This window comes from Aquipseudomonas ullengensis, from assembly GCF_014174475.1.
GTDB lineage: Bacteria > Pseudomonadota > Gammaproteobacteria > Pseudomonadales > Pseudomonadaceae > Aquipseudomonas > Aquipseudomonas ullengensis.
In genome coordinates this window covers 225,432-279,158 of sequence record NZ_JACJUD010000005.1, presented here as the reverse complement: position 1 = coordinate 279,158, position 53,727 = coordinate 225,432, and the positions used below count along the sequence as shown (strand labels likewise).

General features: G+C 63.9%; 59 protein-coding genes (2 of these 59 running past the window's edge). 18 read left to right on the top strand and 41 right to left on the bottom strand.

Annotated elements, in window-relative coordinates; genetic code table 11:
- The 8 genes from H3H51_RS16420 to H3H51_RS16385 form a co-directional block, all read right to left on the bottom strand.
- Positions 1-224, bottom strand: partial view of an OprD family porin gene (locus H3H51_RS16420; protein WP_183090140.1) — the start only. The gene continues 1,096 nt to the left of window position 1, outside the view; only the first 224 of its 1,320 coding nucleotides appear in the window; it begins with the start codon at positions 222-224; its stop codon lies off the left edge, out of view.
- 438 nt (positions 225-662) lie between these two features.
- Positions 663-1,883, bottom strand: a complete 1,221-nt coding sequence (gene arsJ, locus H3H51_RS16415) for an organoarsenical effux MFS transporter ArsJ (protein ID WP_183090139.1) — start codon at positions 1,881-1,883, stop codon at positions 663-665.
- Positions 1,884-2,044: 161 nt separating this feature from the next.
- Entirely contained in the window at positions 2,045-3,049 is a 1,005-nt protein-coding gene (locus tag H3H51_RS16410) for an ArsJ-associated glyceraldehyde-3-phosphate dehydrogenase (protein WP_183090138.1), read from the bottom strand.
- Positions 3,050-3,076: 27 nt separating this feature from the next.
- Positions 3,077-3,577, bottom strand: coding sequence for a cyclin-dependent kinase inhibitor 3 family protein (locus H3H51_RS16405; protein ID WP_183090137.1), 501 nt, complete (start codon positions 3,575-3,577; stop codon positions 3,077-3,079).
- Between the two features lie 18 nt (positions 3,578-3,595).
- Positions 3,596-4,312 (bottom strand): arsenical resistance protein ArsH, encoded by a 717-nt coding sequence (gene arsH / locus H3H51_RS16400; protein WP_183090136.1) that lies wholly within the window; start codon positions 4,310-4,312, stop codon positions 3,596-3,598.
- Complete coding sequence (gene arsB / locus H3H51_RS16395) at positions 4,312-5,379, bottom strand: ACR3 family arsenite efflux transporter (protein ID WP_328803673.1); 1,068 nt, start codon at positions 5,377-5,379, stop codon at positions 4,312-4,314. The genes arsH and arsB overlap by 1 nt, the downstream gene beginning before the upstream one ends.
- 16 nt (positions 5,380-5,395) lie before the next feature.
- Positions 5,396-5,866, bottom strand: a complete 471-nt coding sequence (locus H3H51_RS16390; protein ID WP_183090134.1) for an arsenate reductase ArsC — start codon at positions 5,864-5,866, stop codon at positions 5,396-5,398.
- A gap of 27 nt (positions 5,867-5,893) precedes the next feature.
- Positions 5,894-6,250 (bottom strand): metalloregulator ArsR/SmtB family transcription factor, encoded by a 357-nt coding sequence (locus H3H51_RS16385; protein ID WP_183090133.1) that lies wholly within the window; start codon positions 6,248-6,250, stop codon positions 5,894-5,896.
- Positions 6,251-6,608: 358 nt separating this feature from the next.
- Between H3H51_RS16385 and H3H51_RS16380 the strand changes: the two genes are divergently transcribed.
- On the top strand, positions 6,609-7,904 hold the full coding sequence (locus H3H51_RS16380) for a dicarboxylate/amino acid:cation symporter (protein WP_183090132.1): 1,296 nt from the start codon (positions 6,609-6,611) through the stop codon (positions 7,902-7,904).
- 128 nt (positions 7,905-8,032) lie between these two features.
- Positions 8,033-9,163, top strand: coding sequence for a GNAT family N-acetyltransferase (locus H3H51_RS16375; protein WP_183090131.1), 1,131 nt, complete (start codon positions 8,033-8,035; stop codon positions 9,161-9,163).
- A 120-nt stretch (positions 9,164-9,283) separates the two neighbouring features.
- On the opposite strand, the gene H3H51_RS16370 is transcribed toward H3H51_RS16375, so the two are convergent.
- From H3H51_RS16370 to H3H51_RS16360, 3 genes are read right to left on the bottom strand one after another with little or no spacing between them, the layout of a single operon-like run.
- Positions 9,284-9,844, bottom strand: coding sequence for a peptidylprolyl isomerase (locus H3H51_RS16370; protein WP_183090130.1), 561 nt, complete (start codon positions 9,842-9,844; stop codon positions 9,284-9,286).
- The gene (locus tag H3H51_RS16365) at positions 9,838-10,662 is read right to left on the bottom strand and encodes an alpha/beta fold hydrolase (RefSeq protein ID WP_183090129.1); all 825 of its coding nucleotides are present in this window, start codon (positions 10,660-10,662) and stop codon (positions 9,838-9,840) included. Before H3H51_RS16365 ends, H3H51_RS16370 begins: the two co-directional genes overlap by 7 nt.
- Before the next feature lie 9 nt (positions 10,663-10,671).
- The gene (locus H3H51_RS16360) at positions 10,672-11,598 is read right to left on the bottom strand and encodes a LysR family transcriptional regulator (protein WP_183090128.1); all 927 of its coding nucleotides are present in this window, start codon (positions 11,596-11,598) and stop codon (positions 10,672-10,674) included.
- A gap of 48 nt (positions 11,599-11,646) precedes the next feature.
- On the opposite strand from H3H51_RS16360, the gene H3H51_RS16355 reads away from it, so the two are divergent.
- The 3 genes from H3H51_RS16355 to rarD all read left to right on the top strand — a co-directional run bounded on the left by H3H51_RS16355 (position 11,647) and on the right by rarD (position 13,825).
- Entirely contained in the window at positions 11,647-11,961 is a 315-nt protein-coding gene (locus tag H3H51_RS16355; RefSeq protein ID WP_183090127.1) for a 3-phosphoglycerate kinase, read from the top strand.
- Positions 11,962-12,101: 140 nt separating this feature from the next.
- On the top strand, positions 12,102-12,701 hold the full coding sequence (locus tag H3H51_RS16350; protein ID WP_183090126.1) for an FMN-dependent NADH-azoreductase: 600 nt from the start codon (positions 12,102-12,104) through the stop codon (positions 12,699-12,701).
- Between the two features lie 230 nt (positions 12,702-12,931).
- A complete protein-coding gene (gene rarD, locus H3H51_RS16345; protein WP_183090125.1) occupies positions 12,932-13,825 on the top strand; it encodes an EamA family transporter RarD in 894 nt (297 codons plus the stop codon).
- A gap of 33 nt (positions 13,826-13,858) precedes the next feature.
- On the opposite strand, the gene H3H51_RS16340 is transcribed toward rarD, so the two are convergent.
- The 3 genes from H3H51_RS16340 to H3H51_RS16330 form a co-directional block, all read right to left on the bottom strand.
- Entirely contained in the window at positions 13,859-14,410 is a 552-nt protein-coding gene (locus tag H3H51_RS16340) for a dihydrofolate reductase family protein (protein ID WP_183090124.1), read from the bottom strand.
- Positions 14,411-14,495: 85 nt separating this feature from the next.
- The gene (locus tag H3H51_RS16335) at positions 14,496-14,900 is read right to left on the bottom strand and encodes an anti-virulence regulator CigR family protein (RefSeq protein WP_183090123.1); all 405 of its coding nucleotides are present in this window, start codon (positions 14,898-14,900) and stop codon (positions 14,496-14,498) included.
- 95 nt (positions 14,901-14,995) lie between these two features.
- Positions 14,996-15,649: a 7-cyano-7-deazaguanine/7-aminomethyl-7-deazaguanine transporter gene (locus H3H51_RS16330; RefSeq protein WP_183090122.1), complete on the bottom strand. Its 654-nt coding sequence runs from the start codon at positions 15,647-15,649 to the stop codon at positions 14,996-14,998.
- A 229-nt stretch (positions 15,650-15,878) separates the two neighbouring features.
- Between H3H51_RS16330 and H3H51_RS16325 the strand changes: the two genes are divergently transcribed.
- Entirely contained in the window at positions 15,879-17,216 is a 1,338-nt protein-coding gene (locus tag H3H51_RS16325; protein WP_183090121.1) for a DEAD/DEAH box helicase, read from the top strand.
- A 47-nt stretch (positions 17,217-17,263) separates the two neighbouring features.
- Here H3H51_RS16325 and H3H51_RS16320 read toward each other — a convergent pair whose 3' ends face one another.
- Positions 17,264-18,241 carry a zinc-dependent alcohol dehydrogenase family protein gene (locus H3H51_RS16320; protein ID WP_183090120.1) on the bottom strand — a complete coding sequence of 326 codons (978 nt, stop codon included), beginning with the start codon at positions 18,239-18,241 and terminating at the stop codon, positions 17,264-17,266.
- Between the two features lie 143 nt (positions 18,242-18,384).
- Between H3H51_RS16320 and H3H51_RS16315 the strand changes: the two genes are divergently transcribed.
- On the top strand, positions 18,385-19,110 hold the full coding sequence (locus H3H51_RS16315; RefSeq protein ID WP_183090119.1) for a substrate-binding periplasmic protein: 726 nt from the start codon (positions 18,385-18,387) through the stop codon (positions 19,108-19,110).
- 25 nt (positions 19,111-19,135) lie between these two features.
- On the opposite strand, the gene H3H51_RS16310 is transcribed toward H3H51_RS16315, so the two are convergent.
- Both H3H51_RS16310 and H3H51_RS16305 read right to left on the bottom strand, forming a co-directional pair.
- A complete protein-coding gene (locus H3H51_RS16310; RefSeq protein ID WP_183090118.1) occupies positions 19,136-19,858 on the bottom strand; it encodes an rRNA pseudouridine synthase in 723 nt (240 codons plus the stop codon).
- Positions 19,859-19,984: 126 nt separating this feature from the next.
- Positions 19,985-20,512, bottom strand: coding sequence for an RrF2 family transcriptional regulator (locus H3H51_RS16305; protein WP_183090117.1), 528 nt, complete (start codon positions 20,510-20,512; stop codon positions 19,985-19,987).
- Between the two features lie 331 nt (positions 20,513-20,843).
- Here H3H51_RS16305 and H3H51_RS16300 point away from each other — a divergent pair, with 331 nt between their 5' ends.
- Positions 20,844-22,046 (top strand): NAD(P)/FAD-dependent oxidoreductase, encoded by a 1,203-nt coding sequence (locus H3H51_RS16300; protein WP_183090116.1) that lies wholly within the window; start codon positions 20,844-20,846, stop codon positions 22,044-22,046.
- Between the two features lie 67 nt (positions 22,047-22,113).
- Here H3H51_RS16300 and H3H51_RS16295 read toward each other — a convergent pair whose 3' ends face one another.
- Positions 22,114-24,318, bottom strand: coding sequence for an LTA synthase family protein (locus tag H3H51_RS16295; protein WP_183090115.1), 2,205 nt, complete (start codon positions 24,316-24,318; stop codon positions 22,114-22,116).
- A gap of 198 nt (positions 24,319-24,516) precedes the next feature.
- Between H3H51_RS16295 and H3H51_RS16290 the strand changes: the two genes are divergently transcribed.
- From H3H51_RS16290 to H3H51_RS16280, 3 genes are all read left to right on the top strand, one after another.
- Entirely contained in the window at positions 24,517-25,350 is an 834-nt protein-coding gene (locus H3H51_RS16290; RefSeq protein ID WP_183090114.1) for a CvfB family protein, read from the top strand.
- A 68-nt stretch (positions 25,351-25,418) separates the two neighbouring features.
- Positions 25,419-25,613, top strand: a complete 195-nt coding sequence (locus H3H51_RS16285; RefSeq protein WP_183090113.1) for a hypothetical protein — start codon at positions 25,419-25,421, stop codon at positions 25,611-25,613.
- Between the two features lie 93 nt (positions 25,614-25,706).
- On the top strand, positions 25,707-26,540 hold the full coding sequence (locus H3H51_RS16280; RefSeq protein ID WP_183090112.1) for an alpha/beta fold hydrolase: 834 nt from the start codon (positions 25,707-25,709) through the stop codon (positions 26,538-26,540).
- Between the two features lie 25 nt (positions 26,541-26,565).
- On the opposite strand, the gene H3H51_RS16275 is transcribed toward H3H51_RS16280, so the two are convergent.
- The 5 genes from H3H51_RS16275 to H3H51_RS16255 form a co-directional block, all read right to left on the bottom strand.
- A complete protein-coding gene (locus tag H3H51_RS16275; protein ID WP_183090111.1) occupies positions 26,566-26,940 on the bottom strand; it encodes an MAPEG family protein in 375 nt (124 codons plus the stop codon).
- A gap of 119 nt (positions 26,941-27,059) precedes the next feature.
- Positions 27,060-27,851, bottom strand: a complete 792-nt coding sequence (locus H3H51_RS16270) for an ABC transporter ATP-binding protein (protein WP_183090110.1) — start codon at positions 27,849-27,851, stop codon at positions 27,060-27,062.
- A gap of 101 nt (positions 27,852-27,952) precedes the next feature.
- On the bottom strand, positions 27,953-28,810 hold the full coding sequence (gene ntrB / locus H3H51_RS16265; RefSeq protein ID WP_183090109.1) for a nitrate ABC transporter permease: 858 nt from the start codon (positions 28,808-28,810) through the stop codon (positions 27,953-27,955).
- A gap of 14 nt (positions 28,811-28,824) precedes the next feature.
- Positions 28,825-30,108: a CmpA/NrtA family ABC transporter substrate-binding protein gene (locus H3H51_RS16260; protein WP_183090108.1), complete on the bottom strand. Its 1,284-nt coding sequence runs from the start codon at positions 30,106-30,108 to the stop codon at positions 28,825-28,827.
- 381 nt (positions 30,109-30,489) lie between these two features.
- On the bottom strand, positions 30,490-30,816 hold the full coding sequence (locus H3H51_RS16255) for a transcriptional regulator (protein ID WP_183090107.1): 327 nt from the start codon (positions 30,814-30,816) through the stop codon (positions 30,490-30,492).
- A 155-nt stretch (positions 30,817-30,971) separates the two neighbouring features.
- On the opposite strand from H3H51_RS16255, the gene H3H51_RS16250 reads away from it, so the two are divergent.
- Positions 30,972-31,367 carry a hypothetical protein gene (locus tag H3H51_RS16250; RefSeq protein WP_183090106.1) on the top strand — a complete coding sequence of 132 codons (396 nt, stop codon included), beginning with the start codon at positions 30,972-30,974 and terminating at the stop codon, positions 31,365-31,367.
- A gap of 69 nt (positions 31,368-31,436) precedes the next feature.
- On the opposite strand, the gene alaC is transcribed toward H3H51_RS16250, so the two are convergent.
- From alaC to acnB, 6 genes are all read right to left on the bottom strand, one after another.
- The gene (alaC, locus tag H3H51_RS16245) at positions 31,437-32,675 is read right to left on the bottom strand and encodes an alanine transaminase (RefSeq protein ID WP_183090105.1); all 1,239 of its coding nucleotides are present in this window, start codon (positions 32,673-32,675) and stop codon (positions 31,437-31,439) included.
- A 139-nt stretch (positions 32,676-32,814) separates the two neighbouring features.
- Positions 32,815-33,393, bottom strand: coding sequence for an ANTAR domain-containing response regulator (locus tag H3H51_RS16240; protein ID WP_183090104.1), 579 nt, complete (start codon positions 33,391-33,393; stop codon positions 32,815-32,817).
- Between the two features lie 12 nt (positions 33,394-33,405).
- Complete coding sequence (locus tag H3H51_RS16235) at positions 33,406-34,620, bottom strand: CmpA/NrtA family ABC transporter substrate-binding protein (RefSeq protein ID WP_183090103.1); 1,215 nt, start codon at positions 34,618-34,620, stop codon at positions 33,406-33,408.
- A 200-nt stretch (positions 34,621-34,820) separates the two neighbouring features.
- Positions 34,821-35,033, bottom strand: a complete 213-nt coding sequence (locus H3H51_RS16230; protein WP_183090102.1) for a YgdI/YgdR family lipoprotein — start codon at positions 35,031-35,033, stop codon at positions 34,821-34,823.
- A gap of 131 nt (positions 35,034-35,164) precedes the next feature.
- Positions 35,165-35,374 carry a YgdI/YgdR family lipoprotein gene (locus H3H51_RS16225; protein ID WP_183090101.1) on the bottom strand — a complete coding sequence of 70 codons (210 nt, stop codon included), beginning with the start codon at positions 35,372-35,374 and terminating at the stop codon, positions 35,165-35,167.
- Positions 35,375-35,493: 119 nt separating this feature from the next.
- Positions 35,494-38,103: a bifunctional aconitate hydratase 2/2-methylisocitrate dehydratase gene (gene acnB / locus H3H51_RS16220; RefSeq protein ID WP_183090100.1), complete on the bottom strand. Its 2,610-nt coding sequence runs from the start codon at positions 38,101-38,103 to the stop codon at positions 35,494-35,496.
- 458 nt (positions 38,104-38,561) lie between these two features.
- Here acnB and H3H51_RS16215 point away from each other — a divergent pair, with 458 nt between their 5' ends.
- Positions 38,562-39,038 carry a DUF1289 domain-containing protein gene (locus H3H51_RS16215; RefSeq protein ID WP_183090099.1) on the top strand — a complete coding sequence of 159 codons (477 nt, stop codon included), beginning with the start codon at positions 38,562-38,564 and terminating at the stop codon, positions 39,036-39,038.
- A 60-nt stretch (positions 39,039-39,098) separates the two neighbouring features.
- Here H3H51_RS16215 and H3H51_RS16210 read toward each other — a convergent pair whose 3' ends face one another.
- Complete coding sequence (locus tag H3H51_RS16210; protein WP_183090098.1) at positions 39,099-39,962, bottom strand: universal stress protein; 864 nt, start codon at positions 39,960-39,962, stop codon at positions 39,099-39,101.
- A gap of 214 nt (positions 39,963-40,176) precedes the next feature.
- Between H3H51_RS16210 and miaE the strand changes: the two genes are divergently transcribed.
- A complete protein-coding gene (miaE, locus tag H3H51_RS16205; RefSeq protein WP_183090097.1) occupies positions 40,177-40,782 on the top strand; it encodes a tRNA-(ms[2]io[6]A)-hydroxylase in 606 nt (201 codons plus the stop codon).
- A gap of 64 nt (positions 40,783-40,846) precedes the next feature.
- Here miaE and H3H51_RS16200 read toward each other — a convergent pair whose 3' ends face one another.
- The 3 genes from H3H51_RS16200 to pyrC all read right to left on the bottom strand — a co-directional run bounded on the left by H3H51_RS16200 (position 40,847) and on the right by pyrC (position 42,954).
- Positions 40,847-41,068, bottom strand: coding sequence for a bacterioferritin-associated ferredoxin (locus tag H3H51_RS16200; RefSeq protein ID WP_183090096.1), 222 nt, complete (start codon positions 41,066-41,068; stop codon positions 40,847-40,849).
- A gap of 168 nt (positions 41,069-41,236) precedes the next feature.
- Complete coding sequence (gene rnt, locus H3H51_RS16195) at positions 41,237-41,911, bottom strand: ribonuclease T (RefSeq protein WP_183090095.1); 675 nt, start codon at positions 41,909-41,911, stop codon at positions 41,237-41,239.
- Positions 41,908-42,954, bottom strand: a complete 1,047-nt coding sequence (gene pyrC / locus H3H51_RS16190; protein ID WP_183090094.1) for a dihydroorotase — start codon at positions 42,952-42,954, stop codon at positions 41,908-41,910. Before pyrC ends, rnt begins: the two co-directional genes overlap by 4 nt.
- 184 nt (positions 42,955-43,138) lie before the next feature.
- Here pyrC and H3H51_RS16185 point away from each other — a divergent pair, with 184 nt between their 5' ends.
- The 3 genes from H3H51_RS16185 to gloA all read left to right on the top strand — a co-directional run bounded on the left by H3H51_RS16185 (position 43,139) and on the right by gloA (position 45,868).
- Entirely contained in the window at positions 43,139-44,044 is a 906-nt protein-coding gene (locus H3H51_RS16185; RefSeq protein WP_220791056.1) for a flagellar protein MotY, read from the top strand.
- A gap of 119 nt (positions 44,045-44,163) precedes the next feature.
- Positions 44,164-45,381: an argininosuccinate synthase gene (locus tag H3H51_RS16180; protein ID WP_183090092.1), complete on the top strand. Its 1,218-nt coding sequence runs from the start codon at positions 44,164-44,166 to the stop codon at positions 45,379-45,381.
- Positions 45,382-45,475: 94 nt separating this feature from the next.
- The gene (gene gloA, locus H3H51_RS16175; RefSeq protein WP_183090091.1) at positions 45,476-45,868 is read left to right on the top strand and encodes a lactoylglutathione lyase; all 393 of its coding nucleotides are present in this window, start codon (positions 45,476-45,478) and stop codon (positions 45,866-45,868) included.
- A 60-nt stretch (positions 45,869-45,928) separates the two neighbouring features.
- Here gloA and H3H51_RS16170 read toward each other — a convergent pair whose 3' ends face one another.
- The 8 genes from H3H51_RS16170 to metG form a co-directional block, all read right to left on the bottom strand.
- A complete protein-coding gene (locus tag H3H51_RS16170; RefSeq protein ID WP_183090090.1) occupies positions 45,929-46,117 on the bottom strand; it encodes a PA3496 family putative envelope integrity protein in 189 nt (62 codons plus the stop codon).
- A gap of 105 nt (positions 46,118-46,222) precedes the next feature.
- Positions 46,223-46,861, bottom strand: a complete 639-nt coding sequence (nth, locus tag H3H51_RS16165) for an endonuclease III (RefSeq protein ID WP_183090089.1) — start codon at positions 46,859-46,861, stop codon at positions 46,223-46,225.
- Positions 46,858-47,433: an Rnf-Nqr domain containing protein gene (locus H3H51_RS16160; protein WP_183090088.1), complete on the bottom strand. Its 576-nt coding sequence runs from the start codon at positions 47,431-47,433 to the stop codon at positions 46,858-46,860. Before H3H51_RS16160 ends, nth begins: the two co-directional genes overlap by 4 nt.
- Positions 47,430-48,041, bottom strand: coding sequence for an RnfABCDGE type electron transport complex subunit G (locus H3H51_RS16155; protein ID WP_183090087.1), 612 nt, complete (start codon positions 48,039-48,041; stop codon positions 47,430-47,432). Before H3H51_RS16155 ends, H3H51_RS16160 begins: the two co-directional genes overlap by 4 nt.
- The gene (locus H3H51_RS16150) at positions 48,038-49,060 is read right to left on the bottom strand and encodes an RnfABCDGE type electron transport complex subunit D (RefSeq protein ID WP_183090086.1); all 1,023 of its coding nucleotides are present in this window, start codon (positions 49,058-49,060) and stop codon (positions 48,038-48,040) included. The genes H3H51_RS16155 and H3H51_RS16150 overlap by 4 nt, the downstream gene beginning before the upstream one ends.
- The gene (gene rsxB, locus H3H51_RS16145) at positions 49,041-50,192 is read right to left on the bottom strand and encodes an electron transport complex subunit RsxB (RefSeq protein WP_183090085.1); all 1,152 of its coding nucleotides are present in this window, start codon (positions 50,190-50,192) and stop codon (positions 49,041-49,043) included. The genes H3H51_RS16150 and rsxB overlap by 20 nt, the downstream gene beginning before the upstream one ends.
- Complete coding sequence (locus H3H51_RS16140; protein ID WP_183090084.1) at positions 50,189-50,740, bottom strand: Rnf-Nqr domain containing protein; 552 nt, start codon at positions 50,738-50,740, stop codon at positions 50,189-50,191. The genes rsxB and H3H51_RS16140 overlap by 4 nt, the downstream gene beginning before the upstream one ends.
- A gap of 119 nt (positions 50,741-50,859) precedes the next feature.
- Positions 50,860-52,902, bottom strand: coding sequence for a methionine--tRNA ligase (metG, locus tag H3H51_RS16135; RefSeq protein ID WP_183090083.1), 2,043 nt, complete (start codon positions 52,900-52,902; stop codon positions 50,860-50,862).
- A 235-nt stretch (positions 52,903-53,137) separates the two neighbouring features.
- Between metG and apbC the strand changes: the two genes are divergently transcribed.
- On the top strand, positions 53,138-53,727 hold the 5' portion of the coding sequence (gene apbC, locus H3H51_RS16130; protein ID WP_183090082.1) for an iron-sulfur cluster carrier protein ApbC. It continues 505 nt past the right edge of the window; 590 of the gene's 1,095 nt are visible here — the first part of the coding sequence; its start codon is at positions 53,138-53,140; the stop codon falls past the right edge of the window.

Sequence of the window (53,727 nt, the reverse complement as noted above, 5' to 3'; positions counted from 1 at the left end):
GCATCCACGCCGAAACCCACGGTGCCTTCGGTGTAGCCGGAGGTGTAGTTGAAGAGGAAGCCCTGGCCCCATTCTTCCTGGGTATTGGCGTCGGCGTTGCGGGTGTCCTGGTTGATGTAGAAGTTGCGCAGCGCGAGGGTGGCTTTGCTGTCTTCGATGAAGCCAGCGGCGCCAGCTTGTTGGGCGAGGGCGCCGAGGGCGATGGCGAGGGTAGTTTTTCTCACGGGTCTTACTCCAAGGTGTGTTAAGGGGCCAGGTGATTGGCTCTTTGCTTGTCGTGTGCCATGCACAGGCCGCGAAAACACCTGCGCAGAGTTACCTGGCGGGGTGTTTTTCACGCAAAAAAAAAAGCGCCTGGGACCTTGCGGTTCCAGGCGCCTTTGCCTGTGTCTGTTGTGCCAGCGCTTGATGAAGCAAGCGCCCTCCAGGCCCGCGAGGGCTGAACGATCGCCGTTGACCGAAACTGGATGAGGAGTGCTATGCAGTGCCTATGCCAGGTTATCGTCGCGGGCGATTAATAAGTCGTTTTTGTGACTGTTTCATGGCGCGCGGGGCGGCTGTGGCGGGTGGCGCAGGGGCGTGAGCGGCGGCCGCGTTGGCCTTCGCTTGTGATTGGTGCGCCTGTGCGCCGCTGTCGCTGTATTTCTGTGCATGCAGCGGTGCTAGCGGTGGCAGGCGTGCCGGGGCAGCCCGAGGGAAATTAGGGCGGCCAGCAGGACAAAGGCTGCGGCCGTCCACAGGCAGGCCGGCAAGCCATATGCCTGGTAGACCCAGCCGGAGAGCAGGGTGCCAATCAGCCGGCCGAGGGCGTTGGACATGTAGTAGAAGCCCACGTCCAGCGACACGCCGTCTTCCTTGGCGTAACTGACGATCAGGTAGCTGTGCAGCGACGAGTTCACCGCGAACAGTGCGCCGAACAGCAGCAAGCCGCCGAGCAGCACCCCGTGTGCCGACCATCCCGTTTGCAGGCCGAGGGCGATGGCCGCCGGCAGGCCGGCCAGCAGCGCGGCCCAGACGAAGGCGGTGCGACCGTCCGGCACCTGGCCGCTGCGCTTGCCGGTGATGGCCGGGGCCAGGGTCTGGACGATGCCGTAGCCGATCACCCAGACGGCGAGAAAGCCGCCGACCTGCCAGACGTCCCAGCCGAATACCGCAGACAGGTACACCGGCAGGGCGACCACGAACCACACATCGCGGGCACCAAACAGAAACAGGCGGGCCGCCGAGAGGATGTTGATCGCCCGGCTCTTCGACAGCAGCTCGCGGAACTTGGGTCTGGCCTTGGCCTTGCCCAGGTCCTTCTGCAGCAACCACAGGCTAGCCAGCCAGATCAGCGCCAGCACGGCGGCCATGGCCAGCACGGCGCCGGCAAAACCGAGCAGGGCGAGCAGGGCGCCGCCGAGGAAGAAGCCGACACCCTTGAGCGCGTTCTTCGAGCCGGTGAGGAGCGCCACCCACTTGTACAGCCTGCCGGGCTGGCCGGCGGGCACCAGCAGCTTGATCGAGCTCTTGGCGCTCATCTTGTTGAGGTCCTTGGCGATCCCCGATAGCGCCTGCGCGCCCATCACCCAGGGCACCGTGAGCCAGGCGGCCGGTACGGTGAGCATCAATAGCGCCGCCACTTGCAGGCCGAGGCCGAGGTTCATCGTGCGATTCAGGCCCAGGCGCGCGCCCAGGTAGCCACCGAGCAGGTTGGTGACCACGCCGAAGATCTCGTAGAACAGGAACAGCGCGGCGATTTGCAGCGGCGAGTAGCCGAGGCCGTGGAAATGCAGCACCACCAGCATGCGCAGGGCGCCGTCGGTGAGGGTGAAGGCCCAGTAGTTGCCGGTTACCAGCAGGTATTGGCGGACGGCGGGTGAGAGCTGCGAGAGCGGTGGCATAGGTGATTCCTGAGCGTGGTATGGACGCCGAGCCCCTCACCCCAACCCTTTCCCCAGAGGGGCGAGGGAGCAGTCCGTGTGAGCCTCTGCTATCGCGTCAGCCGACCGGGAGCGCCAGCTGATGTAGGGTGGAAATCGCGCAGCATTTCCACCGTTTGCACTTAGCCGGCCATTCCGACCATGCGCGCCAGTTCCACGGTGCGGTTGGCGTAGCCCCACTCGTTGTCGTACCAGGCGTAGATCTTCACCTGGGTGCCATTGACCACCAGGGTCGACAGCGCGTCGATGATCGAGGAGCGCGGGTCGGTGCGGTAGTCGATGGACACCAGTGGGCGCTCCTCGTAGCCGAGGATGCCGGCCAACGGGCCAGCCGCCGCGGCCTTGAGCAGGGCGTTGACTTCGTCTGCCGTGGTCGCGCGCTCCACTTCGAACACGCAGTCGGTCAGCGAGGCGTTGGCCAGCGGCACGCGCACGGCGTGGCCGTTCAGCTTGCCGCGCAGCTCGGGGAATATTTCCGCGATGGCCGTGGCCGAACCGGTGGTGGTGGGGATCAGGCTCATGCCCGAGGCACGGGCGCGGCGCAGGTCCTTGTGCGGCTGGTCGAGGATGCTCTGGGTGTTGGTCAGGTCGTGGATGGTGGTGATCGAGCCGTGGCGGATGCCCAGGTGCTCGTGGATCACCTTGACCACCGGCGCCAGGCAGTTGGTGGTGCAGGAGGCGGCGGTGACGATGCGGTGCACGGCTGGGTCGAACAGCTGCTGGTTGACCCCCATCACCACGTTGAGCGCGCCGGCTTCTTTCACCGGGGCGCTGACCACCACGCGCTTAACGCCCTGATCGAGATAACCCTGCAGCACGGCCACGGTCTTCATCTTGCCGCTGGCCTCGATCACCAGGTCGCAGCCGCTCCAGTCGGTATCGGCGATGGCCTTGTTGGCGGTGACCTTGATCGACTTGCCGTCGATCACCACGCAGTCGCCTACGCTGCTCGCCTCATGCTGCCAGCGACCGTGCACCGAGTCGAAGTTCAGCAGGTGGGCGTGGGTGGCGGCGTCGCCGGCGGGGTCGTTGATCTGCACGAACTCCAGCTCCGGCCAGCCCCAGGCTGCGCGCAGGGCCAGGCGTCCGATGCGGCCGAAGCCGTTGATACCGACTTTGAGGGTCATGCTCTTGTTCCTTTGCGAATGTGGATGTCAGTGGCTGGCGTCGAACTGCTCGATCCAGCCGCGGTGCGCTGGATGCTGGATGGCCTTGGGTCGCAGTGCCTGGACCAGGGCAATCGCCTCGCTGCGCGGCAGGCCGGCGGCGATCAGCAGGCGCGCGGCGATCAGCCCGGTGCGGCCCGAGCCGCCCTTGCAGTGGATGGCGATGGCCTGGCCTGCCTGCAGCCGGTCGAGAATTTGCTGGCTGGCCGCTGGCCAGGCGCGCGTGAAGTCTTCCTGCGGTACTTGCTCGTCGGCGACTGGCAGATGGAACCAGGCCAGGTTCAGTGCCTGGCAGTGCTCGGCGATCTGTGCGGTGCCATTGGCAGCCAGCTCGCTGTGCGGCATCAGGGTGATGACCGCAGTGGCGCCGGCCTGCTGCAGGGTGGTCAGCGCCGCGTCGAGCGAGGTCTCTCGGGTGCCGGGGCAGGGGGTGAACAGCAGCGTGCCGGGCAGGCCGGGAATGCTCAGCTGGTCGTAGGGGTGAGTCATGACGGGTGATTCCTTCTATCAGATGGCGGCCTGGTTGACGCGTTTCGACAGTTGCTCGGCCGACTCCTTGCGTTCGGAGTAGCGGTCGACCAGGTAATCGGCGCGTTCGCGCAGCAGCAGGGTGAACTTCACCAGTTCTTCCATGACATCCACCACCCGGTCGTAATAGGCCGAGGGCTTCATCCGCCCGGCTGCATCGAATTCGAGGAAGGCCTTGGGCACCGAGGATTGGTTGGGGATGGTGAACATGCGCATCCAGCGGCCCAGCACGCGCAGCTGATTGACCACGTTGAACGATTGCGAGCCGCCGCAGACCTGCATCACGGCCAGGGTCTTGCCCTGGGTCGGGCGGACGGCGCCCATGGCCAGCGGCACCCAGTCGATCTGCGCCTTGAACACGGCGGTCATCGCCCCGTGGCGTTCGGGCGAGCACCACACCTGGCCTTCCGACCACTGCATCAGCTCGCGCAACTCCTGCACCTTGGGGTGGCTGTCCGGCGCATCGTCCGGCAGCGGCAGGCCGCGCGGGTCGAAGATGCGCGTCTCGGCGCCGAAGCGCTCGAGCAGACGCGCGGCTTCCTCGGTAAGCAGGCGGCTGAACGAGTGCTGCCGGGTCGAGCCGTACAGCAGCAGGATGCGCGGCTTGTGCGTGGCCAGCAGCGGGGTGCCGAGCTGGTCGGTATCGGGCAGCGCGAACAGGCTGTCGTCGAGGTGGGGCAGGCTGTCGTCGTGCATCAATTCACTCCTTCGGCCGGCGCGGTGGCGGGCGTGTCGAACCAGCGGCGCTTGAGCCACAGGGCTACGCCGACCAGGGAAATCAGGACCGGTACTTCCACCAGCGGGCCGATCACCGTGGCGAAGGCCACCGGCGAGGCCAGGCCGAAGGTGGCGATGGCCACGGCAATCGCCAGCTCGAAGTTGTTGCTGGCGGCGGTGAAGGCCAGCGCCGTGGTACGTGGGTAGTCGGCGCGCAGCCACTTGCCCATGGCGAAGCTGATAAAGAACATCACCACGAAATAGATGCTCAGCGGGACGGCGATGCGCAGCACATCCAGCGGCAGTTGCAGCACCACGTCGCCTTTGAGGCTGAACATGGCAACGATGGTCAGCAGCAGCGCCACCAGGGTCAGCGGGCTGAGGCGCGGCATGAAGCGCTGGTCGAACCAGGCCTGGCCTTTGCGTCCGATCAGTAGCTTGCGGGTGATAAAGCCGGCGAGGAAGGGGATGCCCAGGTAGATCAGCACCGACTCGGCGATGCTCAGGAAGCTGACGTCGATCACGCTGCCTTCGAGGCCGAACAGCGGCGGCAGCACGCCGAGGAACAGCCAGGCGTAGACGCTGAAGAAGGCGATCTGGAACAGGCTGTTGAAGGCCACCAGGCCGGCGACGTACTGGTTGTTGCCGCCGGCGATCTGGTTCCACACCAGCACCATGGCGATGCAGCGGGCCAGGCCGATGAGGATCAGGCCGGTCATGTATTCGGGGTGGTCGCGCAGGAAGATCACCGCCAGGGCGAACATCAATACCGGGCCGATCAGCCAGTTCTGCACCAGCGACAGGGCGAGGATGCGCTTGTCCTTGAATACCTGCGGCAGTTCCTCGTAGCGCACCTTGGCCAGCGGCGGGTACATCATCAGGATCAGGCCGATGGCGATGGGAATGTTGGTGCTGCCGACCGACAGGCTGTTGAGCCACTGCGGGAAGCGCTCGAACAGGCTGCCGAGGCTGATGCCCAGGGCCATGGCGAGGAAGATCCACAGGGTCAGGTAGCGGTCGAGAAAGGACAGACGACTGTTGCTCACGGGGCTCTCCTGCACGTCAAAGGCTGCCGATGCGCGCCAGCTCGGCCTGGCGCTGTGCGGCGCTGAGGTCGGCATAGGGCAGGGCGAGGAAGACGTCGATACGGGTCTTGATCTGCGCCAGGGTGGCGGTGAAGGCGGCGGTTATTTCTTCTGCCGAGCCCTGGCATTCGGATGGGTCGGCCAGGCCCCAGTGGGCTTTTTGTGCCGTGCCGAAGAACACCGGGCAGGCTTCGCCAGCGGCCTTGTCACAGACGGTGATGACCAGGTCGGGGTGGAGCTGTGCGTGTTCGTCACTGGACTTGCTGTACAGGCCGGCCGTGGCGATCCCGGCCTGGGCCAGGGTCTGCAGGCTCAGTGGGTGCACGCTGCCCTTGGGCTGGCTGCCGGCGCTGTAGGCGCGCATGGCGGCGGGGGCGAGGTGATTGAACAGCGCTTCGCAGAGAATGCTGCGACAGCTGTTGGCGGTGCACAGGAACAGAATTTTCATCGGCTGATCTCGTCGTAGCGAAAACGATCAACAACAGGCATTGGCGCGCTCAGGGCGGCCGTCCATGCCCTCAAGGCGCTGCGCGGCGGGGCTGAGCCAGTCGCGGTTGGCGTCCAGGGTGGTGCGCAGGATGCTCCGCACCCACTCCGGCAGCTCGGGATGCAGGCGGTAATACACCCACTGGCCCTGGCGGCGGTCGGCCAGCAAGCCGGCAGTGCGCAGTTGCGCCAGGTGGCGGGAGATCTTCGGCTGGCTCTCGTCCAGGGCGCAGGTCAGCTCGCAGACGCACAGCTCGTCTTCGCGGGTGGCCAGCAACATCAGGCGGATGCGGGTTTCGTCGGCCAGGCATTTGAAGACGCTGGTTGGGGTCAGGGCTTCGCTCATGGCGGGGCTCCAATATGCGTTTTTTCGAATATATGAAAATTCGTATATTCGGTAAAGTCTGAAATGCCTCTGGTTGACGGGTGGTGCAGGGCATTCAGCCTGCAAGTCGTGGGGGATTTCCGCCGCTGGCTTGGCGGTTTTCCGCCAAATCGCCTGGCTAAAATTACGAGCAGATAATTTAAGCTATTGTTTTTAAAGGCTTTAGTTAAATTTTTGCACATGGCACACGCCCTGCAATTAGCGCTACAGCTCCCCGGTGGAGCCCACAACAAATCCCTCCAGTGCAGGAGGGTTAGCGCTGAACGCGGCTGCGCACCCTCGTAGACATCGAGGCTGGCGCGGCAAGAGAGGAACTGCCATGACCCGCAAACCGCTGTACAAGAGCCTGTACGCCCAAGTGCTGGTGGCCATCGCCATCGGTATCGCCATCGGTCACTTCTACCCGGAGGTCGGCGTTGCGCTGAAGCCGTTGGGTGATGGCTTCGTCAAACTGATCAAGATGGCCATCGCGCCGATCATCTTCTGCACCGTGGTCAGCGGTATCGCCGGCATGCAGGACATGAAGGCCGTGGGCAAGACTGGCGGTTATGCGCTGCTGTATTTCGAGATCGTCTCCACCGTGGCCCTGCTGATCGGCCTGATCGTGGTCAACATCGTGCAGCCGGGCGTCGGCATGCATGTCGACCCAACCACCCTCGACACCAAGGGCATTGCCGCTTATGCCGCGGCGGGTGAGTCGCAGAGCACCATCGCCTTCCTGCTCAACGTGATCCCCAGCACCATCGTTGGCGCCTTCGCCACCGGCGATATCCTGCAAGTGCTGTTCTTCTCGGTGATCTTCGCCTTCGCCCTGCAGCGCATGGGTGATTACGGCAAGCCGGTGCTGGAGTTCATCGACCGCATCGCCCAAGTGATGTTCGGCATCATCAACATGATCATGAAGGTCGCGCCCATCGGTGCCTTCGGTGCCATGGCCTTCACCATCGGCCAGTACGGCGTCGGCTCGCTGGTGCAGCTGGGCCAGCTGATGATCTGCTTCTACGTCACCTGTGTGCTGTTCGTCCTGGTGGTTCTCGGCGGCATCGCCAAGGCCCACGGCTTCAGCATCCTCAAGTTCATCAAGTACATCCGCGAAGAGCTGCTGATCGTGCTCGGCACCTCGTCCTCGGAATCGGCCCTGCCGCGCATGCTGAACAAGATGGAGAAGCTCGGCGCGAACAAGTCGGTGGTTGGCCTGGTGATTCCTACCGGCTACTCGTTCAACCTCGACGGCACCTCGATCTACCTGACCATGGCGGCGGTGTTCATCGCCCAGGCCACTGATACGCCGATGGACATTACGCACCAGATCACCCTGCTGGCGGTGCTGCTGATCGCCTCCAAAGGTGCGGCCGGCGTGACCGGCAGCGGCTTCATCGTGCTGGCGGCGACGCTGTCTGCCGTTGGCCATCTGCCGGTGGCCGGTCTGGCGCTGATCCTCGGTATCGACCGCTTCATGTCGGAGGCCCGCGCGTTGACCAACCTGATCGGCAATGGCGTGGCCACCATCGTGGTTGCCAAGTGGTGCAAGCAGCTCGACGAAACCACCCTGCAGCGCGAGCTGGACGGCAACCCGGCGCTGCCGCAGGTTAGCTACCCGGAAACTGCTCGCTAAGCGCCGCTACTCATTCGCCAGGGCTGAACGGCCCTGGATGATCCTCACCGCCCGGATTCGGGCGGTTACTCTTGGCCCGTCCCCTCGACGGGCTTTTTTTTGCAGGGACGACAGGCCAGACTGCGCCCATGCCGATTCGAACCCTGCCGCACCTCGACCAACTCTCGCCCGACGCCTGGGATGCCTTGCTGCCCGAGCCGCAGCCTTTCCTGCGTCACGCCTTTCTGTCGGCCCTGGAAGACAGCGGCAGCGTCGGCGGGCGCAGCGGTTGGCAGGCCTCGCACCGCCTGCTCTGCGCCGCCGATGGCACGCCGCTGGCGGCACTGCCGGCCTACGTGAAGGCGCACTCCTACGGCGAGTATGTGTTCGACATGGGCTGGGCCGATGCCTGTCACCGCGCCGGTATCGCCTACTACCCCAAGTTACTCGGCGCGGTGCCGTTCAGCCCGGTCACCGGCGCACGCCTGCTGGGTGATCAACACGCCTGCGCGCAGTTGCTCGATGAGCTGGTGGCCGAGTTGCCGGCGCAAGGCCTGTCCAGCCTGCATATCAACTTCACCGAAGCCCAGGCCGATGCCCTGCTGGATGGGCGTGAGGGCTGGTTGCAGCGCATCGGCTGCCAGTACCACTGGTTCAACCGGGGCTACCGCGACTTCCAGGATTTCCTCGACGCATTCACCTCACGCAAGCGCAAGCAGGTGCGCAAGGAGTGCGACCAGGTGGCCGGGCACGGCATCGAGTTCCGCTGGCAGCAGGGCGGCGAGCTGGATGAGCTGGAGTGGGACTTCGTCTACGCCTGCTACGCCAACACCTACCACCAGCGCGGCCGCGCACCGTACCTGACGCGAGCGTTCTTCAGCCTGCTGGCCGAGCGCATGCCCGAGGCTATCCGCGTGGTCACCGCGCGCCAGGGCTCACGGCCGGTGGCGATGGCCTTCAGCCTGGTGGATGGCGAAACCTTCTACGGCCGGTATTGGGGCTGCCTCGGCGACTTCGATCGCCTGCACTTCGAGACCTGTTTCTACCAGGGATTGGAACTGGCCATCGGCGCCGGTCTGCAGCGTTTCGATGCTGGCGCCCAAGGCGAGCACAAGCTGATTCGCGGCTTTGAGCCGGTGATCACGCGCTCCTGGCACTACCTGCTGCACCCGGGCTTGCGCGCGGCAGTGGCGGCGTTTCTTGAGGAAGAAACGGCTGGGGTGCTGGCTTATGCCGAAGAGGCGCGCAGCCTGTTGCCGTATCGCCAGGGCGGCGATTGAGTCAGGCTGCTGCTTGAGGGGGCAGGGGTGGAAAATGCTTCGCAGTTTTCCATCCAGCGCGGGTTGCAGAGTTTGTAGGGTGGATAACGCTCTGCTTATCCACCACAACGAGGCGGGCTCTTACAGCTTCTTCGCCGACAGGATCATCACCGGTTTGCTCGGTACGTTCTGCAGCATGCCGCGGTTGCCGGTCTGTACGCTGGCGATGCGGTCGACCACGTCCATGCCGCGCACCACCTTGCCGAATACGGCATAGCCGAAGCCACGGCTGCCGTGGTCGAGGAAGTCGTTGTCCTTGTGGTTGATGAAGAACTGGCTGGTGGCCGAGTTGACGTCGTTGGTGCGCGCCATCGCCACGGTGCCGCGCAGGTTGCGCAGGCCGTTGTCGGCTTCGTTCTTGATCGGCTTGAAGGTGTCTTTCTGCTTGAGGTCGGCATCGAAACCGCCGCCCTGGATCATGAAGCCAGGGATCACGCGGTGGAACTGGGTGCCGGCGTAGAAGCCGGCGTCGACGTAGCCGAGGAAGTTCTGCGTGCTGATCGGCGCCTTGTCCGCCGCCAGTTCGATTTCAATATCGCCGTAGCTGGTGGTCAGCACAACGTGGGGCAGGGGCGTCGGCGCGGCTTGCAGGGTGGCGCTGAGGAGCAGGCTGCAGGCGGCGAGGAGGATCTTGTTCAGCATGGTTGCGGTTCCTTGGTGGCAGGTTGGCAGGTCAGTTCGACCTGATCGAGGAAGGCGATCAGGGCGGTGTTGAAACGTTCTGGCTGGTCCATCGGCGTGGCGTGGCGCGATTGTTCGATCACCACCAGTTGGGCATTGGACAGCTCACGCACGTAAGCCTCTTTATGCGCCACCGGGGTGTAGTCGCGGTCGGCGCTGACCACCAGGGTCGGGCAGGTGATCGCAGCCAGGCGTTCGCGCACGCCCCAGCCGAGGATGGCGTCGAGGCTGGCGAGGTAGGCGGGCTTGTCGTTCTCGGCCCAGCGTTGCTCGATCTTCTGCCGCAGCGGCGCCTGCTCCGGGCGCGGGAAGAGGATGCGGCCCAGGCCCTTGCCGATGGTTTCCAGGCTGAGCACGCGCGACAGCACCTTGCGCTTGGTCAGTTGCCAGCGCTCGCTGAGGGTGCGGGCGATGACTTCCGGGGCGCTGTTGACGATGGTCAGGCTCTTGAGCAGTTCGGGGCGGTCGACTCCGAGCTGGAAGGCGATCATGCCGCCCATGGAGATGCCGACCAGGTGCACCTGGCTCAGGCCGAGGTGCTCGATCAGGCCGGCCACGTCGGCGGAGAAGTCGGTCATCTGATAGCGCGTGTGCGGCTTGCCGGAACGGCCGTGGCCGCGTACATCGATGGCCAGCACGCGGCGCGTCCTGACCAGCTCCGGTATCTGGAACTCCCAGTCCTGAATGCTCGAGCCGAGGCCGTGGACCAGCAGCACGGGCTCGCCCTGGCCGCGGTCTTCATAGTGCAGTTGACAGCCGTCGCGCTCGAAATAGGACATGGGGCTACCTCAATTGGCCGAGAGTGGTGCTGCGAAAGGAGCGTCCAGCGCCGCGTTGTCGAAGTTCTTGATCAACTCGATGAGAATCTGCGTGGCCGGGCCGAGAACCCGATCCTTGTTGCTGTAAAGGTAGAAGCGTGGCTTGCGAATGCCACCCTGTTCCATCGGCAGCGGTTTGAGCAGGCCTTCCTGCAGCTCGCGGCTGATCACGTGCTGCGGCAGCCAGGCGAAGCCCAGGCCGCTGCTGACGAAGGTGCGTGCGGTGGACAGGCTGCCGACCGTCCAGCGCTGTTCGGCACCGAGCCAGCCGACATCGCGCGGCTGCAGGCGGCCGGAATCGCGGATCACCACCTGCATCTGGCTTTCCAGGTCCTGGAAGCTGATGGTGCGCTGCAGGCGATGCAGCGGGTGCTCCGGGTGGGCCACGGCGATGAAGTCGACTTCGCTCAGCTCCATGCCCAGGTAGCCAGTGAGATCCAGGCTGCTGATGGCCAGGTCGGCGGAGCCCTCGCGCAGCACTTCCTCGACCCCGGACAGCACTTCCTCGCGCAGGCGCACGCGGCAACCGCGGCTCTGTGGCATGAAGGCGGAAAGCGCGCGCACCAGGTTGGCGGTGGGGTAGGCGGCATCCACCACCAGGCGCACTTCGGCTTCCCAGCCTTGCTCCATGTGGTGCGCCAATTCCTCCAGCTGGCTGGCCTGCTTGACCAGGTGCCGCGAGCGGCGCAGCAGCACTTCACCGGCTTCGGTGAGCACCGCCTTGCGCCCGTCGATGCGCAGCAACGGCACGCCAAGCTGCTCCTGCATGCGCGCCACCGTGTAACTCACCGACGACTGCGAACGGTGCAAGGCTTCGGCGGCCTGGGCGAAGCCGCTGTGGTCGACGACCGCCTGCAGCGTGCGCCATTGATCCAGGGTGACACGGGGCGCTTTCATCGCCGGGTCCTCTTCACTACTCTGTGCATCCTTTCAAGGAGAATGCCGATGAAAAAACTCTGCCTGGCGATCGTCGCCCTGCTGCCGCTGACCGCTGTTGCCTACCCGGTGGAACTGAGCAAGCAGCTCAATGGTGCGGAAATCTCCGCCACCACCCAGGACGTGGACAGCAACATCGGCGCGGTCATTCTCTACAACTACGGCGAGGCCGATGCGACCTGCACGGCGGTATTCCGCAATGGCCCCGAAGCGCCGCGTACCCGCCGGACCGACGTCAAGGCGGGGGCGACCACCAACCTCACCTCGCGCTTCGGTCGCAACATCATCAAGCTGCGTATCGAGCTGACCTGCGAGCCGAAATAAGCCTGGCAGCAGCCTAGTGCGGGGCTGCTGACAAATCAACTTAATCGATAATTTGCAGCGGATATTTGCGCTTTTTAATCGATATTGCTCGGCATAACCTTTCTCCATCGACGCACAACAACCCGATGGAGATCAGCCCCATGTCCCGTGTCCTGGTTATCGAAAGCAGCGCCCGCACCGAAGGTTCCGTATCCCGCCAACTGACTGCCGACTTCATCGGCCAGTGGCAAGCCGCCAACCCGCAGGATTCGATCAAGGTGCGCGACCTGGCCGTTGAGCAGGTGCCGCACCTGGACATCGACCTGCTCAGTGGCTGGATGAAACCGGCCGACCAGCAGAACGAAGTGGAACGCGCCGCTGCTGCCCGCTCCAACCTGCTGACCGATGAGCTGCTGGCCGCCGACGTGCTGGTGCTGGCGGCGCCGATGTACAACTTCGCCATTCCCAGCACCCTGAAGTCCTGGCTGGACCATGTGCTGCGCGCCGGTGTCACCTTCAAGTACACCGAGACCGGCCCGCAAGGCCTGCTCACCGGCAAGCGCGCCTTCGTCCTGACTGCCCGTGGCGGCGTCTACAGCGGCAGCCCGATGGATCACCAGGAACCCTACCTGCGCCAGGCGCTGGCCTTCGTCGGCATCCATGACGTGACCTTCATCCATGCCGAAGGCCTGAACTTGGGCGCCGAGTTCCTCGAAAAAGGCTTGGCCAAGGCCCGCGAGCAGTTGGCCCAGGTCGCCTGATTCGCCGTTGCATCCATTGCTCTCCTTGCACCCGGCCTCGGGTGCGCTCCGCCGGCTGATCGTGCTGATCAGCCGGTTTTTTTATACCTGGTGCTATGCCGTTAGCGACATCGGCCTGTGCGCTGGGATCGACCAGACTCTCTCTGCGGGCCCGCGCAGAGGCGGATCACTCGCGGGCAACCCATGATGGTGTAAGGTCGCCGACTTTTCGCAGACGCAGGAGCAAGGGCATGAGGCTTTCGGGACGTGGCGTGGCGCTGTCGATCATCGCATCGCTGCTGTTCGTGCTGATTCCAGGCTACGTGCAGGAACTGGCGCCGCTGGATGGCGTGCAGGTATTTGCCCAGCGGGTGCTCTGGTCGATTCCCGCGGTGTTGCTGCTGGTGGCCCTGTCGCGCCAGTGGGCGGTGCTGGGTGCCGCGTTTGTCCGCCTGCGCCGTGAGCCGCTGCTGCTGGCAGCCTTGCCGGTGGCGGCATTGCTGATGGGTGTGCAGTGGCTGTTGTTCGTCTGGGCGCCGCTGTCCGGGCGCATGCTGGATGTGTCCCTCGGTTACTTCTTGCTGCCACTGGCCATGGTGCTGGTAGGGCGGTTGTTCTATGGCGAGCGCCTGCGTCCGTTGCAGCGCATCGCCGTGGCCTGCGCGCTGCTCGGGGTGGCTCATGAACTGTGGCTGACCCGCGCGTTTTCCTGGGTCACCCTGGTGGCGGCGCTGGGGTATCCGCCGTATTTCATGCTGCGCCGCTGGATGCGCCTGGATGCCTTGTCCGGCTTCATTCTGGAGATGCTGGTGCTGGCGCCGTTGGCGATCTGGCTGATCCATGCCCATGGCCCGGTCGGCGTGTTCGACCAGGTGCCGCAGCTGTGGTGGCTGTTGCCGGGGTTGGGGCTGCTCAGCGCACTGGCGTTCGGCGCGATGATGGCCGCCAGTCGCCTGCTGCCGCTGGGGTTGTTCGGCATCCTCAGCTATGTCGAACCGGTGCTGTTGTTCGGCGTGGCGGTGGTGTTTCTCGGTGAGGCATTCAATCCGCAGCAACTGTGGACCTACGGGCCGATCTGGCTGGCCGTGCTGCTGACCGGCTGGGACAGCGCGCGCCTGCTGCGCAAGCAGGCACGGCGCCTGTAGGGCGGGTGCAACCCGCGATTCGAGCGAAGGCGGTTAGGCGGCGTCCTGCTGGCTTTCCTGCAGAACCTGGTAGTGCAACTGCACCACGCCATTGGCGAAGCTGCGTTGTTCCAGCAGCTTCAGCGGGCGTTCGAGGCCGGTGGAGAGCAGCGGAATGCCGGCACCCAGCAGGTAGGGCACCAGGCTGACCACCAGCTCATCGAGCAGGCCGGCGGCGAAGCAGTTGCCCGCCAGTGAGCCACCACCAACCAGCCAGACCCGTTTGCAGCCTTGTTCGGCCAGTTCCGCCAGGCCTTCGGCCGGGGTGCAGTGGCGCATCACCACATCAACCGGCAATTGTTCCTCGGGGTTGCGCGTCAGCACCATGCACGGCTTGCCGGGGTAGGGCCAGTCGCCATCGAGGGCGAGCAGGGTATTGAAGGTGCCACGGCCCATGAGCAGGGCGTCGATGCCGTCGTAGAAGGAGTTGTAGCCGTGGTCGTTCCTGGCCGCTTGGATGCTCTCTAGCCAGTCGCCCTGGCCATCTGGGCGCGCGATGTAGCCGTCCAGGCTGGCGGCCACGTAGTAGATCAATGCGGGTTTCATGCAGGTGCCCCCAACAGCGATGCGGGGCCGGAACAGGCCTCCTCAACTGTGGAGTCGGATTGCCGGGCAAAGTTTCCCCGGCCGCTCAATCCAGCACGTTTTGCAGAACCTCGTAGATCAACCCGGTGGCGATGGCGACCAGTACCACGTCGCTGCCGGCCTGTTTCCACTCGTAGCCGTCGTAGCGCGGCAATTGGTTCAGTACCCGCCCGTCGAAGCGCTTGGCGATGCCGGGAGGCAGCGGCTTGCCGCGCGCCAGGTTCTTGCGGATGCCCGGCGGCAGGGATTGCGCGGGTCCGATCAGCTCGCGGTTGTCGCCGAGGATGATGCGCACCTGGCCGATATCGATGCTCGGGCCGCGCAGGTCGACCTGGATATCGCTGTCGTCACCGTGCTTGTCGTGTTTATCGTGCTTGGGCGCCGCGCTGGCGCTGTTCAGGGCCAGGCTCAGGGCCAGACCGGTGGTCAGCAGGCAAAAGGATCGGGACATGATCGACTCCGTGAGGGGGACAAACAGTGGAACACAGCCAGTGGCGTGCGTTCCGCGCACACCCTTGAGTCTGGCTGAAATCTACGTTTATGCGATCAGGTGGCGACACTGTCGCGCCCGGCCAGCAAGCGCAGGATGGCGTTGAGCAACATGCCGTACAGCGGTACGAACAGCAGCAGGCTGATGCTCAGCTTGACGCCGTAGTCGACCGTGGCGATTTCCACCCAGTGCTCGGCCATGAACGGGTTGCTGCTGTGCCAGAAGGCCACGGCGAAGAACACGAAGGTGTCCAGCAGGTTGCCGAAGATGGTCGATACGGTGGGGGCGACCCACCATTGCGACAGGCGGCGCAGGCGGTCGAAGACCTGGATGTCGAGGATCTGGCCGAAGGCGTAGGCGAAGAAGCTGGCCAGGGAGATGCGCAGGACGAAGTCGTTGAACTCCAGCAGCGCAGCGAAGCCACGGAAACTGGCTTCCTGGAACAGCACCGAGACGATGTAGGACACCAGCAGCGCCGGCAGCATCACCCGGGCGATCACCAGGCGCGCCGGGCGCTTACCCAGCAGGCGCACGGTCAGGTCGGTGGCCAGGAAGATGAACGGGAAGCTGAAGGCGCCCCAGGTGGTGTGCCAGCCGAACAGGGTGATCGGCAGCTGCACCAGGTAGTTGCTGGCGATGATGATGAGGATGTGGAACATCACCAGGGCCACGAGCGCCATGCGCCGGCGCTGTGGAGAAATCAGAGGCATAACGTCACCTTTTTGATGGATGGGGTTAGGGAACCCATGCTTCCGGGATTGAAAGCGGCGCGCATTCTACCTGCTTGTGGTGCTCTGTACAAAAAACAAACAGCCTGTGGCGACGAGCGAACCGCCGTGCAGCTACTCGTAACGGGCTTTTGCACGACAGAAGCGGTCATTTGCGTCGACAACCGGTAACCTATGCAGCTGTTTTGCTGATTTTTGTCGAGGTATGCCCGTGTTCGCCCAATTCGCCCTGCATGAACGCCTGCTCAAGGCCGTAGCCGAGCTCAATTTCACCGAGCCGACTCCGGTGCAGCAAGCGGCGATTCCGCCGGCCCTGGAAGGGCGCGACCTGCGGGTGACGGCGCAGACCGGCAGTGGCAAGACCGCGGCCTTCGTGCTGCCGCTGCTCAACCGCCTGATGGGCGACGCCCTGCCGCGCGTGACCATCCGTGCGCTGATCCTGCTGCCGACCCGCGAGCTGGCGCAGCAGACGCTCAAGGAAGTCGAGCGCTTCTCGCAGTTCACCTTCATCAAGTCGGGGATGATCACCGGCGGCGAGGACTTCAAGGTGCAGTCCGCCATGCTGCGCAGGGTGCCGGACATTCTCATCGGTACGCCGGGTCGCCTGATCGAACACCTCAACGCGGGTACCCTCAAGCTCAACGACGTGGAAGTGCTGATTCTCGACGAAGCCGACCGCATGCTCGACATGGGTTTCTCCGAGGACGTGCAGCGCCTGAGCAAGGAATGCGTCAATCGGCAGCAGACCATGTTGTTCTCCGCCACCAGCGGCGGCAACGGCCTGCGCGAGATGGTCGCCGGCGTGCTGCGTGACCCGGTGCACCTCAAGCTCAACAGCGTCAGCGAGCTGAACGAAGGTACTCGCCAGCAGATCATCACGGCCGACCACAACTACCACAAGGAACAGCTGGTCGACTGGCTACTGGCCAACGAGACGTACCAGAAGGCGATCATCTTCACCAACACCCGCGTCCAGGCCGACCGCCTGTGGGGCAAGCTGGTGGCGGCCGAGCACAAGGTGTACGTGCTGCACGGCGAGAAGGACCAGAAGGATCGCAAGCTGGCCATCGACCGCATCAAGCAGGGTGGGGCCAAGGTGCTGGTTGCCACCGACGTGGCGGCGCGTGGCCTGGATGTCGACGGCATGGACCTGGTGATCAACTTCGACATGCCGCGCTCCGGCGATGACTACGTGCACCGCATCGGTCGTACCGGCCGTGCGGGCGCCGAAGGCCTGGCCATCTCGCTGATCACCCACAGCGATTGGAGCCTGATGTCGAGCATTGAGCGCTACCTCAAGCAGCGTTTCGAGCGGCGCAACATCAAGGACCTGAAAGGCATCTATCAGGGGCCGAAGAACCTCAAGGCGTCTGGCAAGGCTGTCGGGCCGAAGAAGAAAAAGGTCGACAAGAAAGACGCCAAGAAAACCGGCGCCAAGGCCGCCGCACCGAAGCGCAAGCCGAGTGCCCGGCCGAATAACGCCCCGTCCGCGGTGGTCAGCCAGGACGGTCTGGCGCCACTCAAGCGCAAGAAGCCGGCAGCGGAATAAGAAAAGGGGGCCAGATGGCCCCCTTTTTTATTGCCGGATCAGAATCCTCAAGGAACCAGCAGGATCTTGCCGCCGCGCTCGCCGCTGGCGGCGGCCGCGATGGCTTCCTTGATCTGGCTGACGTTGTAGGTCGCGGCAATGCGCGCCTTGAGCTTGCCGGCGGCGATCAGCTGGGTCAGTTCGCCGAATACCTTGAACTGCTCGGCTGGCGTGGCTTTCTGGAACCACTTGGCCAGCCAGAAACCGCGCAGGGTCACGTCGCGGAAGACGAAGGACGAGGCCGAAACCTGGCACGGCTCGCCGCTCATCAGGCCGTAGTTGACCAGGGTTCCACCTTCGCTGAGGGAAGCGGCCAGGTGGTCGGTGGCCTTGCCGCCGATCGCGTCGATGCCCAGCATGACCTTGGCGCCGCCGGTCGCTTCGCGGACCTGCTTGTGCAGATCGGGACCGTCCACCAGCACCACATCACCGCCTTCGGCCTTGACCTCGGCGACTGCCGATTCGCGGCGCACCACGTTGATGGTCTTGAAGCCGCGCAGCTTGGCCAGCTGGATCAGGTAGCTGCCAACGCCGGAGTTGGCGGCGTTCTGGATCACCCAGTCACCGGGTTGCAGGTCGACGAACTGGCTGAGCAGCAGGGAGGCGGTCGGCGGGTTGATGGTCATCATCGCCAGTTGCTGCGGGTCGGCATCCGGCAGCGGGATCAGTTTGTCGGCCGGGGCGTGCAGGTGGGTTACCCAGGTACCACTGCCCACCGGCAGAAGCACGGTCTGGCCGACCTTGAGGTTGCTGACGCCTTCACCGAGCGCTTCGACGCGGCCCACGCCCTCGTTGCCGCCGATCGCCGGCAGCGGCGGCAGCATGCCGTATTCGCCGGTCAGGGTAAGAACGTCGGACGGGTTGATCGGCGCGGCCAGCACTTTGATCAGTGCCTTGCCAGCCGGCAGGGGCGGCAGGGTCAGTTCGACCGCTTCGATAACGTCTTGCGGCACCTTGCCACGGTGTTGATATTCGGCTTTGAGCATGGGAGTTCTCCGGTGGGCCACTAGGCAGTAGGGCGCAGAGTCTAGCCGCTTGCCGCGGGCTATGGCGGTATCGGCCGCCATACGCCTGGGTGATGGTGCTCCGGTCGGCCTATGCTTGTGGCGGTCGGCACAGGGAGATCGGCATGTGGTCACGGGTTTGGCTCGGGTTGTCGTTGCTGCTGGCGCTGGACGCGGCGGCAGAGACGCTGCGCATCGGTTTTGGCACCGACAAGCCGCCCTATGTGTTCGAGAACGAGGCGCGTGGGCTGGAGTACGACATCGTCGCCGCTGCCGCGCGACGCGCCGGTTTTACCCTGGAAGTGCACTACGCGCCGATGGAGCGCTTGCACCTGGCGCTGCGCCGTGGCGATCTGGACTGTATTGCCACCACGGCAGCACGCAGCGGCGTCGAGGCCTATTACTCGGCGACCTATATCCAGTACCACAACGCGGTGGCGGCGCTGTCGTCCCGGAATTATCGGATCACCAGCGTCGCTGATCTGGGGGGGTACTCGATCAGTGCCTTCCAGCGTGCCCGGCTGTTACTGGGGCCGGCGTTCGAGGCCATGGCCGAGGGCAACCCGCGTTATCGCGAGGAGGCGCTGCAGATCAACCGCAATCGCCTGCTCTACAGCGGTCGCACGGATGTGGTAGTGGGCGACCCGCGCATCCTGCGCTACTTCAATGCGCAGGTGGCTGAACAGGTCGACACCCGCCAGGCGCTGACCTGGTACTTCATCTTCGAGCCAACGCCCTACAGTGTCGGCTTCCAGAGTGAGGCGCAGCGCGATCGCTTTGATCAGGGCCTGGCGGCGATTCGCGCCAGTGGCGAGTACCTGGAGATTGAGCGGCGCTACACGGACTATTGAGAGGTCCCGTCAGCGCCGGTACCGATCAGAATTTCTCGTTGGCGCCCAGGTAGCGCCATTGCCCGGCCGGCAGCTTGGCCATGCCGGTGCGGCCGATACGCAGGCGGCGGATGCTCGCGACCTGCAGGCCGACACTTTCGCACATGAAGCGCAGCTGGCCCGGTTGGACGTTCTTGATGGCGAAACGCAGGCGGGTTTCGCTCTGCCAACTGACCTTGCACGGCGACAGCGTCACGCCCTTGTAGCTGAGGCCGAAGGCCAGGCGCTTGAGGCCGTTGCTGGCCAGCTCGCCACTGACTTCCACCACGTATTCGTGTTCCAACTGGTCGGCATCGTCCTTGAGCAGGCGGATCACCGAGCGGTTCTGGCTGAACACCAGCAGGCCGCTGGCGTCGGTTTCCAGCGGGGTTAGCATGTCCAGGCGGGTGAAGTGACGCTGCAACGGGCGGATGCCGCTGGGGTCGTTTTCCATCTGGTTGGCCAGGGTCAGCAGCTGCAACACGGAGTTGGCGCCCATGCCGCAGCCGAGGCCAGCCGGCTTGTGCAGGATCAGCGTGACCGGCGGCAGGGTTTCCGCCACGGCGCCCGGCAGCAGGGCGATCTGCTCGTTGTGCACCTTGAATTGCGGCTCTTCCACCACACGCCCGTCGACCGTTACCCAGCCGTTCTCGATATACAGCTCGGCCTCGCGCCGCGAGCAGGGTAGCTGTTGGGTCAGGCGTTTGGACAGGCGCTCGGGTTCGCTCATGGTGGGCAGTCACAGAAGGGAAAGAGTGCTGATTGTAACCGGCCCGGAGCCCTTGCCGGGATCGGGCTGCAACAAAGGGCTGACGGCGCTGTGTTGCCCGCGAGCTCTTTCGGCTGCACCCGAAGCTTATGAGGCTGCCGAGCTGCCCTTGCCTTCGCGCTGCTCATCCCACCAGCGCAGTACCTGCTCGCCAAACTCCGGCGGGGCCTTGCGACCGAAGCCGCGCACCAGATCCAGCACGGTTTGCTGGGCCAGGGCCTCTTCCATGCGCTTTTGCGCGGTGAGCATCACGGTATGAATGCCGCAGGTTCCGCTCATGGCCCAGTCGGGAGGCGAGCCATCGAAAACGGCGCAGCGGCTGCGAATGTTGCGGCATTCGAAAATGGATTTGGCGCCGTCGATGGCTCGCACGATATCCAGCACGGAAATCTCGTTGGATGGCCTGGCCAGCTTGAACCCACCGCGTACGCCGGGCGTGGCAACCACCAGGTTGGCTTTGGCCAGGCGCGTGAAGATCTTGGCCAGCAACTCCTGCGGTACGCCCTGCATCTCGGCCAGTTCACGCACGCTGGCATCGCGGGTGTCGCCCTTGTCGTCCGCCAGCCACAGCATGCAGTGAATGCCGTATTCAACCCCTGCGCTGTATAAAGCCATAGTTAACTCCGACTCAATTAGTCGTACTATTTTGCCGATCATCGCCTGTTACTGCAAGTCGGTGCGGAAATTTTTCGGCCAGTTGTAGAGGGAATTTGCAGGTCGTGAAGCGGCTCCAGGCTGTGATAAATCGCCATTCATAGTGATTTTCAGGCGATGGCTATGGGCTGTTGGCCGATCAGTGGTCAGGGAAATCTCGGGAAAATACTTGCTCGCTTAAACTCCGACTAATATAGTCGTCGTTACGAGTTGCCTAGCCGGAGCAAGCAAAAGGCGATCGATGTACTCGTTTTTTAGCGAATTTTTCCTCCCCACCTAGAGAGACAAGAACATGAAACAGCGCATTCTGATCGTCGGTGCAGGCTTTGCGGGCATGTGGAGCGCCCTGAGCGCGGCCCGCCTGCTGGACCAGCACAATCACAACGAAACCGAGATCACCGTACTGGCGCCACAAGCCGAGCTGCGCATTCGCCCGCGCTTCTACGAGCCCAACGTGCACAACATGGCGGCACCACTGGGCGAGCTGTTCGATGCAGTCGGCGTTACCTTCATCAAGGGCAGTGCTGAAGAGATCGACGTGGCCGCCAAGCAGGTTGCCTACCGCGACGCCAATGGTGTCCTGGCCTCCCTGGCTTATGACCGTCTGGTACTGGCCAGCGGCAGCAAGGTCTGGCGGCCGAATCTGCCTGGCCTGGAGCACGCCTTCGATGTTGACCAGATCGAGGAAGCCGTGCGCCTGGAGCAGCACATCAATGACCTGCGCAAACTGCCGGCCTCGCCGGCGCGCAACACCTTGGTAGTTGCCGGTGGTGGCTTCACTGGTATCGAAACTGCGACGGAAATGCCGGCCCGCCTGCGCGCGGCCCTGGGTGCCGACGCCGATGTGCGGGTAATCGTGGTCGACCGTGGCAGCAAGATCGGCGGTGCAATGGGCGATGGCCCACAGCAGCTGGTTGCCGAAGCTTCGGCGGAGCTGGGTGTCGAATGGCGTCTGAACAGTGGTGTGGCCTCGGTGGATGCCGACGGCGTGACCCTGGCCGATGGCCAGCGCATCGAGGCGAAAACCGTGGTGTGGACTGTCGGGGTGCGCGCCAGCTCGCTGGCCGAGCAGGTGCCCGGTGAGCGTGACGGCCAGGGTCGCCTGCATGTCGATCGTAACCTCAAGGTGCTTGGCCAGGCAGATGTATTCGCCACCGGCGATGTGGCCTACGCCCAGGTCGATGACATCGGCAACTACGCACTGATGACCTGCCAGCACGCGATTGCCCTGGGTCGTTCGGCCGGCAATAACGTGGCCGCCAGCCTGCTGGGCGTCGAGCCGATCCCGTACAGCCAGGTCAAGTACGTTACTTGCCTGGATCTGGGCGCCTGGGGCGCGGTGTTCACCGAAGGCTGGCAGCGCGAAGTGAAGTTTGTGCGCGACGAAGGCAAGCGGATCAAAACCGAAATCAACAGTATCTGGATCTACCCACCCAAGGCTGATAGGGCCGAAGCGCTGGCAGCGGCCGATCCGTTGATTCCCGTGGTGGCTTAACCCACTGCAGATAAGAAAGCCCCCGCCAGGTTTGCCCGGCGGGGGCTTTTTAGTTGAGGTCGATGCCTCAGTGGTGCAGGGACTGGATGGCGCCGGTCTCGCCACCCTCATCGGCCACCAGCTCATCGGTGACCGGCTCGGTAATCACGCTGAAGTCGCTGATGCGGATGGCGCCGTGGCCTTCACCCAGCAGGTGAAAGGAGAACGCCTTGCGCGTCTTCGGGTTGTCGAAGTCGAAGCTCAGGGTCACCGACTTGCCGCGCTCCAGCTGCGGCAGGTCGGGGATGTCGAGCGCCACGTCGCGGTCGAACTCCTTGGTTTTCAGGCGCAGGCTGGCACCTTTGCGATCCAGGCCGGTGCCTTCGATCTTCAGGGTCACGCGGGTGCGAGTGCCCTGGGGCATTTCCAGGTACTGGGCGCCGATCAGGTTGTCGGCCCAGTCGTCGCGGGATTCGGCTTTGAGCTTGATCCGCTCGCGGCTGGCGAACTGGTAGTGCTGGCCGACCTGGCCGCCGGTCAGCGACTGGTCGAGCAGGGCCGAGCGCTGGCTGAACAGGCGCGCCTGGCGCCCGCCGATGCGGCCCAGGTAACGGGCGCTGTCGGCGATGAAGCCGCTGCTGTCGTAGCGCCGGCAGATCTGCTGGAAGTTGCACTCGGTGAAGGTCTTGCCGTCATGGTGACGCAGCAGGCCGTTGGTGTAGGACATGATTTCGCGCGGGGTGGCGTAGTCGCGGAACAGCGAGCGCCCGGAGATATTTTCCGGTACCGGCAGGGCGAAGTAGTCGAGCACCGAGGCGGTCAGGTCGACATGGCCATAAACCCCGTTCTTGACCTTGGGCAGTGCCTGCTGGTCAGGCGCCAGGACTAGGTTGAAACCCCAGGCCGAGGCCAGGCGCACGTTGTCCAGGCCGTGGGATTCGTCGGAGGTGACGATCACCAGGGTGTCCTTGAGCACACCCTGTTTCTCCAGGCCGTCGAGGAAGTCGGCGACGGCGTCGTCCAGGTAGCCAATGGCGGCCTGCTTGGCGGTCGGGTAGCGGCTCAGGTATTGCTGGGGCGCGGAGTAGGGCTGGTGGGTGCCGACGGTGAGCAGGGTGAGCATCCAGGGCTGTTTCTTCTGACGCAGCTGGCCGACGTACTTCAATGCGCCTTCGAAGTAGGACTTGTCGTCCATGCCCCAGGGGAATTCCAGGTACGGCTTGTTCTTGAACCATTCGCGACCGTGGGTCTGCTGGAAACCCATGTGCGGCATGATCTGGTCCTTGGCCATGAAGCGCAGCCCGGCGCCCTGCAGGAAGTGTGTGCTGAAGCCCTGGAAGCGCAGTTGCGATGGCAGGCACTGCAGGTTGCGGGTGTGGTTGTTGAGCAGCTCCACGCCCTTGGGCGTGCCTGAGTCGAGTTTGCTGTAGTCGCCGCACAGCATGGCGTACAGGCCGCGAATGGTCTGGTGGCTGTGCAGCACGTAGTCCGGGGTGGTCATGCTGCGCTCGGCCCACTGGCTCAGGCGCGGCATCAGGTCTTCCTGGTAGCTGCTGTGCAGGAGCTGGCGGTTGCGGCCGATATAGGCGCCGGGAATGCCTTCCAGGGTGACGATCAGGACGTTGCGCGCCTTGCCGGCGCCATTGATCAGCGGCTGACCGCTGAGGTCGAGTTGGGCCAGGTCGGCAATATCCGGCGGGGTGGCGCTGTCATCGCCGTAATACCAGTCTTCCAGGTGCACGGTGGCATTGTTGACGTTCTCCGCCAGCAACTTGTGCGGCAGGTTGAACAGCTTCCACTGGTCGGCTTCGCTGGGCTCGTAGTACTGGGTGGCGGCATGTCCGACCAGCAGCACAAGGGGCAGGGCGTAGCTACCGCGCGGCAGTGCCGGCCAGCGCTTGCGGCCGCTCAGCAGGCAGGCCAGTAGCGCTGCACCGAGGGCCAGGGCCAGCCACGGATAGCGGATGCCGGCGCCCTGGGTGGAGTGGCTGACAAACTGCGGATCGCTCAGGTATTTGAGGTCGCTGGGTTCGGGCATGCGGCCCACGGCGTTGACCAGTTCGGCACTGCCCAGCAGCATCAGGCTCCAGGCCAGCATCAGCGGGATGGCCAGCAGCGGGCGGCGGTAGCACAGCAACAGCAGCAGGCTGCCGATGGCGATATCGGAGACATAGCCGGAGAGGTCCGACCAGCCCAGCCAGTAGCGACTGGCGACAGGCAACAGCAGGAACAGCGCGCCGAGGGAGGCGAGCGACGCGGCAGGGTACGGCAGCCAGCGGCTAAGAACGCGCACAGGAGCTCCTGAGATAGGGCAGCGAGAATCCGTGTAACTAAGACAAATGAGGCGCGTCGAAAGTTGCGCCTGGCCATGATTCTGAAACATGCCCGTGCTATATGCCAGCGGCGCGATGCACTTCCCGTCGCCCTCCTGATGCAGCGCATCGGCCTGTGGCGGGGTAGAATGCCGACCTTGCAGATTAAGGTGGTGAACATGGCTCTGATCGGGCGCTACAACTCTCTTCAGGTGGTCAAGCAGACCGACTTCGGCCTCTATCTGGACGGTGGCGCCGATGGCGAGATCCTCCTGCCCAACCGCTATGTGCCGAAGAACGAGCCGAGCGAGATTGGCGACTGGCTGAACGTGTTCGTCTACCTCGACAGCGACGACCGGGTGATCGCCACCACCGAGAAGCCCAAGGTGCAGGTCGGCGGTTTCGCCAGCCTCAAGGTGATCGAGATCAACCGCGTCGGTCTGTTCCTCGACTGGGGCCTGAGCAAGGACCTGCTGCTGCCGCACTCGGAAGAGAAGCGCCCGCTGCAGGTTGGCGACTACTGCGTGGTCCACGTTTACCTCGATCGCAGCAAGCGCATCACCGCCACCGCGCGGCTGGATCGCTACCTGGACACCACGCCGCCGCCCTACAAGGTTGGCGATGAGGTCAGCCTGCTGGTGGTGGAGAAGACCGACCTGGGCTTCAAGGCCATCATCAATGGCAAGCACTGGGGCCTGATCCACAAGAACGAGGTGTTCAAGTTCCTGCGTGGCGGCATGCAGGAGAGCGGTTTCATCAAGGAACTGCGTGACGACGGCAAGATCAGCCTCAGCCTGCAACCGGTCGGTCGCGAGGCGGCAGGCGGCCTGGCTGAACAGATCCTCGCCCGCCTGCGCGAGCAGGGCGGCAGCCTGGCGATGAGCGACAAGAGCGCTCCGGAAGTGATCACCCAGGCCTTCGGCGTGAGCAAGGGCAACTTCAAGAAGGCCATCGGTGGCCTCTACAAGCAGGGCCTGATCCGCATCCTCGATGAGCGCATCGAGCTGATCTGAGCGCCGACACCTGGCTGTCATCTGACGATCCTAAGCTCGGGCTCCTGACCTTTTCTGGGGGCTTGGCCATGGAAATCAGCATCAACGCCGATCGTGAAGTCGGCTGCACCGTTCGTCTCGGTTCCTGTGCGGTACCGTTTCGCTGCGAAACCACTGCCGGGCAGTTCGTCGAGCGCTTGCGTCAGCGCCTGGCCGCCGCCCGTGCGGTGCAGATGCCGCCGGTAACCGATGCCGCGTCACCGGCTGACGAGCGGGTTGGCTAGTGCACTGCAGCGGGTGGTGATGCCACTGGAGTTTCTAGAGTCATTGCTCTAGATTCGCGGCACAGTCGTTCGCCGTTTCCAGGAGAAGGCATCATGGTTGATGTCCTGCAGTTCGCCGATGGCAAGTTTCACTGTCCCGTCACCCTCTATCCCGCTCGGGGCGCACGTTACACCCTGATCGTGCTGCCGGCTCTGGGCGTCAGCGCGCGCCACTACGGGATGCTGGCGCAGGTCCTGGTCGGGGCTGGCTACAACGTGCTCACCACCGACTGGCCAGGGCAGAGCGAGAGCCTTCCGCGGCCTAGTTGGACCTTCAACTATGGCTACCGGCAACTGGTGGAAGAGTTTCTACCCAAGCTGCTGAGCCTGGCCGAACGGCACTTCGGCGACACCCAGCCGGTGCTGCTGGGTCACAGCCTCGGCGGGCATATCGCCACGCTGTACGCGGCGGCCAATCCGGCCAGTCGCGTGCGGGTCGTGGGAGTGGCCTGCGGCAATATCCATTACCGCCACTGGAGCGGCCTGGGCAAGTTGCTGACGCCGAGTGTGGCGATCCTTTGCAACCTGCTGGCCAGCGTCCTCGGCTACCTGCCGGGGCGGCGCATCGGTTTCGGTGGCCACGAGGCGCGGCGGCTGATGCGCGACTGGGGGCGCGTGGCGTTCAGTGGCAATTACCGGCACCTGGGCCTGGCACTGGCGCCAGCGCCGAGCAACCGCGTGAACTCGCTGTTCATCCAGATCGAAAATGACAACTTCGCCCCGTTGGCATCGACCCGTGGCCTGGCTGAATTGATCCAGAGCGAGCCGCACATCGAGCAACTGCCATCCCCCCGGCCGCCCCACGAAAACCCGCACAGCGCCTGGTTGAAGGCGCCGCAGGGCGTGGTGGCCTGTCTCAAGAACTGGCTGGGACCGCTGCCGGCATAGTGATGCGGCCCCAGCCGGGCGTCATTCAGTGCGGGATCAGCAGAAGCACTGTGACGATCAGCAGCACCAGCATGGTCAGGGCGTGGCTGGCCTGGCGCAGCAGGAGCAGGCGGGCGAACAGCCCCGCGCAGTAGAGCAGTCGCAACATGATGAAGGCGAAGCCGAGGGCGGCAGTTAGCGCCGGGCTGATCTGCCCGCTGATTTCGCCGAGATAGAGCAGGACGATGAACAGCACCGACTGTTCCAGGCTGTTGCCGTGGGCGCGAACCGCTTTGGTCAAATCGGCGTGGCCACCATCGCCGAAGGCGACCTGGTGACGCATGCGCAGGCGCGAGATGTTCAGTGACAGAGCAATTAGCAGCAGGGACAGGAGCGCGGCGATATAGAGGCTGTAGGGCATGGCGATGTCTCTTGTTGTCGTTGTTCGGCGAGCCTAGGGCCTGCATCGGCCGGCGGGAAGAGGGCAGATGTAAAAAGCCCGGCACGGGGCCGGGCAGAGGAACCGGGCAGGCCGGGAAACTAGGCGGCGGGGCGTTGCTGGCGCTGGTAGAGGAACTCCAGCACCGCCGTGCGGTAGGCGTGGTAATGGCTGTCGTTGGCCAGGGCCAGACGGTTGCGCGGGCGCGGCAGCTCGACCGTGACGATATCGCCGATGGTCGCCGCCGGGCCGTTGGTCATCATCACGATGCGATCGGACAGCAACACCGCCTCGTCGACATCGTGGGTGACCATCACCACCGTGCTGTGGGTCTCGCCGACGATGCGCAGCAGCTCGTCCTGCAGGTGGGCGCGGGTCAGGGCATCCAGCGCGCCGAACGGCTCGTCCATCAGCAGCACCTTGGGCTCCATGGCCAGGGCGCGGGCAATGCCGACGCGCTGTTTCATGCCGCCGGAGATCTCGCTGGGGTGCTTGTGTGCGGCATGGTCGAGGCCGACCATGTGCAGTGCGGCGGCGGTACGCTCCTTGAGCTGAGCCTTGTTTTCCTTGCCGGAAAAGACCTTTTCCACTGCCAGGTAGACGTTGCCGAAGCAGGTCATCCAGGGCAGCAGGCTGTGGTTCTGGAACACCACGGCGCGCTCCGGGCCGGGGCCGTCGATCTCGCGGCCGTTGCAGATCAACCCGCCTGCGCTGGCCTCCAGCAGGCCGGCGATCAGGTTGAGCACGGTGGATTTGCCGCAGCCGGAGTGGCCGATCAGCGAGACGAACTCGCCCTTGGCGATGCTCAGGTTGACGTCACTAAGCGCCTGGAAGCGGCCTTTCTTGGTATCGAAGTGTTTGCTGACGTTGGTCAGCTCGACGAACTTGTCCATGGCGAACTCTCCTGTCTGGTGTAAGAGCCAACTTGTTGGCAATCATTGGCTACTCGCTGTCGTGATGGATCGCCAGCAAGCGGGCTCCTACAGAAAAATGCTCAGTTGGCGTAGTCGAAGCGCTTGGCCAGCAGGAGCAGGGCTTGCTCCAGGGCCAGACCGACCAGGCCGACGATGATGATGGCGATGAGGATGTGTTCGACGTTGAGGTTGTTCCACTCGTCCCACACCCAGAAACCCAGGCCGGTGCCGCCGGTGAGCATTTCCGCGGCGACGATCACCAGCCAGGCCACACCGATGGCCAGGCGGATGCCGGTCATCAGGTGCGGTAGCACGGCGGGGAAGAGGATGCGGGTGAGCACCTTGAACTCCGACAGTTTGAGCACGCGCGCCACGTTGAGGTAGTCCTGCGGCACGCTGGCGACGCCGGCGGCGGTGTTGAGGATGATCGGCCAGATCGAGCTGATGAATATCACCCAGATCGACGCCGGGCCGGCGGCCTCGAACACCAGCAGGCCGATCGGCAGCCAGGCCAGCGGCGAAACCGGACGCAGCAGACTGATGATCGGCGAGAGCATGTTGGCGAGGAAGGCGAAGCGGCCGATGGCGAAGCCCAGCGGAATACCGATCAGCGCCGCCAGGCCGAAGCCCAGACCGACCCGGCCAAGGGAATGCAGGATGTTCCAACCGATGCCCATGTCGTTCGGGCCGTTGTCGTAGAACGGATCGGCAAACAGCTCCAGCGCCGAATACCAGGTCGACAAGGGGCCTGGCAGGCCTTCGCTGCGCGCGGCGATCAGGGCCCAGACGCCGATGAACAGGGCAATGCCCAGCAGCGGTGGAATGACGGCCTTGATCAGGTTGGTGAGGGCCTCCGCGCCAGGCAAGGCCCGGCGCGGAGTTGCGTTGGCGGCAATCGGGGTGGCCAGCGTCAGGGGTGTTTTCACGGGAGCGTTCATGCGGACCTCCGAACTCAGGCTTTGATCGCGAAGGAGTTGGCGTAGGCGGCCGGGTTGGAGCCGTCCCACACCTTGCCGTCGATCAGGGTGCTGGAGCGCATCACGCTGCTCGGCACGCTCAGCCCAAGGGCGCTGGCGGCTTCGCTGTAGAGCTTGGTCTGGTTGACCTGCGCGGCCACGGCGGCGTAGTCCGGGTCGTCCTTGAGCAGGCCCCAGCGCTTGAACTGAGTGAGGAACCACATGCCGTCGGAGTGGTAGGGGAAGTTCACGCTGCCGTCCTTGCAGAAGGCCATCGGGTGCTTGTCCTGCCAGCTGTTGCCCAGGCCGTCCTCGTAGTTGCCGAGGAAGCGCTGTTCGATCACTTCGGTCGGCGCGTTGACGTAGGCCTTGCCGGAGATGAGCTTGGCGGTGGCCTTCTTGTTCGCCTCGCTGGCGTCGATGAAGCGGCTGGCATCGAGCAGCGCCATGACCAGGGCGCGCGCGGTGTTGGGGTTCTGCTCGACGAACTCACGGGAGCAGCCGAGGACTTTCTCCGGGTGGTCGGCCCAGATCTGCTGCGTGGTGGTGGCGGTGAAGCCGATCTTGTCGAACACCGCACGGGCGCCCCAGGGCTCGCCAACGCAGAAGCCGTCCATGTTGCCGACACGCATGTTGGCGACCATCTGCGGTGGCGGCACGGTGATGGTTTTCACATCGGTGAACGGGTTGATGCCGTAGTTGGCCAGCCAGTAGTACAGCCACATGGCGTGGGTGCCGGTGGGGAAGGTCTGGGCGAAGGTCAGCGGGTTGCCGCCTTTCTTGATGTGCGCGGCCAGTTGCTCGCCGGTGGTGACGCCGGCTTCCTTGAGCTGCTTGGACAGGGTGATGGCCTGGCCATTCTGGTTCAGGCCCATGAGCACGGCCATGTTCTTCTGCGGCCCGGCCAGGCCCAGCTGCGAGCCGTACATCATGCTGTACAGCACGTGGGAGGCATCCAGTTCGCCGGTGTTGAGCTTGTCGCGCACACCGGCCCAGGAGGCTTCCTTGCTCGGGTTGATGGTCAGGCCGTACTTGGCGGCGAAGCCCTGGGTGGCGGCGACCACTACCGAGGCGCAGTCGGTCAGCGGGATGAAGCCGATATTCAGCACGGCCTTCTCCGGCGCGTCGGAGCCGGCGGCATAGGCCGCACTGCGCAGGAAGCTCGGCGCAGACAAACCGAGTGCGGCGACCCCGCCAACGGTGCCGGCGACGGCGATGGAATGCTTGAGGAAATTGCGGCGGCTGTTGTTAACCGGGTCTTTGGAATCACGATCACTCATGGGGTAATCCTTTTCATGGGCAAACAAAAACGGCGTACGCCAGAGCGACCCGATGAGAAAGGGTGCTCTGGCGGACGCCGTTGTCCGTGATCCGCGGCCTACCGCCGTTGGTGTGCTGCGCAGGAATCTACGGGAGTGATTGCAAAGGCCTTGCCAGTTTTCTTTGGGCCGCTTTTGTCCGGCTTTCAGGCAGCCGCTGTCTGCGCCTCTTTGGGCGGAAATGATTGTTTCAAATCATCAGGTTAGTGAACTGGCCAAAAGGCCGGAGAGGGAGCCGGGTGCGTTTGGGGAATTGACCATCAGGGGTGTTGTTGCGCGCTTGTAGGGCTGCCTGGATGGGCGCTGGTGCGTCCGGGTGCGCTTTTAGTGTGCCGTCAGCGCTCAGCCTCTTTGCCGGGCTGGTGCATAAGCCTGGGTGGCGTCCACATAGTCCTTGAGTCCACGCAGCACCTGCACCGCTTCCCAACGTGCGGGATCGAACAGGGCATAGACCTGCCCCTGATAGCCGATCACATCCAGCTGCCGGTGATAGCCGCCCCGTTGCAGCAGGGCCTCGATTTCGGCAAAGCAGGTATTGAAATGTACGCGATTGAAGGGCGTCTTGCTGCCCGTCACCAGGCCTTCCAGCTGCAATTCTTCGACCGTGGCGCGGATGCTCTCCAGCGACATCTGGTTCACTTTGTTCTTCAACTGCAGTACGTCCAGCATCTCGGTGCTCCTGTTTTAGCCTGCTTGTCGTTGCGAAAAACGACGCTGCCAGAGTAAACGAAAAGTACTGTACAAATAAACAGCGCTGGATAATAGTACAGCTAACGCGCTGCCGATCGATCCTGCCGGACTTACCGAAAGAGGAGTCGTCCTATATGCACCATAAGCTGATGACAGTTCTGCTATTGGCCCTGCTGGCCGGTTGTGCCCAACCGCAGCTGGAACAACCCAAGGCCAATGGTGCCTACCTGGTTATCGAAGGGGCCGAGGCCTGGGCGGTGCTGGTATCGGACGGCAAGCGGGTCGAGGAACATGGCCGGGTGCTGGATGTCACGCACCTGCCGAGCCAGCATTCGAACATCGCCGCCAGCTATGTGATCGACACGCCCAACTGCGGCAAATTGCAGTGGCTGACCGAGCGCGAAAATGGTGCTGAAGGTGAGGAGGTGACCCGCCTGACGCGCAAGCACGACCAACAGTTGCGACAGCCGGGCTGTGTGATCGCCAGTGGCCTAAGTCGCACCTGGACGGCGCTGGATTACTCAGGCTGATGTGCCGCGGCCCTGGCGGATCGATGATCCGCCAGGGCCGCGTGGGTGTTGTCAGTCACTGGCGTGGAGTCAGACGCTGGGCGCCTTGCCGGCTTTCCCGGCTGGCGCCTGCAGCAGGCCATCGGCACGGAACATCGCCTTGATTCCGCGAATGGCCTGACGGGTGCGGTCCTGGTTTTCGATCAGGGCAAAGCGCACATGGTCATCGCCGTAGTCACCGAAGCCCAGCCCCGGCGACACGCAGACCTTGGCCTCGAGCAGCAGCTTCTTGGCAAACTCCAGCGAGCCGAGGTGGGCGTAGGGTTCGGGGATCTTGGCCCAGATATACATCGAGGCCTTGGGCTTCTCGACCATCCAGCCGGCTTCGTGCAGGCCTTTGACCAGCATGTTGCGGCGTTGGCGGTACTGCTCGGCAATATCGCGCACGCATTGCTGATCACCTTCCAGGGCCGCGATGGCCGCCACCTGCAGCGGGGTGAAGGTGCCGTAGTCGTGGTAACTCTTGATCCGCGCCAGGGCACTGACCAGTTCCGGGTTGCCGACCATGAAGCCGATACGCCAACCGGCCATGTTGTAGCTCTTGGACAGGGTGAAGAATTCCACGGCAATGTCCTTGGCGCCCGGCACCTGCATGATCGACGGGGCTTTCCAGCCGTCGTAGACGATGTCGGCATAGGCCAGGTCGTGGATCACCAGTACGTCGTACTGCTTGGCCAGGCTCACCACGCGCTCGAAGAAGTCCAGCTCCACGCACTGCGCGGTGGGGTTGGAGGGGAAGCCGAGGATCATCATCTTCGGCTTGGGAATCGACTCGCGGATCGCCCGTTCCAGCTCGGCGAAGAAGTCCACGCCGGGCACCAGCGGCACCGAACGCACCTGGGCGCCGGCAATCACCGCGCCGTAGATGTGGATCGGGTAGCTGGGGTTGGGCACCAGTACGGTGTCGCCGTGGTCCAGGGTGGCCAGCATCAAATGCGCGAGGCCTTCCTTGGAGCCGATGGTGACGATGGCTTCGCTTTCCGGGTCGATGTCGACCTCGTAGCGATCCTTGTACCAGCGCGAGATGGCACGGCGCAGACGCGGGATGCCGCGCGAGGTGGAGTAGCCGTGGGTGTCGTCGCGCTGGGCGACTTGCACCAGTTTCTCGACGATATGCGGCGGCGTGGCGCCATCGGGGTTGCCCATGCTGAAGTCGATGATGTCTTCGCCACGGCGGCGGGCGGCCATCTTCAGTTCGGCGGTGATGTTGAAAACGTAGGGGGGGAGACGATCGATGCGCGCAAAGCGGCGCTTGGCGTTGTCGGCCATGTTTACCTCGGGGTACGTAAGCGCCCGGAACCGTCCGAGCGACGTTGACTGCATGTGGCAGCCAGGCGAGGAAGATACGAGAGGGTTTGCCGGCCTGTCCAGCACAGTTGCTGCGTGGACAGGCGCAACAGTTGCCGGCTCAGTTCCCCAGCATGTCATGCATGGCGATGATCTGCTCGGCCACCTGGATCAGCTTCTGCTGGCGGCTCATGGCCTGGCGGCGCATCAGGGTGTAGGCGTCTTCTTCGTTGCAGCTCTTCATCTTCATCAGCAGGCCCTTGGCCAGCTCGATGCGCTTGCGCTCGGCGAGTTGCTCGTCGCGGGCCAGCAATTGCGCGCGCAGGGCCTGGTCGCTCTCGAAACGGGCCATGGCCACATCGAGAATCGGTTGCAGGCGCTGGGCATGGATGCCTTCGACAATGTAGGCGCTGACACCGGACTGGATCGCCTGGCGCATGACCGTCGGATCGTGCTCGTCGGTGAACATGACAATCGGTCGCGGCTGGTCACGGGTCACCAATACCACCTGTTCCATCACATCGCGGCCGGGTGATTCGGTATCGATCAGGATCACGTCGGGGCGTACGGCCTCGACGCGCTCGGGCAGGTCGATGGTCAGCCCGGATTCGTCGATGACCTCGAAACCCGCTTCGGTCAGCGCGCTTTTCAGGCGGCCGACTTTCTTTGGAGTGTCGTTGATCAGCAGGATTCGCAGCATGTCGGTATTCCGTTACAGAGCAATCGGGGCGGCATCGCTGCTGCGCGCGTGGATGGCAAAACTACTGGCGTAGCCGGCTGGGTCGCTGCCGTCCCAGACGCTGCCGTCGAGCAGGGTGGAGCGGCGCATCGGCGTGCTGGGTACGTTGATGCCCAGAGCGTCGGCGGCCTGCCCATAGATATCGAGCTGGTGAATCTGCCGGGCAACGGCCAGGTAGTCAGGGTCGTCCTTGAGCAGTCCCCAGCGGCGGAATTGGGTCATGAACCACATACCGTCGGATAGCCACGGCATGGTCACTTCGCCGTTGGCGAAGAAACGCAGGGGGTGGGCATCCAGCCAGGCATGGCCGATGCCGTCCTGATACTGGCCGAGGAAGCGTGGCTCGATGGCCGACAACGGAGCATCGACGTACTCGCTGCCGCTGATCAACTGGGCGGTGCTGCGCTTGTTCTCCTCGTTCTCGTCGATGAAGCGACTGGCTTCGAGTACGGCCATGGTCAGGGCACGTGCAGTGTTGGGGTATTGCTCGACGAATTCGCGGGTCACCCCGAGGACTTTCTCTGGATGGTCTGCCCAGATGGTCTGGCTGGTGGCCAGGGTGAAGCCCTGATCCTCCTCCACGGCCAGCGCGCCCCAGGGGCCGCCGGCGCAGAAACCATCGATGCGTGCGGCCTTGAGGTGGGCAACCATCTGCGATGGCGGCACCACTACGCTGTTGACGTCATCCAGCGGGTGGATGCCCTGTGCGGCCAGCCAGTAGTTCAGCCACATGGCGTGGGTGCCGGTGGGGAAGGTCTGGGCGAAGGTCAGTTTTGCACTGCTCTGGCGCACGCGGGCGACCAGTGCTTCGACGCTGGTCACGCCGGCGCGTTTGAGGGGGGCGGAGAGGTTGATGCCCTGGCCGTTCTGATTCAGGCCCATGAGGATGGCCATGTCGGTTTGCGGGCCGCTGAGGCCGAGGTGGATGCCGTAGACCTGGCCGTACAGGGATTGCGCGGCGTCCAGTTCACCGCTCAGCAGCTTGTCACGCAGGGTGGCCCAGGAGGCCTGGCGCTGCAGGTTGAGCGTCAGGCCATAGGGCTGGGCAAAGCCCTGGGTGGCGGCGACGATCAGCGAGGCGGAATCGGTCAGGGCCATGAAGCCCAGCTCCAACACGCTCTTTTCCGGTGCGTCGGAGCCTGCGACCCAGGCCAGGGTGTCGTTACGAGGGGTGTAGGGTGTGCTCATGTGCAAGGTTCCGCCGGTGAACAAAAAAGCGCCGCCCCAGTTACCACGCGAGGGGTAGCCAGGAACGACGCCATTGTCTATGAACTGGCTCCGCCGTTGGAGAGTTCTGCTAGCGATGACAAAGCAAGCGATATGCCAGGCTTTACGCCGAACAAAAGAAACCCCGCCGAAGCGGGGTTAGGGGTGGTGCTTATACAGTTTCAGCGTTCCAGCATCTGCTTGACGTTGGCTTGCGGAATCTGTTGAACACGGCCTTCGCTGTCTTCGAACTCCAGCATGCCGGTGTCTTCGTCCAGCTCCGGCTTGCCGTCGCTGGTGAGCATCTGCCCGTCGTTGGTGGTGATGATGTATTCACTCGCACAACCGCTAAGCAGAGCGGCGCAGCAGAGCACTGCGGGTAGCCACAACTTCATGGTGAAGCTCCATATGGTCATAGGGAAAAGCACCTGAAAGCTACCTGTATGCGCGTTGGCTGGCAATCCTCTGTAGTGATGACGTTAGGCTAAGGCGCCGCCGCAACCGGGCGATTGCAGGCAGCGTGTACTCAGCGTTCGATAATCTGCTTCACCATGTTCTGGGGGATCTGCTGATCATTGCCTTCGGCATCTTCGTACTGGATGAGACCGGTTTCTTCATCCAGTTCGGGTTTGTCTTCGGCGCTGAGCATCTGCCCATCGGTGGTGGCTATCAGGTAGTCGGTGGCGCAACCGGACAGGCCAATCACGCAAAGTCCCGCGATAATCCAGTGTTTCATGTCCATCTCCTTCGCAATGCAGCCCGGCTGGGCCTTATTACCTCCGACCTGCGAGTGGACAAATTCGATCCATAAAAAAAGCCCCGCACAAGGCGGGGCTTTTTCATTGCGGGTAACGCTTAGATCTGTACAGCAGGGATCTTGGCCTTAGCAGCCGCGTCGCGGAACTCGGCGATCTGGTCGAAGCTCAGGTAGCGGTAAACGTCGGCAGCCATGCTGTCGATGTTCTTCGCGTACTCCATGTACTCCTCGACGGTCGGCAGTTTGCCGGTGATCGAAGCAACCGCTGCCAGTTCGGCAGAGGCCAGGTACACGTTGGTGGCGTCGCCCAGGCGGTTCGGGAAGTTACGGGTCGACGTGGAGACCACGGTCGAACCGGTCTGTACGCGTGCCTGATTACCCATGCACAGCGAGCAGCCCGGCATTTCCATGCGCGCGCCAGCCTTGCCGTAGATGCCGTAGTAGCCTTCTTCGGTCAGCTGGTGAGCGTCCATCTTGGTAGGCGGAGCCAGCCACAGACGGGTCGGAATGCCACCCTTGACCTTGTCCAGCAGCTTACCGGCAGCGCGGAAGTGGCCGATGTTGGTCATGCACGAACCGATGAACACTTCGTCGATCTTCTCACCGGCAACGGTGGACAGCAGACGGGCGTCGTCCGGGTCGTTCGGCGCGCAGAGCACAGGCTCTTTGACGTCGGCCAGGTCGATCTCGATGATCTCGGCGTACTCGGCGTCCTTGTCGGCTTCCAGCAGTTGCGGGTTGGCCAGCCAGGCTTCCATGGCTTTGGCACGACGTTCCAGGGTACGAGCGTCGCCGTAACCTTCGCCGATCATCCAGCGCAGCATGGTGATGTTGGAGCGCAGGTACTCGGCGATGGCCTTTTCCGGCAGCTTGATGGTGCAACCGGCAGCGGAGCGCTCGGCCGAGGCGTCGGACAGCTCGAAAGCCTGTTCAACGGTCAGCTCGTCCAGACCTTCGATCTCGAGGATGCGGCCGGAGAAGGCGTTGATCTTGCCCTTCTTCTCGACGGTCAGCAGGCCAGCCTTGATTGCGTAGTAAGGGATGGCATGGACCAGGTCACGCAGGGTGATGCCCGGCTGCAGCTTACCCTTGAAGCGCACCAGTACCGACTCCGGCATGTCCAGCGGCATGACGCCGGTGGCTGCGGCGAAGGCGACCAGGCCGGAACCGGCCGGGAAGGAGATGCCCATCGGGAAGCGGGTGTGCGAGTCGCCACCGGTACCCACGGTGTCCGGCAGCAGCATGCGGTTCAGCCAGCTGTGGATGATGCCGTCGCCCGGACGCAGGGACACACCGCCGCGGGTCATGATGAAGTCCGGCAGGGTGTGGTGGGTGTTGACGTCGATCGGCTTGGGATAAGCCGCGGTGTGGCAGAAGGACTGCATCACCAGGTCAGCGGAGAAGCCCAGGCACGCCAGGTCTTTCAGCTCGTCGCGGGTCATCGGGCCAGTGGTGTCCTGGGAGCCGACGGTGGTCATCTTCGGTTCGCAGTAGGTGCCCGGACGGACGCCTTTGCCTTCCTGCAGACCGCAGGCGCGGCCAACCATCTTCTGCGCCAGGGTGAAACCCTTGCCGCTATCAACCGGGGATTCCGGCTTCTTGAACAGGGTGGACGGAGCCAGGCCCAGCTCGGCGCGGGCTTTCTCGGTCAGGCCACGGCCAACGATCAGCGGGATTCGGCCGCCGGCGCGAACTTCGTCGAGCAGCACGTCGGTTTTCAGCTGGAAGCTGGTGACCAGTTCGTCGCTGCCATGACGGCGTACTTCACCCTTGTACGGGTAGACGTCAATGGCGTCGCCCATGGCCAGGTTGCTGCAGTCGAATTCGATCGGCAGGGCGCCGGCGTCTTCCATGGTGTTGTAGAAGATCGGGGCGATCTTGGTGCCGAAGCAGAAGCCACCAGCGCGCTTGTTCGGCACGTTGGGGATGTCGTCGCCGAAGAACCACAGCACCGAGTTGGTGGCGGACTTACGGGAAGAGCCGGTACCAACCACGTCACCGACGTAGGCAACCGGGAAGCCTTTGGCTTTCAGGGCTTCCATCTGCTTGATCGGGCCAACGGTGCCCGGAGCGTCCGGGTTGATGCCGTCACGGGCCATTTTCAGCATGGCCAAGGCGTGCAGCGGGATGTCCGGGCGGGACCAGGCGTCCGGAGCCGGCGACAGGTCGTCGGTGTTGGTTTCGCCGGTGACCTTGAACACGGTCAGGGTGACTTTTTCCGGGACGGCAGGGCGGTTCTGGAACCACTCGCCTTCGGCCCAGGAGGCCAGCACGGCTTTGGCGTTGGCATTGCCAGCCTTGGCTTTCTCGGAAACGTCGTGGAAGGCGTCGAACATCAGCAGGGTGTGCTTCAGTTGCTCGGCGGCAACGGCCGACAGCTCGGCGTCGTCCAGCAGCTCAACCATGGTGGTGATGTTGTAGCCACCTTGCATGGTGCCCAGCAGCTCGACAGCGCGAGTCTTGCTCAGCAGCGGGGAGCTGACTTCGCCCTTGGCCAGGGCAGAGAGGAAACCGGCCTTGACGTAGGCAGCTTCGTCCACGCCAGCAGGTACGCGGTTGGTGATCAGGTCAACCAGGAAGGCTTCTTCACCGGCTGGAGGATTCTTCAGCAGCTCGACCAGGCCTGCGGTTTGTTCGGCGTTTAGCGGCTGGGGCACGATACCCTGGGCGGCACGCTCTGCTACGTGGTTGCGATAGGCTTCAAGCACAGTTATTACCCTCATCAGTGGTCGCGGTGGCTCGCGACGCTCATCCAGAAAACCATCGCACATTGCGCCGCGGTGCTTTTTGAGCACCCTGGCCAGTGTGTCGATAGCCTCATACAAGAAGCTGTTTTCAAAGTTTTACGCCGCCGGAACAGGGGCGATGAGGGCTGGCGCAGGCTGTGAGCGGGCTCAAAAACCATACGCCAACGTCGTTCCAGGCGAATCAACTGTGCTCGTGACGCTTTGAAAACAGCTTCTGACGGACATCGACGCCAAAAAGGCCGGCCGATTCTACTGGAATAGCGCCATAAAGTTAAGGGAAAAGCCCAAGGTGGCGCGGCCGCCAACCTGCATTTCGTCTTGAAATAGGCCAGTCGACAAACGTCCGGCCGGTCAGGGTGACCCTCTGCGGCTAAGCCGCTAATATGGCCTGCCTGTTTCCGCGACTGTCTTTCCCCGCCATGTCCAATCAGCGCATCAAGACGCCCTGCGTCGGCCTCTGCTCCACGGTTTACGGCGATCTCGTATGCCGCGGCTGCAAGCGCTTCCACCATGAGGTGGTGAACTGGAACCTGTATGCCGAGGAAGAGAAGCGCGCCGTCTGGCGGCGTCTGGAGATCCTGCTGGTGCAGGTGATGCAGGGCAAGCTGGAAATCTTCGACGCCGCCAAACTGCGCCAGCAACTCGAGCAGCGCCAGGTACGCTTCGTTCCCGAACAGTCGCCGTACTGCTGGGCCTATCAGCTGATCGCGCGGGCCTCGCGGTTGATCAACCGCCTGGACGCCTATGGTGTGGCGCTGATGCCGGAGTTCCGTGAGTGGGAGCTGCCGGCCCTGCGTGAGGCGATTGATCGCGAGTTCTTCCTGCTTTCCGAAGCGCATTACGAGCGCTACATCGCCCCGAAATTTCTCCGCGAAGGCGTCGAAAGCCGCGTCTGAATAGATGTCAGGCATGAAAAAGCCGCCCGAGGGCGGCTTTTTTCTGGGCGTCGCCCGGGTTCAGCGTTGTGCGACCAGTTCTTCCAGATGAGCAATGATGCTGTCCGGCTTGAGCACCAGGACATCGCTTTCCAGGGTGTCGAGCACGACTTCGGCGGTGTTGCCGATGAGGGCGCCCGACAGGCCGGTACGGGCCACGGTACCGATCACGGTGACCACTGCCTTGAGCTTCTCGGCGGTATAGGGAATCAGCACGTCAGCCGGGCCTTCTTCGATATGCAGGCGCTCGTTGCTGACGTCGTATTCAGCCTGGAAGGCGGCGCATTGCTCGCGGTAGCGCGCCTCGATGGTTTCCTTGAGCTGGAAGGTCGGGTCCGCCGCCGACAGCATGGGCGATGGGTGGGCGCTGATCACATGCAGGGTGGCGTTGGCCAGGCTGGCGATATCGTAGCCATGGCTGACGATGCTGGCGTGCAGGGTGCGGTGTTCGTTGTCGCGGTTACCCACGTCGACAGCGGCCAGGATGATGCCGTTGGTCCAGGGGGTATCGGTTTTCACCATCAGCACTGGCGACGGGCAGTAACGCAGCAGCTTCCAGTCTTCCGGGGTGAGGATCGCCTTTTTCAGCGGGTTGTCCGGCACGTGCTGCTTGATGACCAGCTCGCAGCCTTCGGCCTGCTGCACGGCAATGACCGTCTGGTAGGGGCTTTCATGCCAGTTCTGCTGGGCGCTGACGCTGAAGCCTTCCTGCTCCAGCGCGGTCTTGGCGTCGTTGAGGTAGGCGCTGTGGTCCTGCTTCTTTTCCACCACCAGCAGGTGCAGGTGCGATTGGGTGACGCCGGCAATCAGCTTGGCTCGTTTCAGGGCCAGGCCTGCGGGCTGTTGCGGGTCCACTACCACCAGAATGCTGCGAATGGCTTGCATGAGCTTTTCCCTGTGCGTGAATGCATGATTACGGCCCCACTATAGAAGCAGCCGTGGACGACGCACTTGATCCGTGTCACGACATCACTGGCTCTGCGCGTCGGCATTCGTATAATGGCGCGCCCTGATCCGGCCTGCCAGCACCTTGCGTGGGCGCATTGTCGCAGCGTGCGACGGTGAGGGGCGTTGCCGCTCTATAACGGAAAGCCTGCCTGTGAACCTGCCTGAAATTCATGAATTCCTTGGATGCCGGACGCCCGATGCCTGGGTCCAGGCTGCGCTTGCCGATCAGGAAACCCTGCTGATCGATCACAAGAACAACGAATTCAAGGCCGCGGCCTCGGCGATGGCGTTGATCGCCAAATACGGCACGCAGCTGGATCTGATCAATTTCATGTCGCGCCTGGCCCGCGAGGAGCTGGTACACCACGAGCAGGTGCTGCGCATCATGAAGAAGCGCAAGATCGACCTGCGCCCGCTGTCGGCGGCGCGTTACGCCTCTGGCTTGCGTAAGGTCGTGCGTAATCATGAGCCGGCCAAGCTGGTGGACACTCTGGTTGTGGGCGCTTTTATCGAGGCGCGCTCCTGCGAGCGCTTCGAAGCCCTTGTGCCGCACCTGGATGAAGAACTGGGCAAGTTCTATGGCGGTCTGCTCAAGTCCGAAGCGCGGCATTTTCAGGGCTATCTGAAATTGGCCTATCAGTACGGTGATGTGGCCGATGTGGAGCGGGTCATAGGTCTGGTGCGCGAGGCCGAGCGCGAGCTGATTGAGTCGCCGGATATTGAATTCCGCTTCCATAGCGGTGTGCCAGCCGTCTGATTACGGTAAATGGCAGGCATAAAAAAGCCGGACTCGAAATCCGGCTTTTTTGTGGATGCTTGCCTCAGGCGGCGACGAAGCTGGCGGCCGGGTAGGCGAGGGCGGCCTGGCTGCTCTGCACTTCATTGAGCGTTTCGCGCACGACTTGTTTGGCCAGGCAGGCACATTTGCCACACTGGCTGGCGACGCCGAGCGTTTCGCGCACGTCGCGGTAGCTGCAGCAACCTTCGAAGATCGCGTCGCGGATTTGACCGTCAGTCACACCTTGGCAGAGGCAAACGTACATAGGCAGGCTCGGGCGGAAATGGGTTGCTGTTGGCGACTGATACTAATGTTAATGAGAATGCTTGTCAAAACTTGCTGTGAGGTTTTCCCGTTTTGCTGTGGAGGGCAAGGCGACTAGGCAGAAATAAAAAACCCGGCCAGGGCCGGGTTTTGTGGGTGCAGTGCCGACTCAGTGGTCGAATTCGTCCCAGCCGCCCATCTCTTTCCAGCGGTTGACGATGCCGCAGAACAGCTCGGCGGTCTTCTCGGTGTCGTAGCGTGCGGAGTGTGCTTCCTTGCCGTCGAAGGCGATGCCGGCGGTCTGGCAGGCCTTGGCCAGTACGGTCTGGCCGTAGGCGAGGCCGGCCAGGGTGGCGGTATCGAAGCTGGAGAAGGGGTGGAACGGGTTGCGCTTGAGGTCGCAGCGCGCCACCGCGGCATTGAGGAATCCGAGGTCGAAGTTGCTGTTGTGGCCGACCAGGATCGCGCGCTTGCAGCCATTGGCTTTGATCGACTTGCGCAGGCCGCGGAAAATCTCGGTCAGTGCATGCTCTTCGGTTACTGCCATGCGCAGCGGGTGGTCGAGCTTGATGCCGGTGAACTCCAGGGCTGCCTGCTCGATATTGGCGCCGGCGAAAGGCTCCACGCGGAAGAAGTGCGTGTGATCCGGATAAAGAAAGCCGCCTTCATCCATGGCGATGGTGGTCGCGGCGATTTCCAGCAGGGCGTCGGTGGCGCAGTTGAAGCCGCCGGTTTCGACATCCACCACTACCGGCAGGTAGCCACGAAAGCGTGCGGCCATCGGGTGGCGGGGGCCGGAGGGCAGGCTGCCGTCTAGTTCTTCGTCGAAATTTTCTTCGCTCACGCGTGGTTCTCCAGCAGGCGCCAGCGCAGGTTCTCACCGGCGCGCAGGGGGATGACGGTCAGCTCGCCCAGCGGCAGGCTGGCCGGAGCGGTCCACTCTTCACGCACCAGGGTGATGCGATCGGTGTTGCGCGGCAGATTGTAGAAGTCCGGGCCGAAGTGGCTGGCGAAGGCTTCCAGCTTGTCCAGCGCATCGCGCTGTTCGAAGGCTTCGGCGTACAGCTCGATGGCGGCATAGGCGGTGTAGCAGCCGGCGCAGCCGCAGGCGGCTTCCTTGGCATGTTGGGCGTGCGGTGCCGAATCGGTACCGAGGAAGAACTTGGCGCTGCCGCTGGTGGCCGCATCCAGCAGGGCTTCCTGGTGGGTGTTGCGCTTGAGGATCGGCAGGCAATAGAAGTGCGGGCGAATGCCGCCAACCAGCATGTGATTACGGTTGTACAGCAGGTGATGGGCGGTGATGGTGGCGCCCACGTTGGCCGGTGCGGCGTTGACGAACTGCACGGCGTCACCGGTGGTGATGTGCTCGAACACCATGTTCAGCGTAGGGAAGCGCTCGACCACGCGTACCAGATGCTCGTCGATGAAGCGCTTCTCGCGGTCGAACACGTCGACTTCGGCGCGTGTCACTTCACCATGAACCAGCAGCGGCAGGCCGACTTCGGCCATCGCCTCCAGTACCGGGAAGATCTTGTCGATGCTGGTCACGCCGGAATCGGAGTTGGTGGTCGCGCCGGCGGGGTAGAGCTTGGCCGCGTGGACGAAACCACTGGCCTTGGCCTCACGGACTTCGGCAGGCGTGGTGCGGTCGGTGAGGTACAGCACCATCAGCGGCTCGAAGCGGCTGCCGGCGGGGCGTGCGGCGAGAATGCGCTGGCGATAGGCATCGGCTTCGGCGGCATTGCGCACCGGCGGCACCAGGTTCGGCATGATAATGGCACGGGCGAACGTGCGGGCAACGTCCTGGACGGTGTGCTGCAGAACGGCTCCATCGCGCAGGTGGATGTGCCAATCGTCGGGGCGCAGCAGGGTAATACGGTCTGACATGGGGGATTCCGGACGGGTGAAACGTGGCGCGAATGCTACCGGAAAAGCCTCTTGCAGGCACGGGCTATCAAGTTTTGCCGGGGCTGGACGATACCTCTTGGGAATGCCGTTTTTCCCTGTGGAGCCTGTCGTGCGCCAGCCCCGTCTTGCCCTTATTAGCCTGCTCGCCTGCCTGCCCTGGTGCATGCCGGCGTCGGCTATCACTTTTCAGACGCGCATGGAGCGGGTGGAGTGGAAGGTCGAGGGCGATCAGTTCGAGTGCCGTCTGACCCAACCCGTGGCGGACTTTGGCAGTGGTGAATTTGTCCGCCGCGCGGGTGAACAGGCAACCTTCCGTCTGAAAATGCGCGAGCGCTGGCTCGGCCCTGGCTCGGCTACCTTGCTGGCTGCCGCCGCCCCCTGGCAGGCCGGGCGTGGCGATATCAACCTGGGCGCGCTCGCGGTGGGCAGCGGCGCCGTGCCGTTCAACAGCAATCAGGAGCAGGCCGGACGCCTGCTCGCCGGGCTGATGGAAGGGCGCAGCCCGCTGGTGCGCCATCGCACCTTGCAGGGCGGTGATAGCATCGAGGTGCGACTGCTGCCGATCCGTTTCAATCAGGCCTACAGCGATTACCTGAAGTGCACGGCAGGCTTGCTGCCGGTCAATTTCGACCAGATTCGCCAGACCCAGATCGGTTTCTCCGGCGGCGGCACGGCGCTGGACCCGCTGGGGCAGGCCAAGCTCGACATCATCCTCGACTTCCTCAAGGCCGATCCCAGCGTCAACCGCATCCAGCTCGATGGCCACTCCGATAACAGCGGCAGCCGCCTGACCAATCGCGACACCTCGCGCCGCCGCGCACTGGCGGTGGAGGAGTACCTCAAGGCCAATGGCGTCGCGGCCGAGCAGATTCTGGTGCGCTTCCATGGCGAACGCTACCCGCTGGCGCCGAACAACAGCGAGAGCAACCGGGCGAAGAACCGCCGGGTGACCATGACCCTGTCCCGCGAGGCCGTGCCGGAAACCCCGGCTGAAACCGCGCCGGCCACGCCGCCTGCTGCCGAGCCCGCAGCGCCGGCGCCTCCAGCCAAGGCCGCCAGCCTTTCCTGAAGTCGCGCCCGCACACAAATTTGTCGCTTTGTCGCCAGTGTCTGTCGCGCCCCTGTAAATCAGCGGGCGCGGCCGGTAGAATCGCGGGTTTTCCGTACAACCCCGTGGAGTTGATTGGCATGGCGGACGTTAAGAAGGTAGTTCTGGCCTATTCCGGTGGTCTGGATACCTCGGTAATTCTCAAGTGGCTGCAGGACACCTATGAATGCGAAGTGGTGACCTTCACCGCTGACCTGGGCCAAGGCGAAGAAGTCGAGCCGGCACGCGCCAAGGCTCAGGCCATGGGCGTCAAGGAAATCTACATCGACGACCTGCGCGAAGAGTTCGTGCGTGATTTCGTCTACCCGATGTTCCGCGCCAACACCGTCTACGAAGGCGAGTACCTGCTGGGCACCTCCATCGCCCGTCCGCTGATCGCCAAGCGCCTGATCGAAATCGCCAACGAGACCGGCGCCGACGCCATTTCCCACGGCGCCACCGGCAAAGGCAACGACCAGGTTCGCTTCGAACTCGGCGCTTATGCGCTCAAGCCCGGTGTAAAAGTGATTGCTCCGTGGCGCGAGTGGGACCTGCTGTCCCGCGAGAAGCTGATGGACTACGCCGAGAAGCACGCCATCCCGATCGAGCGTCACGGCAAGAAGAAGTCGCCGTACTCCATGGATGCCAACCTGCTGCACATCTCCTATGAAGGTGGCGTGCTGGAAGACACCTGGACCGAGCACGAAGAAGACATGTGGAAATGGACCGTCTCGCCTGAGAACGCTCCAGACAAGCCGACCTACCTGGAACTCACCTACCGCAACGGCGACATCGTCGCCCTCGACGGTGTGGAAATGAGCCCGGCCACCGTACTGGCCACGCTGAACAAAATCGGCGGCGAGAACGGTATCGGTCGTCTCGACATCGTGGAAAACCGCTATGTCGGCATGAAGTCCCGCGGCTGCTACGAAACCCCTGGCGGCACCATCATGCTGCGCGCCCACCGTGCGATCGAATCGATCACCCTGGACCGTGAAGTCGCTCACCTGAAAGACGAGCTGATGCCCAAGTACGCCAGCCTGATCTACACCGGCTACTGGTGGAGCCCGGAGCGTCTGATGCTGCAACAGATGATCGACGCCTCCCAGGCCCACGTGAATGGTGTGGTTCGCCTGAAGCTGTACAAAGGCAACGTCATTGTCACCGGTCGCAAGTCCGATGAGTCGCTGTTCGACGCCAACATCGCCACCTTCGAAGAAGACGGCGGCGCATACAACCAGGCCGACGCGGCGGGCTTCATCAAGCTCAACGCGCTGCGCATGCGCATCGCTGCTGGCAAGGGTCGCAAGCTGTTCTGATAAGCTTGAGCACCTGAGCCAGACAAGCCCCGGCCATGAGCCGGGGTTTGCTTTTATGAGCCCGGTAAACGGGCCGCTGATGAGGAGACATTCGATGAGACTACTGCATACCATGCTGCGCGTCGGCGATATGGATAAGTCCATCGCTTTCTACACCGAAGTGCTGGGCATGACCTTGCTGCGTCGCAAGGATTATCCGGATGGGCAGTTCACCCTGGCCTTCGTCGGTTACGGCAACGAAGCCGAAAACAGTGTGATCGAGTTGACCTACAACTGGGGTGTCGAGCAGTACGAGCTGGGCACCGGCTATGGCCATATCGCCCTGGAAGTGGCCGATGTCTACAAGGCCTGCGAGGACATTCGCAGCCGCGGCGGCAAGATCACCCGCGAGCCGGGCCCGATGAAGCACGGCAGCAGCATCCTGGCCTTCGTCGAAGATCCGGATGGCTACAAGATCGAGCTGCTCTCGCCGCAGCGCGGCGACTGAGCTCGGCTGATAATGAAAAAGCCCCGCATTGGCGGGGCTTTTTTATGCATCAGTAATTCATCAGAGATCGAAGTCGTAGTCGCCGAGCTGTTTGCGCAGGCGGCGCTCATCCAGCAGGTTGTCGATGATGCGGCGCTTGGCCAGGTTGGTCTTGGCGACTTCTACGACAGGGCGCTCGGTGCTTGGCTCTTCCGCGTCCTCGGCGACAAAGTCATCTTCGATTTCGAGGTTCTCTTTGTCTGTACTCATCGGTCCACTCCAGCGTTTGGGCTGTCTTGGCGCCCCTTATAGCGACAAAGCCGGAGTCGGTAAAAAAGATTTTCTCAATCGACGTCTTGAATAATCTCGGTTCGCTCAATCGTCCGAGGTTTTTGCCTTGTACTCGCACAGGTCTTCGATCCGGCAGCTGCCGCAGCGCGGTTTGCGTGCCTGGCAGACATAGCGGCCATGCAGGATCAGCCAGTGGTGGGCGTCGAGGAGGAACTCCTTGGGCACGAACTTGAGCAGCTTCTGCTCCACTTCGACCACGTTCTTGCCCGGTGCGATGCCGGTGCGGTTGCTGACGCGGAAGATGTGCGTGTCCACGGCCATGGCCAGTTGGCGGAAGGCGGTGTTGAGGACCACGTTGGCGGTCTTGCGGCCGACACCGGGCAGGGCTTCCAGCGCTTCACGGGTTTCCGGCACCTGGCTGCCGTGTTGCTCGACGAGGATGCGGCAAGTCTCGATGACGTTCTTCGCCTTGCTGTTGAACAGGCCGATGGTCTTGATGTACTCGCTCAACCCGGCCACGCCCAGGGCGTAGATGGCTTCCGGGGTGTTGGCGACCGGGTACAGCTTGGCCGTGGCCTTGTTCACGCCGACGTCGGTGGCCTGGGCGGAAAGAATGACCGCAATCAGCAGTTCGAACGGCGTGCTGTAGGCCAGCTCGGTTTTCGGCTCGGGATTGTCTTCGTGCAGGCGACGGAAGATTTCGTGGCGTTTGGCAGCATTCATGGCGTGTCGTCGTGGTGAAAGTGGCGTGCTGCGGCCAGCAGCACGCCGAGCAGGATAAAGGCGCCGGGCGCCAGCGTCAGCAGGTGGATGCCGCCGAGGCTGGGCAGTGACAGCTGCCAGCTGGCAGCAGCAGGGCCGAACAGCCAGTCGGCATGGCTGAGCAGCGTGGCGTTGCCCAGCCCTTCGCGCAGCAGCCCGAGCAGCACCGCCAGGGCGGCGAACAGCAGGCCAGGCCGGAACCCGGCCAAAGCTGTGGTATCGCGCTGCAGCGCCAGGCCCAGGCACGGCAGGAGCAGCAGGGGCAGGAACAGGGCGAGGGCTATGAACAACTCGCTGCTGAATGTCTGCAACAGCAGGCCAGCCACGCTGAGCAGGGTCGCGCCCAGCAGCAAGGCGGCGAGTAGCAGCCCGTGTCCTTGCAGCAGGCGGCGCAGGGGCGCCATTAGCAGGCCGACAAGCGTCAGGACGGCAACGCCGATCAGGCCGATCGTGACGGCAGTGACCAGTAGCTCGGTGCTGCCCAGTAGCGCTGTCAGGCCAAGCAGGGCAAGGGTGATGTGCGGCTGGCTCATGGTTGATCCGTTCCGAGAAGCCGAACGCGTTGCGCATCGAAGAAGCGCAGCGCGCGCTGCAGGGCGTCTTTCACCGCGCGCGAGGTCACCGTGGCGCCGGCGATCTGGTCGAACTGGCCGCCATCGGCGCGCAGGCTCCAGCTTGCGCTGTCATCGCCCAGGGACTTGTTGGTGAAGCCTTGCAGCCAGGGGCTGCGCTGGCGCTCGATCAGGTCGCCGAGGCCGGGCGTTTCCCGCTGCTGCAGCACCTTGCTGCCGAGCAGGCGGCCATTCGTGCTGATCGCCACCAGCAGGTGGATGGCGCCTTCATAACCCTGCGCACTGACCGGCAGCAGCACGGCACTGGGCTGGCCATTCAGCGTGGCCAGGTAGCCGGGCTCGGCGCCTGGATTGCCGAGCAGGCCGCCGGCTTCGAGGGCAATGGGCTGGGCCAGGGGATGGTTGTCATAGCTGCCGGCCGGTAGCAGGTCGAACAGGGTGCGTTCGGCAGCGGCCTGGCGTTGTTGCTCGATAGTGGGGGCTGCCAGGTGCTGTAGGAGGGCGAGCAGGCCGGCACCGAGCAGAGCGAGCACGGCCAGCGTCGCGGTTTGTTGCCAGCGCGGGCTCATGGCGTGGCCCCGCTGTTGCGCGCGCTGGCGAGCTGCTCGAGGCGCGGCACGCAGAGGTTCATCAGCAGCACGGCGAAGGCCAGGCCGTCCGGGTAGCCGCCCCAGGTGCGGATCACATAGGTGAGCAGGCCGACGCCGATGCCGAAGTACAGGCGGCTGCGGTCACTGCCGGCGCCGCTGACCGGTTCGGTGACGATGAAGAAGGCGCCGAGCATGCTCGCGCCGCTGAACAGGTGCAGCAGCGGCGAGCCGTTGGAGTCCGAGCCGGAGCCGTTCCAGCACAGCAGGCTGATGACGAACAGTGCGCCGAGCATGCCCAGCGGCGCGTGCCAGCGGATCACTTTCTGCTGCAGCAGATACAGACCGCCGGCGAGGAAGGCCAGGTTGACCCATTCCACGCCACGCCCGCCGACGCCGCCGAAGGCCGGGTGCTGGGCGAACAGTTCGTCGATGGTCAGGCCGTCGTTGTGCTTGAGGCTGTCGAGCACGGTGGCCTGGCTCCAGCCATCGATCAGGCTGTTGCCGAAACCGAAGATCTGCTGCAACGCCGCCAGCAGGCCATGGCTGGCGCCGGGAGCGGGCCAGTGCACCATCTGCGCCGGGAAGGCGAGCAGGGCGAAGGCGTAACCGAGCATCGCCGGGTTGAACAGGTTGCGGCCGAAGCCGCCGAACAGCGATTTGCCAAACAGTGTGGCAAAGGCGGCGCTGCTGACCGTCAGCCACCAGGGCGCGTAGCTCGGCAAGGCCAGGGCCAGCAGCACGGCGCTGACCAGACCGCTGCCCTCAGCCAGGGGCGCGAGGCCGAACAGACTGTGCTCGGCTCGTGGCGAGGGTTGCTGACGCAGCGCGCGGGTCAGCCATTCGCAGGCACAGCAACTGGCGCTGGCCAGCAGCAGTTGTACCAGCAGGCCCCAGCCGTTGAACCAGAGCAACGCCAGTGCGCCGGGCAGGCAAGCGAGCAGCGCCCGCTGCAGGCTCGGGCGCGGGTCGAAGCTCAGGTCACTGTGGCTGGTAGTCATGCACGCGCTGCTCGGCATTCGCCAGGCGCTGGCGGGCCTGCTCCAGGGTGGCCGTGTCCGCCGTCTGCCGGCGCTCCAGGCGTTGCAGGTCGGCGCGGGCATAGGCCAGTTCGGTCTTCAGGTCGCGCAGTTGCCGGTCTACCGGGGCCTTGTCGGTGCGTACCAGGTTGGGCAACGGCTTGCCGCTGGCTGCTTCGGCGCTGTGCAGGGCCTGTTCGGCGTCCGCCAGGGCCTGGCGCAGGGGCTGTAACTGGCTGTCGTCCAGGCCCTGGCGCTCGGCCTTGCCCAGTTCGGCGCGGCGCATGGCCAGGGCGATCTTGGCCTGCTTGAGCGCGGCTTCGCCGGCGCTGGGTGCGCTGGCCTGAGCTGGCTGTGCGGCATCCAGCTCGCGCTGGGCCTGTTCGGCGGCCTGACGCAGGCTCTCGACCTGGTGCTGCAGTTCGACCGTACCGTGGGCTGCCAGTTGCTTCTCGGCTTTGGTCAGCGCCACCTTGGCCATGGCGGCATCGATCTTCAGGCGTTTGTAGCGGGTCTGGGCGTCGTCGCCCACTGCTTGTTGCGGCGCTTGTGGCGGGCTGCCGGCATTGCTCTGCGCTTGAGCCTGTGTGGGTTGCGCGCGGGCTGCGCGGTCGGCCAGGCGGCGTGCTTCGTCGCGGGCCAGGCGTGCCTGATGAGCCTGGTGACGGCTGCGGAACTGGTCGGCGCGCTGGCGCTGGGCATCGGCCTGTTCGGCGGGCAGGGCGATGATGTCGATGCAGTCCACCGGACAGGGCGCGACGCAGAGTTCGCAGCCGGTGCATTCGTCGGTGATCACCGTGTGCATCAGCTTGGCGGCACCGACGATGGCATCCACCGGGCAAGCCTGGATGCACTTGGTGCAGCCGATGCATTCGGCCTCGCGGATGAACGCGATCTGCGCCGGCACGGCGGGCAGCTCCAGCGGCAGCTCGGGCACCTGCAGCAGGCGCGACAGGGCATGAATGGTGGCGGTACCGCCGGGCGGGCACTTGTTGATCGCCTCGCCCTGGGCGATGCCCTCGGCGTAAGGCTTGCAGCCCGGATGGCCGCACTTGCCGCATTGGGTCTGGGGCAGCAGGGCGTCGATGGCCTGGATGCGCAAGGCGTTGTTCATATCGCCCCCAGGCCGTTGAGGCCGAGGAAGGCCATGCCCAACAGGCCGCTGCTGATCAGCAGCATCGGCGCGCCCTTGAACGGCGCGGGCACATCGCACTGCTCAAGGCGTTCCAGCAGGTCGGCGAACAGTTGCAGGATCAACCAGAAGCCCAGGCCGCTGCCCACTCCGAGCGCCAGGGCAACGGAAAAACTCGGCAGCCCTTGGCTCAGCAGCATCACGCCCACCCCGGCGCCGTTGCCCAGCAGCAGTGGCCACAGCCCAGGCTGGGCCAGTACCGGGCGCAGGCGCGCGAGCAATGCCAGGCTCAACCAGGCAAGGCAGGCCAGCAACAGCAGGCCGGCCAGCAGGTTCAGGTAATCCAGGGCCAGGTTCTGCAGCAGCTGGTGCAGCAGCCAGGCCAGCGGTGCGGTCAGCAGGAGTAACAGTGCCGCAGCCGGGCCGAGTGCCTGTAGGTGTGCAGGGCGCGACGGGTCGGCGACGGACAGGCCGAGGAGCAGGTGGTTGACCAGTGCGGCGCCGATCAGGACGGCAAGGAGTTCGGTCATGCGCGTGGATGAAGGCCGGATCGCTGAAGTTTGACCGTGGAGTGCGGTCGGGACGGAACAACCCGCAGCCATCAGAGCGTATGTCCTGATGGTTGCGGGCTAAAGGCTAGCCCAGCGCCTTACTTGACGCGCTGACCCGGCTTGGCGCCGCTGTCCGGGCTGAGCAGGTAGATCTCTTCGCCGCCGGGGCCGGCCGCCAGGACCATGCCTTCGGAAACGCCGAACTTCATCTTGCGCGCGGCCAGATTGGCCACATACAGGGTCAGGCGGCCTTCCAGCTTGCTCGGGTCCGGGTAGGCGCTCTTGATGCCGCTGAACACGTTGCGCTTCTCGTCGCCGATATCCAGGGTCAGGCGCAGCAGCTTGTCGGCGCCTTCGACGAACTCGCACTTTTCGATCAAGGCGATGCGCAGATCCACGGCGGCGAAGGCGTCGAAGGCAATCTCGGCGGCCAGCGGGTCTTTCGCCAGTTCGCCGTTGCCTGCCGGTGCGGCCGGGGCTTCGGTGGAGGCGAGGTCTTCCTTGGAGGCTGCGGTCATGGCGTCGATCTTGGCCGGCTCGATACGGGTCAGCAGCGGGTTGAACGGGTTCAGCTGGTGGTTGGCCAGCGGCGTGCCCAGGTCGGACCAGACCAGTGGGGCGACGTTGAGGAAGGCCTCGGCGTCGCGCGCCAGGTTCGGCAGCACGGGTTTGAGCAGGATCACCAACTGGCGGAACAGGTTGACGCCCAGGGCGCAGATTTCCTGCACCTCGGCCTGCTTGCCTTCGACCTTGTTCAGCGCCCACGGCGCCTTGTCGGCGATCCAGGCGTTGGCACGGTCGGCCAGGGCCATGATCTCGCGCATGGCGCGGGAGAAGTCGCGTGCTTCATAGGCGTCGGCGATGCTCGGCGCGGCAGCCTGGAAGGCGGCCCACAGTTCCGGCTCGGGGTTGGCATCGACCAGTACGCCGGCGTTGCCCTTGTGGATGAAGCCGGCGCAGCGGCTGGCGATGTTGACCACCTTGCCGACCAGGTCCGAATTGACCTTCTGCACGAAGTCGTCGAGGTTCAGGTCGAGGTCGTCGACGCCACGGCCCAGCTTGGCGGCGTAGTAGTAGCGCAGGTATTCCGGATTCAGGTGATCCAGGTAGGTGCGCGCCTTGATGAAGGTGCCGCGCGACTTGGACATTTTCTGCCCATTCACCGTCAGGTAGCCGTGCACGTTGACGCCGGTCGGCTTGCGGTAACCGGCGCCTTCGAGCATGGCCGGCCAGAACAGGGCGTGGAAGTTGACGATGTCCTTGCCGATGAAGTGGTACAGCTCAGCCGTCGAGTCCTTGTTCCAGAAGGCGTCGAAGTCCAGCTCCGGGCGCTTGGCGCAGAGGTTCTTGAAGCTGGCCATGTAGCCGATTGGCGCGTCCAGCCAGACGTAGAAGTACTTGCCCGGCTCATCGGGAATCTCGAAGCCGAAGTAGGGTGCGTCGCGGCTGATGTCCCACTCCTGCAGGCCGCCATCCAGCCATTCGGCGATCTTGTTGGCCACGGCATCCTGCAGGGTGCCGCTGCGGGTCCAGGTCTTCAGCATGGCCTCGAAGTCGGGCAGCTTGAAGAAGAAGTGCTTGGAGTCGCGCAGCACCGGAACCGCACCGGAGATGGCCGAGCGCGGGTTCTTTAGCTCGGTCGGCTCATAGGTGGCGCCGCATTTCTCGCAGTTGTCACCGTACTGGTCCTCGGCCGCGCATTTGGGGCAGGTGCCCTTGATGAAACGGTCGGCGAGGAACATGCCCTTCTCGGGGTCGAAATACTGGGTCACCGAACGGGTGGCGATATGCCCGGCATCCCGCAGCTTGAGGTAGATGCTGGTGGCCAGCTCGCGGTTTTCTTCGGCGTGGGTCGAGTGGAAGTTGTCGAAGTCGACCAGGAAGTCGGCGAAGTCGGCACTGTGTTCGGCCTGGACGTTGGCGATCAGCTGTTCCGGGGTGATGCCTTCTTTTTCCGCGCGCAGCATGATTGCCGAACCGTGGGCGTCGTCGGCGCAGACGTAGATGCACTGGTTGCCGCGCAGCTTCTGGAAGCGCACCCACATGTCGGTCTGGATGTACTCGAGCATATGGCCGAGGTGAATCGAACCGTTGGCGTAGGGCAGGGCGCTGGTGACGAGAATCTTGCGGGCTTCGGACATGGTGATCGGCTGCACTGGTATTTCGAGGGAAGTCGGCAACTATATAGGCGCAGCGGGTTTTTTTCATCCGTGGCGGGGCGGATGGCTGTCGTAGGGTGGATCACGCTGCACTGGTCCACCGCGCGGCGCCCTGGTGGATGAAAAGGACGTCAGTTACGCGCCCCGATCCACCCTACGGCTCATGCTCCTACGGTAATATGCCCGCCTGTTTTGCTCAGCCTTTCGGAGTTGCCCCATGAGCGCCGTTACCCGCCAAGCGGTCGAAGCGACCCTGCGCCAGTTCACCGACCCCAACCTCAATCAAGACCCGGTCAGCGCCGGCTGCCTGCGCGAAGTCGACATCCAGGGCGGCAAGGTCGCCGTGCGCCTGGAGCTGGGCTACGCCGCCGGGCTGTTCAAGAGCGGCTGGGCGCAGATGCTGCAGATGGCCCTGGAGGCCATGGACGGCGTCGACAGCGCCAAGGTCGTGGTCGAGTGCGTGATCGAACCGCACAAGGCGCAGGCCCAGGTGCCGGCGCTGGCCAATGTGAAGAACATCATCGCCGTGGCCTCCGGCAAGGGTGGTGTCGGCAAGTCGACCACCGCGGCCAACCTGGCCCTGGCCCTGGCTCGCGAAGGCGCGCGGGTCGGCATTCTCGATGCGGATATCTACGGCCCGAGCCAGGGCATCATGTTCGGTATCGCCGAAGGCACACGGCCGAAAGTGCGCGACGAGAAGTTCTTCGTGCCGCTGGAGGCACACGGCGTGCAGGTCATGTCGATGGCCTTCCTCACTGACGAGAACACTCCGGTGGTGTGGCGCGGGCCGATGGTCTCCGGCGCATT

Coding starts and splice junctions, on each gene's coding strand:
- arsJ (WP_183090139.1), bottom strand. CDS start 1,883: ATGCCACCGCTCTCGCAGCTCTCACCCGCCGTCCGCCAATACCTGCTG.
- H3H51_RS16410 (WP_183090138.1), bottom strand. CDS start 3,049: ATGACCCTCAAAGTCGGTATCAACGGCTTCGGCCGCATCGGACGCCTG.
- H3H51_RS16405 (WP_183090137.1), bottom strand. CDS start 3,577: ATGACTCACCCCTACGACCAGCTGAGCATTCCCGGCCTGCCCGGCACG.
- arsH (WP_183090136.1), bottom strand. CDS start 4,312: ATGCACGACGACAGCCTGCCCCACCTCGACGACAGCCTGTTCGCGCTG.
- H3H51_RS16390 (WP_183090134.1), bottom strand. CDS start 5,866: ATGAAAATTCTGTTCCTGTGCACCGCCAACAGCTGTCGCAGCATTCTC.
- H3H51_RS16385 (WP_183090133.1), bottom strand. CDS start 6,250: ATGAGCGAAGCCCTGACCCCAACCAGCGTCTTCAAATGCCTGGCCGAC.
- H3H51_RS16380 (WP_183090132.1), top strand. CDS start 6,609: ATGACCCGCAAACCGCTGTACAAGAGCCTGTACGCCCAAGTGCTGGTG.
- H3H51_RS16375 (WP_183090131.1), top strand. CDS start 8,033: ATGCCGATTCGAACCCTGCCGCACCTCGACCAACTCTCGCCCGACGCC.
- H3H51_RS16370 (WP_183090130.1), bottom strand. CDS start 9,844: ATGCTGAACAAGATCCTCCTCGCCGCCTGCAGCCTGCTCCTCAGCGCC.
- H3H51_RS16365 (WP_183090129.1), bottom strand. CDS start 10,662: ATGTCCTATTTCGAGCGCGACGGCTGTCAACTGCACTATGAAGACCGC.
- H3H51_RS16360 (WP_183090128.1), bottom strand. CDS start 11,598: ATGAAAGCGCCCCGTGTCACCCTGGATCAATGGCGCACGCTGCAGGCG.
- H3H51_RS16355 (WP_183090127.1), top strand. CDS start 11,647: ATGAAAAAACTCTGCCTGGCGATCGTCGCCCTGCTGCCGCTGACCGCT.
- H3H51_RS16350 (WP_183090126.1), top strand. CDS start 12,102: ATGTCCCGTGTCCTGGTTATCGAAAGCAGCGCCCGCACCGAAGGTTCC.
- rarD (WP_183090125.1), top strand. CDS start 12,932: ATGAGGCTTTCGGGACGTGGCGTGGCGCTGTCGATCATCGCATCGCTG.
- H3H51_RS16340 (WP_183090124.1), bottom strand. CDS start 14,410: ATGAAACCCGCATTGATCTACTACGTGGCCGCCAGCCTGGACGGCTAC.
- H3H51_RS16335 (WP_183090123.1), bottom strand. CDS start 14,900: ATGTCCCGATCCTTTTGCCTGCTGACCACCGGTCTGGCCCTGAGCCTG.
- H3H51_RS16330 (WP_183090122.1), bottom strand. CDS start 15,649: ATGCCTCTGATTTCTCCACAGCGCCGGCGCATGGCGCTCGTGGCCCTG.
- H3H51_RS16320 (WP_183090120.1), bottom strand. CDS start 18,241: ATGCTCAAAGCCGAATATCAACACCGTGGCAAGGTGCCGCAAGACGTT.
- H3H51_RS16315 (WP_183090119.1), top strand. CDS start 18,385: ATGTGGTCACGGGTTTGGCTCGGGTTGTCGTTGCTGCTGGCGCTGGAC.
- H3H51_RS16310 (WP_183090118.1), bottom strand. CDS start 19,858: ATGAGCGAACCCGAGCGCCTGTCCAAACGCCTGACCCAACAGCTACCC.
- H3H51_RS16305 (WP_183090117.1), bottom strand. CDS start 20,512: ATGGCTTTATACAGCGCAGGGGTTGAATACGGCATTCACTGCATGCTG.
- H3H51_RS16300 (WP_183090116.1), top strand. CDS start 20,844: ATGAAACAGCGCATTCTGATCGTCGGTGCAGGCTTTGCGGGCATGTGG.
- H3H51_RS16290 (WP_183090114.1), top strand. CDS start 24,517: ATGGCTCTGATCGGGCGCTACAACTCTCTTCAGGTGGTCAAGCAGACC.
- H3H51_RS16285 (WP_183090113.1), top strand. CDS start 25,419: ATGGAAATCAGCATCAACGCCGATCGTGAAGTCGGCTGCACCGTTCGT.
- H3H51_RS16280 (WP_183090112.1), top strand. CDS start 25,707: ATGGTTGATGTCCTGCAGTTCGCCGATGGCAAGTTTCACTGTCCCGTC.
- H3H51_RS16275 (WP_183090111.1), bottom strand. CDS start 26,940: ATGCCCTACAGCCTCTATATCGCCGCGCTCCTGTCCCTGCTGCTAATT.
- H3H51_RS16270 (WP_183090110.1), bottom strand. CDS start 27,851: ATGGACAAGTTCGTCGAGCTGACCAACGTCAGCAAACACTTCGATACC.
- ntrB (WP_183090109.1), bottom strand. CDS start 28,810: ATGAACGCTCCCGTGAAAACACCCCTGACGCTGGCCACCCCGATTGCC.
- H3H51_RS16260 (WP_183090108.1), bottom strand. CDS start 30,108: ATGAGTGATCGTGATTCCAAAGACCCGGTTAACAACAGCCGCCGCAAT.
- H3H51_RS16255 (WP_183090107.1), bottom strand. CDS start 30,816: ATGCTGGACGTACTGCAGTTGAAGAACAAAGTGAACCAGATGTCGCTG.
- H3H51_RS16250 (WP_183090106.1), top strand. CDS start 30,972: ATGCACCATAAGCTGATGACAGTTCTGCTATTGGCCCTGCTGGCCGGT.
- alaC (WP_183090105.1), bottom strand. CDS start 32,675: ATGGCCGACAACGCCAAGCGCCGCTTTGCGCGCATCGATCGTCTCCCC.
- H3H51_RS16240 (WP_183090104.1), bottom strand. CDS start 33,393: ATGCTGCGAATCCTGCTGATCAACGACACTCCAAAGAAAGTCGGCCGC.
- H3H51_RS16235 (WP_183090103.1), bottom strand. CDS start 34,620: ATGAGCACACCCTACACCCCTCGTAACGACACCCTGGCCTGGGTCGCA.
- H3H51_RS16230 (WP_183090102.1), bottom strand. CDS start 35,033: ATGAAGTTGTGGCTACCCGCAGTGCTCTGCTGCGCCGCTCTGCTTAGC.
- H3H51_RS16225 (WP_183090101.1), bottom strand. CDS start 35,374: ATGAAACACTGGATTATCGCGGGACTTTGCGTGATTGGCCTGTCCGGT.
- H3H51_RS16215 (WP_183090099.1), top strand. CDS start 38,562: ATGTCCAATCAGCGCATCAAGACGCCCTGCGTCGGCCTCTGCTCCACG.
- H3H51_RS16210 (WP_183090098.1), bottom strand. CDS start 39,962: ATGCAAGCCATTCGCAGCATTCTGGTGGTAGTGGACCCGCAACAGCCC.
- H3H51_RS16200 (WP_183090096.1), bottom strand. CDS start 41,068: ATGTACGTTTGCCTCTGCCAAGGTGTGACTGACGGTCAAATCCGCGAC.
- pyrC (WP_183090094.1), bottom strand. CDS start 42,954: ATGTCAGACCGTATTACCCTGCTGCGCCCCGACGATTGGCACATCCAC.
- H3H51_RS16185 (WP_220791056.1), top strand. CDS start 43,139: ATGCCGGCGTCGGCTATCACTTTTCAGACGCGCATGGAGCGGGTGGAG.
- H3H51_RS16180 (WP_183090092.1), top strand. CDS start 44,164: ATGGCGGACGTTAAGAAGGTAGTTCTGGCCTATTCCGGTGGTCTGGAT.
- gloA (WP_183090091.1), top strand. CDS start 45,476: ATGAGACTACTGCATACCATGCTGCGCGTCGGCGATATGGATAAGTCC.
- H3H51_RS16170 (WP_183090090.1), bottom strand. CDS start 46,117: ATGAGTACAGACAAAGAGAACCTCGAAATCGAAGATGACTTTGTCGCC.
- nth (WP_183090089.1), bottom strand. CDS start 46,861: ATGAATGCTGCCAAACGCCACGAAATCTTCCGTCGCCTGCACGAAGAC.
- H3H51_RS16160 (WP_183090088.1), bottom strand. CDS start 47,433: ATGAGCCAGCCGCACATCACCCTTGCCCTGCTTGGCCTGACAGCGCTA.
- H3H51_RS16155 (WP_183090087.1), bottom strand. CDS start 48,041: ATGAGCCCGCGCTGGCAACAAACCGCGACGCTGGCCGTGCTCGCTCTG.
- H3H51_RS16150 (WP_183090086.1), bottom strand. CDS start 49,060: ATGACTACCAGCCACAGTGACCTGAGCTTCGACCCGCGCCCGAGCCTG.
- rsxB (WP_183090085.1), bottom strand. CDS start 50,192: ATGAACAACGCCTTGCGCATCCAGGCCATCGACGCCCTGCTGCCCCAG.
- H3H51_RS16140 (WP_183090084.1), bottom strand. CDS start 50,740: ATGACCGAACTCCTTGCCGTCCTGATCGGCGCCGCACTGGTCAACCAC.
- metG (WP_183090083.1), bottom strand. CDS start 52,902: ATGTCCGAAGCCCGCAAGATTCTCGTCACCAGCGCCCTGCCCTACGCC.